The following is a 57,671-nucleotide window of genomic DNA, read 5'->3' as shown; positions in this document are numbered from 1 at the left end:
GTGTCCGACACCGCGCGGCTGCGGTTGAGGTTGCGCTCAGCGGCGAGGGCGGGATCGATCGCCGCCATCGGATCGCCCCCGGCATCGATCGACGCTTGGAGCGCGCCCAGCGGCACCCCCGTCTCCGAGGTGCCGCGCGACACCATCCGGTCGTAATTGCCGGTGATCGCCCAGCTCCAGCGGCGGACATCGCCGGTCAGCGTGCCCCCGCCATGCAGCGCCATGCTGGTCGTCCGCTGGTGCAGCACGCTGCCGGGCAGATAGCGATAGAGGAGCGTGTCGTTGGCAAAGGGAAAATTCCCCGCGCCGCCCGGCACGCGCAGCAGGGCGGGGGCCAGCCCGTTGAGCCCCTTGGTCTGGACCGCCTCCATCGACAGGATCAGCGAGCCCGACATGGTCTTGCCGAGCGGCGCGGCCAGGCTGGCCTCGCTATGGATGGTGTCGCTCAGCGGCTGGAGCGTGCGATAGGGGCCCAGGTCGGTGACCCCGGCCGGGCTGTTCGCATAGGCGGCCAGCGACCCCCGCGCGGCCGGATCGACCGGCACCCCCGCCACCGTCACCGCCCGCCCCGCCAGCGTATCGAGCCGGGGGTCCAGGCTGGCGCCATTGACGCCCGTGACATTGCCGGTCGTCGCATAGAGCGTCTCGGGATCGGGGACGATGGCGCGCTGGCTCTGGAGCACCGGGTCCTGGCGCAGATGCGACACGTTGAAGGTCAGGCGGCGCGGCCCGTCGATCCGGGCGGAGGTAACTTCGGTATATTGGGTGCCGCCCCCGCCCTCGGTGGTGATGCCGGGCAGCACATGGACGGTGACCGCGCGGAATTTCTTCTTGGTAATGAAGTTCATCACCCGGACATTGGGCGGATAGCCGAAGCGCGCCGCCTCCTGCTCGGGCAGCACCTCGACCTTCTCGATCGCCTCATAGGGCAGCGACTGGAATTCGGAAAAGCCCGACACGCGCCGCCCGTTGAGCAGCATGACCGGATCGCCCCCGCCCGACGAACTGGCCAGCGCCTTCACCTTCTTTAGCAGGTCGCTCAGGCTGCTGACCCCCAGCGCGTCGAGCGCCTGCGCATCGAGGACCGCGACCGGCTCGACCGCGCCGACGACCGAGCCGGGGATGCGCTTGCCGGTGACGGTGACTTCGGGCGGGGGGATGTCGGTGGCGGCGGGGGGCGGCGCGGTCTGCGCCTGGAGCGGTGTCGCCAGGCCCCAGGCCAGCGCGATCGTCGACCATCCCGCGCGACACCCGGGCCGCGCGCTCCCCTTGTAGAACATCGTCCAGCCACTCCCATCGCTGACGTGATGGGTTATTCATACTGTGGCGATGATGTCACAATTAAGGCGAATTTTTCGGGAGGGTTGACTTATCCGGCGGGGCCTCTCGCCCGATCCGGAATTCCCCCCTGATCGAAGCCACTTACAGGAGCGGCAGGACCGGTTCGCCGCAGAGCGGGGCGGGCGCGGCGCGACGCCGCAGGACGCTGTGCATCACGCGCAGATAATGGTCCGCGCCCTGTTCGATGGCGAAGCGCCGCGCCTGGTGCAGCGTGCGGTGCGCGTCCTGCGCCCCCGGCCGGGCCTGTGCGATCGCCGCGGCAAAGCCCGCCGCGTCGCCGACCGGCACCAGCGTCCCGAGCGTCCCCTGCTGCAACAGCGCGGCCATCGACCGGCTGCAATCGGTGGCGATGATGCCGATATTGGCGGCCAGCCCCTCCAGGATCACCGCGGGCACGCCTTCATAGTCGGAGGACAGCAGCAGCATGTCATACGCCCCCAGCCGCCCCGCCGGATCGGTGACATAGCCGCGAAAATCGACCCGGTCCGCGACGCCGAGCGTGGCCGCCAGCGCCTCCAGCGCGGGCCGCTCGGGCCCCTCGCCGAACAGGGTCAGCGTGTCGGCGGGATCGCTGCCCGCCGCGAAGCCGCGCAGCATCAGCGCCAGGTTCTTCTGCGGCGCGAGCCGCGCGATGGTGACGAAGCGCCGCCCCGCCACAGGCGGCCGCGCGGCCACCGGCGTCCGAAGCGCCATGATCTGCGCCTCGGACAGCGCCGGGTCGGGGATGATCGCGACGCGGGCGGGCGACACGCCGACGCATTGCACGATCTCGGCGCGCATCGGCTTTTCCATGCCGACGAAATGGTCGATCGCCAGCCCCTGGATGCGCAGCCAGATGCGGTAGAAGAATCGGTAGAACCAGGACGCGTCGGTGCGGTCGAGATTGTTGCTGATCTTGGCGACGATCGGCGGGCAGTCGCGCCCCAGGATCAGCTTCAGCATCACCGCGACAAAGGCATAGGTATTGCCCGCGCAGAACAGCATGTCCGGCCGCATCGCCCGCACCGCGCGCGGCAGGGTGGCGACCATCCAGATCGTCTCCCAATGCGCGATGCCCGGCCAGCGGCGCCGGGGCGTGACGAAGTCCAGCCCCGCCCCGACATCCCGCGCCATCGCGCCGTCGGTCCGCCCCAGGAACAGCGGCGCATCGATGCCGCTATCGCGCCAGCGCCGGACGAGCCGCAACGCGATCCGCTCGACCCCGCCCGGCTCGAAACTGTGAAGGAAGGTCAGGACGCGCAAAACGCCGTCCACCCCGATCGCCGCAGAGGATCCACCGAAAGCCCGCCCATATTTCCGGCCGATAGCATGACTGGCGGGAAAAACGATACCCTGTCGTGACGTATTCGTTATGAGGGGGCGGCGGTCCGATGCGGGCCATGTTGACCGACCCCCAATGATACACCATCACATCGCCATCGATCCATGATGGGCACGGGCGATGGGAGGCGTGACAGCTTGAACCGGGAGCTTCTCCTGATCCTGCTGACCGGGACATTGGTCGTCGTGGCGGTGGTCGCGGCGATACCCTGGTTCCGCACGAGCCGCCCGTTGCACGGGTCGCCGATCGCCGCGACGGGCGACGCGCTGGCCGCCGGTATCTTCCTGGGCGCGGGCCTGATCCACATGCTGCCGGACGCGGCGCAGGGCTATGCCGCTTATGGCACCGGCTATCCCTGGCCCTTCGTCATCTGCGGCGCGACGATCCTGGGCCTTGCCCTGCTCGAGCATCTGGCCCTGGGCAGCGGCCGCTCCGCCGTCCCCGCGCTCGCGGCCGCCATCGCGCTGGCGGCGCACAGCTTCCTGGCCGGGGCGGCCCTGGGCGCCACGTCGCGCGAAGCCGCGGTCCTGGCGCTGTTCCTCGCGCTGATCGCGCACAAGGGGGCGGCGTCGTTTTCGCTGGCGCAGGTGCTCACCGAAAGCCCGCTCTCCCGCCGCAGGGCCCTGACGATGCAGAACATGTTCATCGCCGCCCTGCCGCTCGGCGTCGCGCTGGGGGCGGTGGCAATACGGCAGGAACAGGCCTGGCCCCTGGCCAAGCCGACCATCCTGGCGCTGGGCGCGGGCACCTTCCTGCACTTCGGCCTGCAACGCCATCGCGCCCGCGCCCCGACATCCGGCAGGGCGCGCTGGGTCATGCCCTGGTTCGGCTTCGCGCTGATGGCGCTGATCGCGGTCGTGGACTGACTTTGCGCGTCATCGTTGCGATGAGGGGGGCAGCGGCGCCCCGTTGCCTGTCGATCCGGCACCATTTCGGGAAAGAGCCACTGGGACCGGATTGCGAGACGCCAGCGGCGGAGGCAGGCGTGCTCAGGCCCATCGAGCAACGCCGTCCCGCGCGGCCATTCCCAAACGAGAATGGCTGGAAGCGGCCCGAGTCGGACACCGAAAGCCGGCATGGCCGTTCCAAGACGCTGCCGATCGTTTAATGCCGGAAGCGCTGGCGCGACTTTGCCGCTACGGACACGATGAGTGCAGTTGGAATGCCACCAATGACACATCCGGCCGCAACCGGGACCGCGAGCATCACGAGCGTAATCGCGAACATGCCGAGGTCTTGCCATGCCGCTATATTCCATGGCTCCATGAATATGACGCTAAGGCCATAGGACAGAAGAAAGGGTGCCCGAAAGCCCGGATCATCCTTCGATAAAACTGCCGCGCCAACGATCCAGCAGGCAGTAATTATCGCGGCGAGCGGAAGTGCGATGAAACCGGAAAAGTCCATCAGATGAGATTAGCGGCAGCTTTGACGATGATCCAGCCACAAAGCCGCCCGTCCGCAGCCCACCACGATCACACATTCCGCTAACACCCAGTTGCAGGCACTTCGGCATGAAACTAATCTAGATCCGTGTGGGATGAATTGCCTATTTCGACGTTGGTCGGCCTCGCCGCTGCCGCAGTGACAGTAGGGATTGGCCTCGGCTTTCTGACGAAGTCAAAAGCACGCACCACCCTCGTGGTAGTATGGACCGCGTTACCGTTCTTGCTTTCACTGGCTGCGAATGTTTTTACCGTCTTGGACACCCGCGTTTTCGATGCCGCAACGTTCTTCGGCTTTACCGCCGTTTTTGGCCTTTTGCTAACGCCACCTTGGGCATTACTAATCCTGTTGCCGTTTAATCTTGTCAGGCGTTGGCGCGAGATCGAAGCGGGAATTGATTACCGGATCGGCAGCTAACCACCCAACTCGGTCATTCCTGATATTCGATCCCTACAGGGATTAGATTCTGCCCGGCAGGTGCTTTCATCCATACTGCAAGGCGGCAGCTATCAGGATCGCCACGCCGACACCGGCAAGAGCCAATCGGCCCCTTTGATGGCCGACATTGATCGTCCAGCCAAGCGCCTTGACGCGCTTTGGAACAATTACGCGGGGATCGCCGGCATCATGATAAAGCCCGAGTAGATCATACCCCTTGCTCCCCGTTCAACCCCCGTCTCGATACCGGATGTTCCATATATCGCAGACGATCACCGTGCGTCGATAGTTCGCATTTCCCTATCCGCCGCGGGTTTTGAGGAGCCGCTCGCATTCTCCTTTTCCGATCGATTCTGGAAGCGCCCACAGCGTCTCGTTCGTCGTTTCCGATCGGCAAGGCTGGTGTATTGAGGCAACCGCTTCGTGCCTGATAAACGCGGTGGAATGAAACTATGGCGGCTTACGCGACCAGAATATGTCGCCCTCGATGGGGCGGGTGCGGCGAAATCGGGTGGGCGCTATTCATCGCCCGGCATCCCATTGGTCAACTTCGCAAGTGAGCCGGGATTAGCGGTCTTGGTAGCACTGCGCTATGTCCAGGCCACCCCGGCATTCTCCGACGACGATTTCGTTTTGGGTTGGACGACCATCGATTGTGATGTCGAGCGGGTTCCCCACGCATTGAGCCGCGAGGCAAAGGTCGCTTTCGTCGACGCCTGGGCAAAGCAGCGGCGGTCGCTCGCAATTGCCGTCCAGTCCGCCGTCCTGCCCGAAGCCGACATAATTTTGATGAACCCGCTGCACGCCGACGCGGCCGACATAGCCCCTCTATCCACCCGACCTTTCCGCTTCTCCGAGTGTCTGCATCGACCGCCGATGTTGGAACGATACACCGCAGGCTGACGCCTACCGCCTCTCGGACCGCAAACCCCCTATATCCACCGCCAGGCCCGCGCCCAGAAACGCAGCGGCGACAAGACAATCATGGCGGTTCAGAGGCCATCGGCTCAAGCCTGACAACCGACTCAACAGCCAGGCCAGTCCTGTTGCGACGATATTCCATGGTGTTCGCCACCGTGGCTTGCGCATCGCTGCGCGACTCAATCGCGAGAGGAGGGATGACATGGCGCGATGCTGATCGATGCCCTTTCCTTCGTCAAACGGGGGCGGGGCCGTTCGACATGACCCTCTTTATCCTTGCCTTTGCCCGCAAAGCGACCCACCCGCGCGTCTCATGAGCAAGGGACAGGGGCAAAGCGGGTGGCGGGGGCAGGCTTTGGTCCTGCTGCTGCTGACGCTGGTCGCGCTGGTGGTGCGGGCGCGGACGTTCGGGAATCCGGTGATCGGGTTCGACGAGCAATATTATCTGCTGGTCGGCGACCGGATGCTCCATGGCGCGATGCCCTATGTCGATATCTTCGATCGCAAGCCGATCGGGCTGTTCCTCCTCTATGCGGGGGCGCGGGGGCTCGGGGGGGACGGGTTCCTCGCCTATAAGCTGGTCGCGACCGGCTTCGTCATCGCCACCGCCTTCGGTATCCAGCGTATCGCGCGGGGCTTTGCGGGGCCGGGGGCGGCGGTCGTGGCGGCGATCCTCTATATCCTCTGGCTGAACCTGATGGAGGGGGAAGGGGGCCAGTCGCCCGTCTTCTACAATGCGCCGATGCTGGTCGCCGCGAGCGCGGTGCTGCGCGCGGTCGAGGGGCGGGGGCGGCTGTTTCCCTGCGGCGCGGTCGCGATGGCGGCGGTGGGGCTGGCGCTCCAGGTCAAATATTCGGTGCTGCCCGAGGGGTTTGCGTTCGGCTGCATCCTGCTCTGGCAGGGCTGGCGTGAGCGGGTGCCGCTGGGGCGGCTGGCGGGGATGGCCTTGGTCTGGGTTGCGCTGGCGCTGTTGCCGACGCTGGTCGCCCTGGGCAGCTATGCCGCGATGGGGCAGGGGCAGGCCTGGCTCTTCGCCAATATCGTCTCGCTCGGCGGACAGGCGGCGCGGCCGCTGGCCGACGAGCTGGAGGGGCTGGCCGCCTGTGTCGGCATCCTGTCGCCGCTGGCGCTGGCGATCGGTTTCGGGCGGCCCTGGCGCCATGTCCCGGCGGAGCGGCGCGAGGGCTTTCGCCTGCTGCTCGTCTGGCTGGCGGTCGCGGGCGCGGCGGTCCTGCTCTATGGCCGGTTCGGCAGCCCGCATTATGCGCTGCCCATCGTGCTGCCCGCCACGCTGGTCGCCGCGCCCGAGCTGGCCCGCTGGCGCCGCGCCGGGATCGCGGCCTTCCTGCTCGCGATCGGCGCGGCGGGGCAGATCGTGCTGCACCTCAGCGAGCGGACCAAGGGCGGCGCGGCCGAGGCGCGGGCCGTCGCCAATGCGGCGACCCCGGCGCGCGGCTGTCTCTATGTCTATGACGGCTATCCCGCGCTCTACATGCTGACGCACAGCTGCCTGCCGTCGAAATGGGTGTTTCCGGGCCATCTCGCCACCCGGGACGAGGCGAGCGCGGCCGCGATCGGCGTCGATCCCGTCGCCGAGGTCCGCCGCATCCTGGCCGCGCGGCCCGGCGCGATCGTCGACGATTATCCGCGCTTCGCCTTCGGCAACCCGGCGACCCGCGCGGTGCTGCGCGAGGTGCTGGCGCGCGACTATCACCTGGCCGCCTGCGTGCCCACCGGACCGAGCCGGGTGCGGCTGGTCTATCGGCCGGGCGCGGGCGCGGGGGCGGCGGGGTGTCCGAGTGCGGCGATGCTGAATCGATAGCCGTTTTTCCCCTGCAAAAGAGGGGTGTCCCGCTCTCGAAAGGAGTGACACCCCTCCGTCAGTCCTGCGGACTGCCACCTCCCCTTGCAGGGGAGGAAAAGGAAGAAGGTATACTATATCGACAGACGCGACGGGCTCGGCCACTATGCCCGCCATGATCCCGCTGATCCTCCTCGCCGCCCAGCTCGCCCCCGAAACCATTCACAGCCGGGGCAATCCGATCCTGGCCGATGGGCGTTACTATTCCACCGACCCCGCGCCGCTGGTCGATGGCGACACGCTGTGGATCCTGGCGGGGCGCGACGAGGCGCCCAAAGGCGTCAACGACTTCATCATGAACGAGTGGCAGCTTCTCTCCACGAAAGACCCCGCCAGCGGCGTGTGGCGGCACTATCCCGCCATCGCCCGGCCCGAGCGCGTCTTCGCCTGGGCCGGGCCGGGCCGCGCCTATGCCGGGCAGATCGTGAAGGGGCGGGACGGGCGCTTCTATCTTTACGCGCCGGTGCTCCAGCGGGACGGCGGGGCGAAGGATCGGTTCGCGATCGGCGTGGCGGTGGCCGACCGCCCGACCGGGCCGTGGCGCGACGCGCACCCCTCGGGCCCGATCATCTCGCAAACGGTGCCGGTGGCCAACGATATCCAGAATATCGACCCGACCGTGCTGATCGACGATGACGGCCGTATCTATATCTATTGGGGCACGTTCGGGCGGCTGCGCGCGATGGAGCTGGCCCCCGACATGGTCACCCCCAAGGGCCCCGAGCAGGTCGTGACCGGCGCAACGGGTTTCTTCGAGGCGCCCTGGATCATGAAGCGGCGCGGCACCTATTATCTGCTCTACGCCGCCAACACGACCGGGCCGGGCAGCGCCTGTACGCCGACGCTCTATCATGCGTGCCAGGCCTATGCCTCGGCGCCGAGCCCGATGGGGCCCTGGACCTATCGCGGGGTGGTGCTGCCCCCGGTGACGTCGACCACCTCGCATGCGGGGGCCGTCCCGTTCAAGGGACGCTGGTATCTGGCCTATCACACCGCGGATGCGAAGGGCGGGGGGCATTTCCGCCGCTCGGTCGCGCTCGATCCGATGGCGTGGGACGACAGCGTCTCGCCGCCCGCGATCCGCCCCGTAAAGCCGAGCAGGGCGCCCGCCCCGCCGCCCCCGCCGACGCGCAACCGGGCACTGAGCGCATGGGCCACCGCCTCCAACGCGCCCGGCCCGGTGCAATACTGGATCGCCGCGCTGAACGACGGCGTGGTGCGGGCAAGTCCGCTGCCGCCCGATATGTGGGGCAACTGGACGAAGCAGAACCCGGCGAGCGCCTGGATCGAATATCGCTGGCCCCGGCCGGTGACGCTGAACGGCGCGCGCATCCGCTTCTTCGCCGATCATCCCGCAGGTTCGGACGAAGGCGTCGCCCCGCCCGCCGCCTGGCATCTGGAATATTGGGGGCAGGGGGGCTGGCGGCGGATCGCGGGGACCTATCCGACCGGGGTGGAGCGATTCCAGCAAGTGCGTTTCGCCCCCGTCACCACCCGCTGCCTGCGCGCGGTGATGGAGGCGTCGGGGGCGGGGGACCGCCATGCGGGGCTGGCGGTGGAGGAATGGGAAGCGCTGTCGCCCAGCCCCGCGCCGGTCACGCCGCGACCGGCCGACGCGCCTGCTGCTTGTTCGGGTGCGTGAAGCGGCCGCGCCGCCATCATCGCCAGGAGATGGGGGTGAACAGTCCCGCCCCGGCGCGATGCGCGGGGTCGCTCCACGCGATGAAATCGGCCTGGGTCCTGGCGGGGCGCAGCCGCATCGGCCTGCCATGGAAATAGCCCTGCTGCCACAGGCTTCCCGCGTCCTGGGCGATATCGGCCTGTTCGCGGGTCTCGACCCCTTCGACGATGGTCAAGGCGCCGATCGACCGGGCGATGCCGACCAAATGCCGGAACAGCGCCGCGCCGGTGGCGCTCGCCCCGGCCTGCTGCACGAACGCGCCGTCGATCTTGATGATCGCGGGCTGCAACGCCAGCGCGGTGGCGACGGACGAATGCCCCGCCCCGAAATCGTCCAGCGCGACGCGCACGCCGCAGGCCTGGAGCTGCGTGCAGAATGAGGCAGCCCTGTCGATGTCGGCAAAGGGCGCGGTTTCGGTGATCTCGACGATCAGGCGGTGCGCGATCGTGCGATCGCTCCGCAGCATCGCCACCACATCGCTCCAGCCATCGGGATCGGTACTGGCGGCGGACAGGTTGACGCCGAGGACCGCGACGGGATCGGACCGCAGCGCTTCGATCACGCGGCGGACGATGAGCCGGTCGAAGGACAGGCTTCCGCCGCAACGCTCGATCATCGCCAGAGTCGCGTGCGGCGCGGCGTCCCAGCCATCGGTCTCGGGGAAGCGCACCAGCCCTTCGTGATACAGGATCGCGCCGCCCGGCCGCACGTCGCGGACGGGTTGCCACACCAGCGCCATCGATGCCGACGGGCATGCCAGCATAGCCCCTTCATCGCCGCGCTCGGCCAGCGCCACGCGCTCGGCCCCGGTATCCTCGCGGTCCTCCCATGGCCCGTCGTCGGAATGTCGCGCCACCTTCCCCCCCTGTCGTCGCGATCCGCCGCAGATCGCCGCCCGGTGACGCAATAGCCAAAACTGTAACAACCGGGTCGTCAGCCATTGAACAGAATTCAAACCATAATCCCGCTATCTTCGGGACCTTCAAACCGGGGAGAGGCTTCGAACATGCCTTGGTCGATGTACGACGCGAAGGGTCAACGGAAGTATCTGACGCGGGACGAGCTGCAAGCGTTCATCAAGCTGACGCGATGCTATCCTCCCGAGATAGAAATATTCTGCCTGATCGTTGCTTATACCGGATGCCGGATATCCGAAGCGCTGGCGCTGGAGGAAAGCAATATCGACTTCCATCAACAGTGCATCGTCATCAAATGCCTGAAGAAGAGGGATAAAGTCATGTTCCGATCGGTCCCGGTCAAACGATCGATCATCAGCAAGTTGCGCCATGGGCTGGAAAAGGGCCAGCTGCCGCCCGAACGATTATTCCCCTGGTGCCGGATGACCGGCTATCGCCGCATATGCGAGGTCATGCAAGCCGCTGGAATCCGGGGAAGCTATGCGACCCCCAAAGGCTTGCGCCATGCCTTTGGCGTCAACGCCGTGCAGTCCGGCGTGCCCCTGAACATGGTCCAGCGCTGGCTCGGCCATGCCGACATCAAGACGACCGCGATCTACACCCACGCCACGGGGCACGAAGAACGAAACCTCGCCAAACGCATGTGGCACGGAGTCTGAGGCAAGCGGGACGTATCGACGCCCATGACTGCGCCAGGCAAGTCCTTGGAGGGTCAAGGACTTACACAATCATATTGCGGCATGTTACAGTTTTGGCTATTTTGAAACACATCTTCCCATTGGAAAACAATGGCTTCGCCTGCGTTAGCCATGCTTCTTTACAAAATCTTACGAAAAAGAAAACCCAAACCGCGCCAGGCGGTCGGCGATCGACCACGACGTTCGGATGGGTCCCATTCCTGGCCGTATATTCGGGCCCTCATTTCCTGCTCGATATGGGTCGTCCATGGACGGCCTCTGCGTCATAGGGTGACCGGCGGGCAACTGGTGCGGGAGCCTGACGCAGCCGCTTGCAGAGAGGCTCAAGACCGGATTCGCGCTGCGATCAGGCTATTACGGTTGTTTGACTGTCGTTTGATGTGCACCATGTTGTGCACAATATACGTAACACCCTGACCGCGCCAGAATATTTAACATAAGAAATATTATCAATTTTAGAATAGCGGTGCCAGATTCGAATGACACCATCTTGCCAAATGGAAAGAGCACCATTGATGTTTGGTTGATGATGAGATCCTTTCGTTGGAATGGAAGGAGGCCGTACGTCACGGGAGCGCTACTACGACGCACGCCGTCCGAGTTGCAAACAGCAATCGCAGGCTTTGCTCGCGGCCCTGAGTCATCCCGTAATTTGTAGCTGCTTCCTCTGACCGGCTGAGCGGCACACCTTCTGGTTGTCAGACCCGAAGGAAGGAAGCAGCTATGAAGCACTATGCCGGAATAGACCTATCGATGGAAACGTCGCACGTCTGCATTGTCGATGCCGAAGGGCGCAAGGTCGCGGCGGAAGGCGTGGACAGCACGCCGGAAGCGAACGCCACGCTCCTGGAACGCCATGGCCCGTGGAACGCGTGGTGATCGAGACCGGCCGGATGACGCCGTGGGTCGCGCGGGGCTTGCACGCGCTGGGCGTCGCGATCGTGTGCGTCGATGCACGGCAGGCGCATCAAAGCCTAAAGGCGATGAAGGCGAACAAGACCGATCCACATGATGCGGCAGGCCTCGCACAGTTGGCCCGGACCGGCTTCTACAAGGAAGTGCACGTCAAATCGCCGACGTCGCATGGGGTGCGCTCGGTGATTACCGCCCGCGCGCATCTGGTCGAAGCACGTGTCCGCCTCGACAACGCCATCCGCGGCCTCTGCGCCACCTTCGGGATCAGGCCGGGGGCAGGCCAGGGGGCACGGTTCCTCGTACGGGTGCAGGCCGCCATCGCTGTCCCGGGTCTCGGCGAGGCGGTGGCCGCGCTGCTCCGGCCGCGGGTCGGCCTGGTTGATGAGATCCGCCAAATGGACCGCGAACTCAAGGCCATCAGCATCACGTCTCCGCCTTGCCAGGCGCTCATGAGCATTCCGGGCGTCGGCGTGCAGACCTTGGCCTCGGCCTCGGCCGCGGTCGCCGCCGCCATCGGTCCGGCGAACTCGACTGGACTGGCCAGATCACCAAGCAGGGCGACGGCACTGTCTGCAAGCTCCTATACGAAGCAGCGAACTCGATCCTGCCTCGCACGCGGCAGACCTTTGCACTGAAGACCTGGGCGCTGAAGATCGCAAAGCGGCGCGGCCTCAAGAAAGCCCGGGTTGCGCTCGCCCGCAGCCTTGCCGTCATCATGCATGCCATGCTGCGCGACGGCACCTTGTTCGAGGCCTGAAATACGGTAAGCCCCCCCCTCGCCAGCGGTGACGCTCTCCAGCTGACCCGATGGCGGTGTCCCGCGAGGGAACGCAGGGACGGACGATCTGCGAAGGTTATCAGATGGGCTGCCAAGCCCGCTTCGAGTCAATGCAACGTCCGGCCTTGTGAGACCCGATACAGCACCACCGACCAACAGGTCGGCGAGTGCGGACAGATCCTAGAGACCCTCAAGCGACGACCGACGAGTGGACGCAAATTATAGATCCTGAGCCTAAGGCGGGACGGGAAAATCCCTTGGGCCGCTGCCGCAACCCAGCCTCCCAGTAGTCCGCCAAGCGATCCTTAATCCACTTGGCACGCTCTCCGCCCCACGAAATGCCCTTACTGCAGACGCACCCCGGACAAAGCGTCAATCACTCTTCTACCAAAGTGGTAGGGACCATGATGGGCTATAAGCGCTATAGCGGATTGGAATGGCCCAGCTATAGGACACCGTGTACGATCCCTATATGTGGGCGTCCTTCGCCTTCGGCCCCCTCCGGTGCCTTCTGATTATCCAGTTTTAGGATCTGCATCACACATGTTGAAGCGAATAACGTCAATGGTCGCCGATGCCGCTCGGGTGTGGATTTCGTCTCAGCCGGCGCTCCGACGCGAATATAATATCGTTCGCGAGGCGGCAGTGATTTTCTCGGATCATCCTCCCGAAAAGCGGATCGTTGTCGATATTCCGTCCAACTATCATCCGCATAATCTATCTGTAGCTCAGACAGATTTAGGAATCCTAGCGCTTGTTCGCACAGTAAATTACACCTTATCGAGGTTTCTTCAAAGAATTACTGTTGTAGGTGGGCCATCTTCTGTCGATTCGGAAAACTGGGTCGTCCATTTCGATCGAGATATGAATATAAAATCGACCGAAAAGCTTGATGAGGGAAATTTCCGCAAGGCAATTCCAGAGGCGAAGAACGGACTTGAGGATCCCCGAATATTTATCTTCGATAAGCAAATCTACGCAATCTGGTCTGCGAGCAATGTTCGTTCCAAAGACTGGACGGACGTTCGCAACACAATGGTCGTAGGTCGAATAGAAGGTCACAAAATCACTGGGCTCTGCCTGGTTTCATCGCCCCATGGGCAAAGACGTGAAAAGAATTGGATGCCTTTCGTACGCGATGGGAACATCGAGATCGTCTATGACGCCGCTCGCATGGAAACCTATGCGCTGCCCCTGCCCCATGACATGACGCAACCTTCCCGCATCGAGCCTCGAGCTACCGGGATATTACATGAGGGAGCGGAGGAGCTAGCCGGTTTTTGTGGATCCAGCCAGCTTATAGAGTGGGAAAATGGCTATGTCTTCGTAGTCCATTTCGCTTGCCGGAAATTGCGCAGTGCCTCCGTAAAGTTCATGCCATTTTACTATCTCAGCCAGCTCGTTCACGTCGATCGCGACATGCGCCCGCTATCGATGTCGCGTCCGTTTTTCTTCGAGAAGAAGGGGACGGAATTCTGCGCTGGTCTGATCGTGGATGCGAACCACGCGACGTTCTCGTATAGCATTGATGATCGGGTCAGCGTCATTGCCCGCATGACGATCGACCGGTTCTGCAAATTGGTGACCCAGGTTCGGTTTTAGAGGTTGCTATGAACTTACGGCGAGTGCGGTAGCTTGTTTCATCATGATACAGGCGAAAGCGACGACGTGAAGTGTTTGGTCCCACGGTTTGATGGTGCGATCCCTTCGTTGGAAAGGAAGGATGCCGTATGGGTCAGGTACGTCACGGAAGCGCCACGACCACGCACGCCGTCCGAGCAGCAATACAGCACGCCAAGCTTCGCTCGTGACGCTGAGCCGTGAGTTGGGGATCTGATCTGGCCCCCGTTTCACCGGACGGATTCAGGCGGTTGCAGAAACCAGTGCGCGATGTTCGCGCGGTGAACGCATTTTGAGCCCTGAATGGGGGTGGTTGTCGTTGTAGTCCTCGATCCATCCGGCAAGCGATGTCAACGCGGTGGGAGCATCAGGCAGCGGCGAGACGCGGACGTAATCGCGCTTGAGGGTATGAACGAAGGCCTCCGAGATGCCGTTGGACTGCGGGCTGCGAACGGGCGTGAAGCAGGGTTTGAGGCCCAGCTGCCGGGCAAAGGTGCGTGTTTCGCGGGCAGTATAGGCCGAGCCGTTATCGGACAGCATCTCGACCGGCACGGGCGCGCGCATACCGCCGAAGCGGGTTTCCACGGCTTCCAGCATGATGTCGCGCACGTCCGAGCCGCTGATGCCCGCATTGGCGATCGCGCGCCAGGCGATGATCTCGCGGTCATGGGCGTCGATGATGAAGGCGCCGCGCACGACCTCGCCGTTCCAGCAGGTGAACTCGAAGCCGTCCGAGCACCAGCGCAGGTTCGAGCGGATCGCCACCACGACGCCGTCATGGCCATAGTCGGCCCGCTCGGTGTAGCGCCGCGCCAGCAGCAGGCGGTCCGCGGCCATGATGCGATAGACGCGCTTGTGATTGACCGGCGCCAGTCCTTCGGCGCGTTGCTGTCGATTGAGGACTGCCGCGATGCGGCGGTAGCCGTAGGTGGGCCGCTGCGCGGCGATCTGGCGTATGCGGGGCAGCAGGTCCGCGTCGTCGGCCTTGGCGTACGGCCCGCGCGTCCGGGTGCGGCCGGTCAGGCGGTCGTACACCGTCGAGCGCCCGACCCCGAGCGTCTTGGCGACCAGGCTCACCGGATAGTCTCCGGCAACGGCGAGTGCATGAGCAAGCTCGCTTTTTTTGGGCGTGAGCGCTCCAGCGCCTCCTTCAGGATCTCGACCTCCAGCGTCTTGCGGCCGAGCTGGCGCTCCAGTTCGCGGATGCGGGTCTCCATCTCGCGGACCTGGCGATTGCTGGTCACGTCGTCGTCGCCGGCGACCGCGACGCTCCCGCCCTCCAGCATCAGCCGCCGCCAGCGGTACAGCAGGTTCGGCGCCACGCCGTTGCGGCGTGCCACCACCGATATGCTCTCGCGACCATCGAGCGTCTCCTCGACGATCCTCAGCTTCTCAGGCGTGCTCCAGTGACGGCGACGACCGCCGTCGGTGATGATTTCGGACACGGACATAAGCCTATGCTTAGGGGATAGCCCCAAGCCTCCTTCTTAGGCTTGAATCCGTCCGGTCGAAATGGGGGCCAGCTCAGGATCACCCCGAGACGGTCGCGAAGTGGCGTAAGAGGGCGACGGTCGAGGACCTGAAGGCCCCTCATTCGATAACCCTGTCCGAGGCCGAGGAGGCAATGGTTGTGGCGTTCCGGCGACACGCTGCTGCAGCTGGCCTGCCCCCGCGTAGGCGGGGGACTGCCTCTACGCCCTGCAACCGTCGCTCCCGCATCTGACGCGCTCCGCGCTGCACCGATGCCTGGAGCGGCACGGGATCTCCCGCCTGCCGGACATCGAAGGCGACAAACCGAAGCGGCAACGCTTCAAACGCTACCCGATCGGCTTCTTCCACATCGATATTGCCGAAGTGCAGACTACCCAAGGCAAGCTCTACCTGTTCGTCGGCATAGACCGCACGAGCAAGTTCGCGGTCACTCAACTAGAGCGTTTTCCGGCCGACCTGAGTCGACGGGGGATTCCCATGGCCGAGCTGATCTGATTCACGGTGCTGGCTGGATGGAGGCCGGCATTGATGGGCAAGCCGTTGTCGATGGATCTACGATCGCGAGCGCTGGCCGCGGTTGACGAGGGGATGAGTTGCCGGGCTGCGGCGGTGCGGTTCGGTGTGGCGGCCGCGACGGTGATCCGGTGGCACGACCAGCGCCGCAGCACGGGCACCTATGCCGCCAAGCCGCAGGGCGGGGACACGCGGTCGCGGCGGATCGAAGCGCATGCGCCCACGATCCTGGCGCTGCACGAAGCGCGTCGCGACATCACGCTGGACGAGCTGCGTCGCGAGCTGGGTCAGGCGGGCGTGACGGTGGCGATCTCGACGCTGCACCGCTTCTTTGCCCGTCACGGGATCACGCGCAAAAAAAGACCGGGCATGCGATCGAGCAGGATCGCGCCGACGTCCTGAGTGCGCGTGAGGACTGGTTTGATGGCCAGCTCGACCTCGACCCTGCGCGGCTCGTCTTCATCGACGAGACCTGGACGGCGACCAATATGACCCGCAGCCACGGCCGCTGCCGGCGGGGCGAGCGGCTGCGGATGGGTTACCCACATGGTCATCGCAAGACGACCACGCTGGTCGCTGGCCTGCGCATGACCGGCATGATCGCGCCGATGGTGCTCGACGGCCCGATCAACGGCGACTGGTTCGAGGCCTACGTCCGACAGGTTCTCGTGCCCGACCTCGGACGCGGCGACGTGGTCATCATGGACAACCTGTCCAGCCACAAGCGTGCCGGCGTCCGTGAAGCCATCGAAGCCGCAGGCGCCCGCCTCATGTTTCTCCCGCCCTACAGTCCCGACTTCAACCCGATCGAGAAGGCCTTCGCCCGCCTCAAGGCTATGCTGCGCAGGGCCGGCGAACGCACCGTGTCGGGCTTGTGGTCCCTCATCGGCAGGTTGGTCGATCTGTTCCAACCACAGGAATGCGCCAACTACTTCACCTCCTGTGGTTATGATCCAGACTGATCAGAATCCGCTCTAGTCGGCAAGGCTGACAGGCGTACAGCTGAGCAGCCCCGCAACCGGAAAACCGCCTGGTCCCGCCAAATGCGCTTCGACATCATCTGCGAGGCAAACGACATCGAGCACCGGCTCACCAAACCGAACCATCCTTGGACCAACGGACAGGTCGAGCGGATGAACCGCACCATCAAGGAGGCGACCGTCAAACGCTTCCACTACGAGAGCCACGACCAGCTCCGGACGCACCTCGCCGACTTAATGGCCGCCTATAACTTTGCCCGCCGGCTCAAGACGCTCAGCAGGCTCACACCCTACGAATACATCGCTAAGATCTGGACGTCAGAGCCAGACCGGTTCATCGTCGACCCGATCCACCAGATGCCGGGACTGAACACCTAAGCCGTTCGCCTCGCATTGTGCGAGGGAAGTTGAGTTTCCCGCCGCCAGATGCTGTGCACCCAAGGTATGATGGCAAACAGGATAACAGCGAGAAATCCGGCAAACATTATCGTGCTCGACACTCTCGACAGCATAAAATTGTTGGTGGCAATCAACATAGCGAAGACGATGTTCTGCCAAATGAACGGCTCACGTTTGTTGGCCCGCACGGCATAGGAGAAAACGTTGATGGCCTGAAAGGCAACGCAGCTCGCCATCAGAAATGCCAGCGCGGAAAGATTGCCGATGCGCTGCCCATAAAAGGGAAGCATAATCTTCACCAAGGCGACGGCGACAAGGGCGGCCGCCCCAATCGTAAAAGTGAAGGCAGTGGATTTCAGGACGATGCGGCTGGCGATGCGACGAAGACCTTCGACATCATCGCGTGCCCAGAGTTGCGCGAGTTTCGGCATCGAGGTTTGCAGCCAGGCCTGCCCCGCCATGTTGGCGAAGGAATAGGCCTGGATGAGAATGCCGACCCGTCCGCCTTCAATTGCACCCTGATAGTGAAAGATGAACGGCACGAACGACTGGTTGATGATCAAGTTCGCGATCCAACTCACACCGATCTTCCACTGCACGGGCCACACATCCCGCCACCAGCTGATGACGTTATGGCCGGCCGTCTTCGTTCCGTGGAGGCGTAGGATCGGCAGAAGTGGCGGAACATACAGCGCCAGTAGCACCACCGACACGCAGGCCTGGGACAGTGCGAGCGAGTAAAGGCCCAGCCCGCATGTCATTGCGGTCCAAAGGACGATGCACGACAGCGCGGTCGCAATGAAGGCCGCTCGCTGCGACAGATGCATCAGGTCCATGCCTTCCAAGATTGCGCGCAACGTATAGACGATCAGGTTCGTCGAAATCGCCAGGACCAGAAGCGCCCAGGGCATTTGCCACGTCAGCGTATTGGCATTTGGGGACGTACGGAAAAACACCCACCCGCCCACGCCGATCACCAATATCGATGCGGCGATCATGAACGATGTCCAGATCGAGGCAACGCGCAAAAGAGAGGCGAGGCGTGCCTTGGTGCGATCGGGAGCATGTACGCATCCATCGATGACCTGTACGTTGACCCATTCATGGCTCATAAATTGGGTAAGCAGGAAATTGAATCCGAACTCTGCCAGCGTCATATAGGCGATGAAGTTCAAAAATGCGTAATAGAAACCCTGTTCAACAGGACGAAATACAGTCGTTATCAGGACGAGGTTCACAGAAAAAGATACGACCTGCCATACTCTCGAATATAGAAAGTAGGAAACAGATGATGAAGGATTGAACTTCGAAAATTTTCGAAAAAACACTGATTCCTCCAGCCGGAACCTCAATTTTTGAGATGAGCGTCGGTTTTGTGACAGGTGGGGATGCGAAAAGATGAGATGGACCGATCATGCCCATGATCCGCGAATACGGCGCCTGCATGTAGGCATTTTCGGCAAAAAAGAAAGCGTGATCGAGAAGGGACCGGCGGTGATCGCTAAGCCGGCGTTTTTCCTGGCTTCCTGAATAGGCCATGGGCGCGCTAAGGACGTCAGTGCTATGATGTGGCGGTTCGCTTTAAGGGAAGAATGATGTCTTGCACGGGTGATTCCGCTTTTCCCATAAGGGCCTTACCCCAGGGCCTCGCCATGTCGCAGCTTGTCATGCGCCACCTGAGCGGCAACCGGAATTTCATTGTTTTCCCGGACGATGCAGAATGACGATGTCCACCCCGATACACCCCCATCGATCCGCCAGGAATGTTGTCCGTCACGTACGGGCATGGCCGCTTTGGCCACGCAACCTGGCGATCGTTCTGTCCGGAGCGTTGCTGATCGCTGCCATCATCGTCGTCCCCATATTGTTTCCCCTCCAGGCCGGCGACGCCGAGACAGTGGCGACGATGGCGGGAAGCGCGGACTCGCCCGAGGCGTTCGACGGCTATGGCTTCATGTCGCTCATCTACGCCCACACCAATGCTGGCCTGCGCAATCTAATCCTTTTCGGTTTCGGTGGTGTCCTGATCGCCATGTTCCTGTGGTGGCTGCGAATGCCGCGCATGCTGGCAATCGCCGGCTTTATGCTTCTGGCGCCATTGAGCTTGTATCTGCCGTTCTTCGTGAAAGACACGTTTACGATCCCACTCGCGATCGCGGCAACATTTCTCCTGACCCGCGGGCGTGTTTCTGTGTGGGTAAAAGTGGCGGGCGTAACCCTGTTTTACGCCGCCTATGCCGTGATATTCCGGCAATATTATCTGCTGATTATTCCGGTATGGCTTTTCCTTCTTCTGTTCATAGAAGCACCAATTTCGTGGCGAATGGTGCTTTTGGTCGCGATTCCGATCGTCATGGCGCTCGTTCCCAAGGAGGTATACGACACCCTTCAAATGCAAAGAGATATGGTGAATATGGCACGTGCCGGATTCGCCGGTGAAGGAAATCGAAGCGCATTCCTAAATCTTGTTGAACCCAACGGCGTATTTTCGTTCATCGCAAATTTCTTTTACGCCGCCTTTCGGCTCAACCTTCCTTTTGATAGATTGGCACCAAACAACATTTTCCTTTTCCTGAATGTTTGCATATACTTTTGGCTTTCCTTTTCCGGAATGCGCAGCGCCAACCGAATCGTATCCTGGCCGTCTTCGCTGTTTTTTGCACATATCGTTGTCATTACGATCTTCGAACCCGATCTTGGCAGCTATCTGAGACACGCCAGTACCGCGATTCTGTTGCTTGCCTCCAGCTTGGCCATGTGGGACAGCGTGTTTCGCCAGAAAATCGACAGGAACGCCTAGAAAACTAGGGGCTTCTCAGTTCGAGCTGCGCCTCATCTCGTCGGTGGCGCTCGCCCGAACGCGCGAGGCGCTGCACAACGGCTGGGATAAGAACGACACCAAGGACGCGCAAGTCATCCTGCACATGCTGCGGATCGGCGCGACGCAGCGCTACGTCGACCCGCTCGCTGCGGGCATCAATGACCTGCAGGAGATCTCGAAGACCCACGAGACGATCTCTCGGATGAAGACGCAGACCTGGCACCGGATTCTGACCCACTACCTGCCACTGTACTTCCCCGAGATCGCCCGCTTCGCAGGCAATAGTCGGTCCGACTGGTTTCTCGCGCTCATCGAGCGGTTTCCGACACCGGCCACCATCACGGCCCTGGACCGCGAGGCGTTCTCGGCCGCGGCCTGGCCGCTTATCGGCCGCAAGGTCTCCAAGGCACGGCTCATCAACGACATCTACGAGACGGCGTCCGCCTCGGCAGCACTGCCGGTGCCGGAAGACTCAGCAGCCATCACCATGTTCCGCATGGTCATCGCGCAGGGGCGCAACCTCATCCAGCAGCGCGACGCGATCGAGCGGCTGGCCCATAGCCGGCTCGCCGATGACGTCGATTACCAACTGCTGCGCAACATTCCGGGCATCGGTCCCATCAACGCGCTGACCATCCTGGCGGAGGCCGGTAATCTGCGGCGCTTCAACCATCATCGCCAGTTCCGGAAGTTTTGCGGCCTCGATCTCGCGACCTGTCAGTCGGGCACGTTCCGAGGCCGCACCAGGCTGTCCAAGTACGGCAACGCGCGCATGCGCCGCACCTTCTAGATGGCTGCCCAGGTCGCCGCGCGTCAGCGCGACAACAGCTTCCGCGACAAGCTCGGACAGTACACTGCCGGGCACGCGGACAATGCCGACCGTCGCCGCAAGGCGATGACGGCGCTCACCGCCAAGATGGCGCGCGTGGCTCACGCCGTCGTCAAGACGGGGACGGAGTACCGGCCGTTCCTCGAACGGTCGGATGCCAGGTGGAAGGCCCCCTCTCTAGCCAAGTGCCGTGAGGGCGCTCGTCGGGCGACCCTGTAGATAATGTTCGGGCCTTCCACCTGGGTGCGTATCTCGTTTTAAGGACAGTGAGGACCACGGCCGCCCCGGTGCCGCTGGATCCTATGTTTGCTATGGCAGGGAGCGATCCCGTTGACGGCGGGAGCCATCTGGCTCAGAATGCATGCCGCGCCGATGGTTATCGGCGCTTGGATATCTGCTGGCCAAAACCCGCCGCTGCTTCCCGACATAGGACGTTGTCGGTCAGCACGATGTGGATACGGTAGGCACGGCCGCGACCAGATTGCGCAGGAACTGCGCCGCGATCATTTTGCCGCCTTCCTGATGCAGTTCGACGAAGGCGAACTTACTCGTCCGGTCGATTGCAACGAACAGCCGCAGTTTGCCCTCGGCCGTCTGGACCTCGGCGATGTCGATGTGAAAATAGCCGATCGGGTAGGTCTTGAACTTGCGCTTTGGGGTCTTGTCGCCGGTGACCTCGGGCAGACGGCTGATCCCGTGACGCTGTAGACAGCGATGCAACGACGAGCGTGTGAGGTGTGGGATCGTCGCCTGTAGCGCGTACAGGCAGTCATCCAGCGGCAGTAACGTATGCCGGCGGAAGGCAACGATGACAGCCTCCTCCTAAATGGTCAGCACCGTCGAATGCGGGTCTTTCGGCCCGGTCGGCAAATCCTTGACTGCTGTGCGCTTCTTCCACTTCGCCACGGTCTTTTGGTTGATGCCATAGCGCTTCGCCAGAGTTCTCAGGCCTTCTTGACTATGTTGTATCGCTCGACGGACTGCCTCTGTCGTGCGGGCGCTCCCGTGTAGAACCTGTCCCATAGTGCATCCTTTCAGGCTTGCGCCGATGATGCACCATCAAATGCCGGGATCAATAGACGCAGTGCTCCTCGTGACCACGCCTACACCCATCAGCGCGTCGAGCAGCTTAAGCCAGAAGCCCCGGCGCGCCCAGCAATTGAACCGGTTGTAGATCGTCGTGGATCGCCCGTAATCGGCAGGGCAGTCGCACCCAGCGGCAGCCCACCTTCAGTACATGCACGATGCCCGAGATCACCCGCCGATCTCTACCTGCCGCGCGCCGGGGCTGGTTCTTCGGCAGATGCGGCTCGATCGCCGTCCACGCCTCATCCGACAACCAAAACAGCGCCATACTCCAATCCCCCGAATCTAAACGCAAGTTAATCAGGAAAACCGCGATTTCTCAATATGTTGATTGAGTTTCAACTTTAGGGCGGCCATTGAGCCATACAATGACTGGCAAAAAAATCATTTTCTCAATATGTTGATTGAGTTTCAACTTTAGGGCGGCCATTGAGCCATACAATGACTGGCAAAAAAATCATTGGACTTCAGTGGCTAAGAGCGATTGCCGCTCTATTGGTTCTGATCGCGCATAACCACGACGTGATGTACCAATATAACATGCAAATCTATGATGGATGGATCGGCGGCATTGGTGTAGATATCTTCTTTATCATAAGTGGCTATGTAATGTTCAGCCTTATGGCTGGCAAGCCCAGAGGGCTGACAACTGCCTATGATTTTGCTGCAAGACGCATCGGCCGCATTATTCCGATCTATTGGTTAATGATCGCGGCGGTGATTTTCGCTTGGTCGATGACCGGAGCCGACATGTTCAGTGACCTAAACGACAGGTCGGGTATTCGGCGGATCGTGCTGAACCTTTTCTTCATCGACAAAAAACCGATCGTTACGGTCGGCTGGACGCTATCATACGAAATGCTGTTTTATGCACTCTCGACAATAGCCCTGGCGTTCTTTCGGCACGGATATACCAGGCTGGTTTTCATCGCGGCTGTACTTTTTCTTTGCTTTATATTTCGTACCGTGTTCAATCATCCGGGTTTCATTCCCGGGAAACCCGTGGCGCTGGAATTCGTGGCAGGTGGCCTAATCTGGGCCCTATTATCACGTAAGGCCGTCAAGATCTCACCCCTGGTCGGTGTTGTTACGGCGATGGCCGGGTGCGTTGGGATCGCCATGCTCTATGGCAACCATGCGCTCAATCACGGCGATATGGGGTGGTTCGCCTCCGCCACCCTGATCGTGCTGGGCGTTCTGATCGCTGAACCGTATTTCGCGTCGCTGCGATGGCAGCGCCCGGCCGATTTAGGCGATGCCTCTTATTTCCTGTACCTGATCCACATCTATGTGGTCATTCTGGTGAATTACCTGGTCTTCGGCGTGGTGGGCGCTCATAGCTCGATCGCCGCAATGGCCGTGACCTTCACCTGCATCGTGGTCGCAAGCGAAATTGCCCTGTATGGATACTGGTATCTCGAACGCCCTCTGACCCGGGCGGTGACCCGCATTTTGGTAGCCTTGCCTTACGGTCGCAGCAGTGCAAACGGCGAGGTCAACAAGGAATTTCGTTTTACCCGCCGCCCAGCAGAATAGCGGCGGGTGCTCTACGGGTTGCGTAGCCCCTTAAGCCACGACGATCGGGGTGAGTAGATTTTGCGCGCTATACAATTCGCGAACTGCTCCCTCGAACGGGTCCGACTGAAGCGTAAGTTGGTAAAGTGCGCTCTCGCTGGTCGCCAGGCCAGTACGCACCGCGCGTTCCAGAGCATCAAGATCCCCAGCAGCGACAGCAATGCCGCCCAGCGCGGGCAATTGGTTGGCCAATCCCCCGACGGCAAATCCGATGGGCATCGCGCCTCGCGCAGCCGCAACGGGTGGTGCGCCGGACTGGGTAGCGTTGTGATACGGCAAGAGCAAAACCTTTGCCCGGTCCATGAAACCGATCATCTCCTCGTCCGAGATATAGCGGTGCTCGATCACGAAGATGTCGGGATTTTCGCGCATCCGCTCGAGCAGTGCGGCTGGGATATTGCCCGCGCCCGCAAGCACGAAGCGCGCCTCGCCGCGCATTCGCAGGCCCAACTCGACGAAATTGTCGATCCCCTTGTACGGCTCCATCCGGCCGAAGAACAAGACCTCCTGCTCTTTTTGAAACACCGAAGGCTTGGGAAACGACTTTGAGATATCGGGCAGAGGAAAGACGTGAATCGGCTTGCCTTGCCCCTCGTCGACGATAGGCAGATGCGCCTTATCGTGAATGTTCAACTCGTCCGCCAACTGGCGCGACAGGACTCCTAGGCGATGGGTCGCGACATCCAACCGTGCGCACGGATGCGGCAAGGGGTCGTGAACCGTGACCAGGCTCCGTATCCCAAGTATCCGGGCGAGCAGCAAGGCCCACAACACCATCGGACGATTTTCGCCATTGATGATGTGCAACAATTCGAAGTGGCCCCGAATCATCGTGAAGGCGATACGCAGGAAGGTGAACGGACTGACCTGGGCCCAGGCCACCGCCCATTTGCTGCCGCCCCGAATCTTCACGATGGGATATGCCGTGTCGATATCGACATGGTCGGGCGCAATGACCGTCACGCGCGCGCCCGCGATCGCGGCCTCGTCCAGGAGGCGCTGAAGATAAAGGCGCATGCCGATCCGCACCATCGGTGCGAGAATAACTATATTCATTCGATCACTCCCCGTTCGATGGCAGCCGGCAGTCGCCTACTGATCGAAACCGATATTGTTCTTCAGCGCCACGCGCAGGCCTTCGCCGAATTGCACCACCCTCGCACCCGCCTCGGTGCTGATGTTGTTCTGGACGATCGCGTTATCGCGCCCGGCGAATGACAGGTTCATGCCAGCCACCCGGTCGAGGACGTTGTCGGACAGAATCGCCGTTTTATTCCCCGCGCTTTCAATGCCATGGGCGCATTGTTCGACCACGTTACGCGCGACCCGCATCAGGCCGGGATTGTTCTGGCAAGAAATGCCGAAATCCGCCGTCCCGGAAACGGTGCAGTCCGCAACATCGGCACGATCGGTCGCGATCACCGCGATACCATAGTGCCATGGTCCTTTCACACGATTGTTCTTGATCTGGACGTCCGAGACATCGGTGGAGAAGATGCCCACCGAACCCCGATTGCCAGGCTGATCGGCGATGCAACTGTTGTTGCTGATGACGATGCCCGTGATGTCGCTCTGTGCGGCGCGGACGGCGATGCCATAGTTGTTCGCCCGTCCGAGTTCGACGATATTGTCCGATATCCGCACGTCGCGCTGCGCCACGCCAAGACTGGCATAAACCAGGATGCCCGCGCGGTCGGGGCTCCATTCCGCGCCATCGGTAGGCGCCGGCGCCGGAGAGTCATGACGCAGGACGTTGCCGATCGCCACCGCGCGGCTGCTGGCACCGACCAGCCAGATTCCGTCCCATGTCCAGCCCCGGCCGTAATTGCCGACGATGCGCACGCCACGAATACCCTCGGCGGAATAGCACCGCCGGAAACGGCCGCTTCCGTCAGGCGAGGGGATGACGATGTTGCCGGTGATCTCCGATGCGGCGTCGTGATCCGGATTACCGGGCTCCCTGGCATCGGCCCCGATTGCCTCGACATGAATCCCGATCCGGCAATCATTCACCTTGCCGCCGATCCCAGGGGCCGCCTCGACCACATTGCCGATGATGCGTGAACGCCCCCCCCAGTCGGTGATCCCGTCGCCGCGATCCTCTCCCCCAGTTCCGATCACGACGCAGCGATTGAAGGCGAACAGATTGTCGAAGAATTCGCCGGTCGAATCGGTCGTCAGGCACATCTGGAAATCGACGATCGTACAGCCCCTCACCTGATTGCGATGGCCGCGCAGCAGAACAGCTCCGGTTCGTGGCCCGGTCTTGGCCTGGACCCGTCCGGGATTCACCGCCTGAATATTCTCGACGATACAGTCGCTGGCATCGATCCGGAGCAGCGTCCGACCCAGGAGCGAGGAACCCGCCACCAGCGTGCCATGCCCGTCGATATGCGTACCATCGACCGTGACGATTAGCGTGTCGGATACCAGATAACGATGCCCCGCAGGCAGAAAGAGCGCCCCACCCTGCGCCGCCCAGCGTTTCAACGCGGCGGTGGAATCGCGCTGACCGGACGGATCGCCACCAAAATCACTCGGCGTATGGCGAGCGCCAGAACCTGCATCGCCTTGCGAAAAGCCGGCCTTTATGGAACCGAGACCGGCCATCGTCGTACCCGCCAAGATTCCACGTCGTGACAGATCGCTCATCCAGGTTCCTTCAATGTCGAACACCAACCCCCAGGCCGGATTGCCCCTCAATGTCAGCGAGCAGGCTAATCACATAACGACCTGTACAAAGCCTCGGTTTCGCTAACCATACGCGGACCGTTCAGCTGCCCGCTGCGATACAGGGCTTGGGCCGCCATTTCTGCACGGCGGCCCGGATTTGTAATGAGTTCTAGTACGATTGCGGTCAGTTCCTCGACCGCGCCCGGTCCGTTCGACGTGATGACCCCGCATTGGGTGTCTGCGATCACATCGCGCGCACCAGCGACATCGGTGGTGACGATCGGCACCCCGGCCGCGAGGCTTTCCAACATTACATAGGGCAGCCCCTCGTAACGGCTGGTCATCATCAGCATATCGAAGCCGGGCAGATAATCGCTCGCCCGCAGCCCCCTCAGCCTGATCAAGCGTTCCCGAAGCGCAGGCGCCTTCAGCAGATCGTCCAGCGCCCCGGCATTCTCGCCGTCGTCCATCATCACCGCATAGGCTGACGTTGCCATCGGCAACAGGCGGATCATCGCTTCCAAAAAGCGTTCCGGGCTCTTCTGCGCGGTCAGCCGCCCGATAAAGCCGATCACCACGGCGTCCGACGGCACACCTAGCGCCTCTCGCGCCTCTCGCCGATCGGCGCTTACCGGATCGACGACTCCGTTCAGAATGACGTGACAGCGACCGGGTGCAATATGGCGGCGACGGGCGAAATCCAGTTCTTCGTGCGACACCGTGATGACGGCATCGGTACGAAGATAGCCCAGCATCACCTCCGCGCCGTCGAACACGCATCGCGTCACCAACTTTGCTGAGGGATCCAGCCCCCGAAATGCGTGCGGTGTATAGACCCGTCGCGCCCCGGCGACGGGGATCAGCCGAATCAACGCTCCGGCCTTCGAGCTATGGCCATGCACGATGTCAAAGGGTCCGGCCGACAGAATGGCGCGCGCGAGATCGCGTGCGGACCGCAAATCATGCATCCCAATGCTGCGGTGCATGTCAACCGTCTGAAGCGTGACCGACAGAGCCTCGAGTTCGGCCACGTAGCGCGGATCGGCGCGCAGGGGCGAATAGATCACATGGACGTCATGGCCTCGCCTTGCCAGTCCGGCACACAGATCGATCATATGACGACAGGACCCGCCTGCTGCGGATTCGATCACCTCACAGATGCGCATCTTACCCGATCTATCCGTCATGGGACACGCGGCCCGCGATGGCTGCCGCGCACCCGAAGCACCAGAGGGTAGCGCAGCAGCGCAAGCGGTCGGCGATGCAGGGCATCGAGAATAGGCCGCTCGAGCAGTACATAGGTCAGCCCCCCCATCACGATGGACAGGACCGTTCCAGCGACAATGAACGAACCCGTGGCCCAGCCCAGCTTGCGCCACACGATGACCAGCAGGTTGATGGTGAAGGGATGGGAGAGATACAAGGCGTAGGAGCTGTCGCCTAAGAATCTGAACAAGCGCGACAATGGCCGGTCCCCCGCCTGCGGTCCCAGCGCTGCGCCAGCCACGATCAGCAAAGCGGGGCTACCCGCGACCAGCCAGCGCCACGGCGTATTGAGCAACAGCATCCTACTCGTCACACTCAGTAGCAAAATCGCGACGACGATCAGAAGTAGTCCGGTTGGGAAGTTGATCACGCAGCCGCGCAGGACCGCCTGGGCCAAAAGAATACCTAGGACGAATTCGATCATGATCGGATCGGTCCAGAATACCAGGGGGGCCCATCCGTTCCGGGGCACCACCAACCCGATCAGCGTCAATGCCAAAATGACCGCCACGACCGTCCCTAGCGAGTAGCTTTTGGGTACAAGCAGGGTCAGAGCGAAGATAGCGTAGAACAGCATCTCGTAATTGAGCGTCCAGCCCAGCGCCAGCACCGGTTGGATGCCGCCCATCGAGTCCCGCACTGGTATAAACAGGAGCGACGACACAAGCTGCCAGAGCCCGCCTTCATGGTGCGCCAGGGAGCTCGGCGTGAGCGTAAACGCAAGCACCATCAGAAGGGTAAATATCCAATAGAGCGGAACGATCCGCGTCAGGCGCCGCTTGACAAACTCGACCATCCCGGCCGGCCCGTGCAACTTCTGCGACGACAGGACCATGATGAGTCCGGAAATCACAAAGAAGACATCGACGCCGACCGCGCCGTCGAACCAGCGGGGCCGGTCGGCGCGGTCGACGATATGCTCCAGTCCTTGATGGGCCTCGTGCTGAACATGGCTCACTACAACGACCAGCGCCGCCCAAAAACGGGCGATCTGAACATTGTTGAGGATGATGGGCTTCTTCATTGGATAGCTGCGCAGACACGGGCCGCACAGCTCACCCGATAGCGGACCATCGCCATCACTTCAATGACCCGCGCTATACGGTCTTCGGTAAACCTAGACATACAATGCTGATCACTTCGGGGTGAGTTTGACGTCAGAAAGACGGAAAGTCGTCACGGCGCCATCCAGAGGGCCCACGCCCTCGATCACCACCCAGGCGGCGATGCATCCATCAGGCACCGTCATGTCGAAAGCTGTCCGGCTGGACATCATCTTGTCCTCATGCATCAAAACGGTCCCGTTGATGCAGTTGACGGTCATCGACAATTGCCCATCGCTCCCGCCCGAACCGTCGACTGAGATCGTCCGCGAAAGGCGATAGCGTCCCGGCTCCATCATCACCAGTTGACGGGCGACCCACCCCCTGCTCCCGGACGGAAGGTCGATACGGAGCGCCCATTTTCCGCCATCGCCCTGTTCGCGAACGGCGGATATGCCCCCGGCATCGTTGAACGACCAGTCGAACGGCGGCAAAACGGGATCGGTCGAAAAATCCCCGTCGGCCAGCAATGTGGTCTTCCCTTTGCCGCCAACGCGGCGATAAGTGGCATAGGCCAGCCGTGGATCGCCGAGTTGGACGATACGCTGCATCCCCTGCACGAACAAAGCTCGGTCCGCGAGGTGATCCAGCTGGAGCCGGGACGCCGCCAGCAGCGTCGCGATACTGCGAGCATTCTGCCCGTTCAGCACCAGAGCGGTGAGAAAATCTCCCTTCCACATGGGCTGTTGCGCCAGGAAAGGCGCCAGTTCGTGGGCAATACCCTCGTCACCGACAGCCGCCACCAGGATCGGCAGCAAGGTCGTCCGCGCCTCTTCGCTGGTGCGAAGAGCGCGATCATAGTGGACGAGCGCCGAGCCGACGTCACCGCGCTCGACATTCGTTTGAATGAAGAGCAGCTGCGTCGCATAGTCGCGGCGCGACATGCGCTCGCTTAGATTCATGAACCGTTCGGCCACCGCCGGATTCCGGTCACGAAGAACAGCAATCAGCGCCATCGCCCGGGCTGCAGCCGGGATAAGGGCCTGTCGGCGCAACGCCCTTTCGGCCATTGCCTGCGCGAGCGAGTAATCAGCCTGCCCGGGCTTGGTCATTAGCAGAGCGCTAGCGTTCCCGTTCGCCGTTGCCGACCATGGCCACCACGTGAGTGCCCCCAGCGGATTGGACGAGGCGAGAACGCCCGCTACGCTGACAGCCAGCGACAGCGGGACCAACAGGATTCCGCATACAATGACGACGATTATCCGTAACCTTCCAGCTCGGAAGGTCATTGCGCACGACCTTGCAGTTCGGCCCCGGCCCCGTCCTCGGCCTCGTCGCCATAGCCATAATGATAGTTATAGCCGTACCCGTAGGAACTGTTGCGTGCATCATACTTGGTCATCAGCGCGCCGAGAACGTGGGCCTGCGCGCCCTTCAGGCGTCCAACCGCGACCTGCGCCACCGGCCGCCGGGTAGCCTGCGAGTCGAGCACGAACACGATTCCCTCAACTACGCTGCCGATCAACGGTGCGTCGGCCAGCCCCATCACCGGCGGTGCGTCGATGATGATATGGTCGAAATCCGCCCGGAGATCATCGAGGAGCTTGCGGAACGCTCCCCCCGTCAACAACTCGGCGGCATTGGGCGGCTGCGGTCCGGCGGTCAGGACGGACAGGCCCGGAACCTGAGCGGGGAACCAGAATGTCCCAGTCTGCCCCGACAGATGGTTGCTCAGCCCCCGCTCGTTCTTCTCGCCCAGCATATGGTGCACCGACGGCGAGCGCATGTCGCCATCGATTAGCAGAACCCGGGCTCCCGTTCTGGCCAGCGTATAGGCCAGGGCCAGGCTCGTCGTCGACTTGCCTTCTGCGGGCTGGCTGCTGGTGATGGCGATGGTGCGGGGTATGCCCTGCGAGGTCGAGAACGACAAGGCCGTCCGAAGAGACAGATACGCCTCAGACAGCGCCGATTTGACGTCGAGCAGCGTATCCTGAATCTTTTCGCCCGAGACCTTCGGCGTCGTGCTCAGGAGCGGGATATGCAACCCGCGAGGGATGTCGATCGGATCGCGCAGGCGATCGTCCATCTGTTCGATCACGACGGCAGCACCGATACCGAGCAGCAGACCGGCCAGCAAGGCGATCGACATGTTGATCAGCGGGCGTGGGCGAGACGGCTTCAGCGGCAAATCCGCATTGTCCACGATCGCAATATTGTTGACACCCACGCCACCGGCAATGCCGATCTGCTTGTAGCGCTGCAACAGGCCGTCATAAAGTTGCTGATTGGTATCAACATCGCGGTGATAGATGTTGTACTGAATGCTACGCCGGCGGAAATCGAGCATCCGCGTTTCATATTGCTTGACCTGGGCGCGAAGGGCGTTTTCGCGCGCGACACTGGCATTATAAGTATCGCGCAGCGCCCCGTTGAAGCGCGATTCTTCCTTCGAGATCGCCGCGTCAATCTGTTGGATTTGACGGCGAAGAGCCACGGCGGGCGGATATTCCTGGTCGAATTGAACCAAGATCTTTTGATATTCGCCCATAAGATCGGCGCGCCGCACTCGGAGCTGCGCAATGCCGGAGCTTTGCAGCGCCTCGCTGGTCTGTGAGCCCTGGCTGTTCGCCAGCCGGGTCTGCGCCCGGATCCGGTCAGCCGTCGCTTGCGCCAGTTCCTGGTTGATCGCAGCCAGATCGTCGGCGACCAGCGGACGCTCGACGCTCGTACCATCCTTGCTGCCCGATCCCGTCGGCAAGTTCACAATGGCTTCGCGCGACGCATAATCCACCAGCGCCCGTTCCGACTGGTCGATGCGCTTGCGTAGATTCTCCAGTCGGCCCTCCAGGAAATTGCGGGCATACGCCGTGGTATCGAACCGGCGCGCCAGCGTCTGCTGGATGAACTGTGCGGCCCAGGCATTCGCTACCTTCTGCGAGAACGCCGCATCGGGGGACGTGAAACTGATCGTCACCAGTCGCGACAGGCGTGCCGGGACGATGTCGACGTGATCGAGCAGAATATTGCCAGCTTCGTGCAGACGCTCATCGCGCGTGGAGGCACCTGGCTTCAGGCGACCGCCTTCGAACCATGACTCCGCCTTGCTGAACGAAAAGCGTTCGTAGAAACGGGGATCATCGACTAGCGACAATTGCGTCGCGACGCGTTCAGCTAGCGACTGTGACTTCAACAGGCCATATTGCGTCTGGTAAAACTCGTTATCCATCCACTGGCCGCTATCGCTCTGCTTGTCATCGACCGAGGCGAAATTACGACCTTCACGCTGGATATCGATCGTGCTGGACGCGGTGTATTGCGGCGTCGTGAGAATGGTGACCAACAAACCGACCAGCAGCGTGAACAGAATGAAACCGCCCACTACCCACTTGCGACGACGCAGCAGGCTCAGCAGCTGATTGACTAGCGACACGCCGCTGTCCGTGGCATTGTGAACATGCGCAATCGCGCCCGGCAACCAGCGGTCGCCTTCCTGATGGCCGCCACCGGCGACTGCAACTTCCTGTAACGAGCTCATGCGGGATGCCCCAGTCACCGTGTTATCAACGCGACAATCGGCGCCGTTAGAAGGGCCGATGCGCCAATGAGATCCTTAAAGATTCGGCGACCACGCGACTCACCGACCTCGATCACATCGTTGGCATAGATATCGGGGTCAGGATAAGCGCCTTGGCGGATCGCCCGCAGGTCGTACAGTGCCGCCATGTCGCGGTTGTTGACGCGCCGATAGATGACGACTTCGTCCTGCTTGCTGAACTCAGTCAGTCCCTCGGCCTGCGCGAGTGCCCGCATCAACGTCATGCGACCCATGACCGGGTAATTGCCCGGCTTCATGACCGATCCGCCGACCGTGACGATCTGCGAAACGGTGTCGGTCAAATTCACCGTCACCTTCGGATCGCGGACATAGCTGCGCCGCAGACTTGTAGCGTAGCTTTCGCCGAGTTCGATCGGCGTTTTGCCAGATGCCTGAATCGGGCCGACGAGAGGCAACGAGACATAACCGCTAGAATCAACCTGGATCGAACGCGAAAGCTCGGGCAGGCCGAACACGTCGATCTGCAGCTTGTCCATCGGACCAATCAGATAAGACCGGGGCGGAATGATGAGGTCCGTCGTCTTCGGGGGCGGCAACTGCCCTGGAACGACCATCGACAGATCGGTCCTAACAGGCGCGGGTTTCGATGCACACCCCCCCATGAGAGTGGCCGTCATCAAAACGATACCGCCCAGCGAAAAATCTCGTATTTTTGACATAAAGCCCACGGTCAAGACAGCGGCGCCCTCCCTACGGCCTAGTCTCGGCTTTGTAAACCAAAGTCTCCGACAACTCTTTGCTTGCCGTAGCTCATCCACGCTGCCGCCATCGCAAAAACAAATGCAAGAAGTGGAGTTCTCAATGGATAATCCACGACACTTTCCAAAAGGAATATCAGAATGATTGCCCAGCCGGTTCGAGCCTGCCAGATCGAGAAACCTTTTTCCGATTTCGAAAAGAAAGTCCGATATCCCGTCACACCCCAGTAAATCACTCCAACCACTACAAGAAAAATAGCGACGATACCACCATTCATGAGGATTTCGATATATTCGTTATGGGCATGGTTGAAATATGTCGGTTTGAGGTAACGGTCTGGCTCCGCTTGCCGAAAGATAGTGTCGAACGATCCAAACCCACTTCCGAACGGTAGATACTGATTCGCCAGCTTCAGTATGAAGCTACTATAGGTTATTCGAAGGTCATCCGCCGCGTTATTCTCGATCAAGCGCGAAAATGCGAAGCTTCGGCCAGCGACTGTTACTATAACTACCGTAAGAAGGAATATGCCGATCCCGGCGATCGGTAGATACTTGCCCCACTGCCCGCCTATCTTGCGAAAATCGGACAGCGGCGCGATTACGAAAGCGCATGCCATGCCGACGACCGCAAGTACGAGTCCCGCCCGCGATCCAGTAAGCAGAATCGCTGGAATAAAGATGATCCATCCGCCCAGCATCGCCAGCAGCCGTCCACGCTGGATGGCAAAGGAACGCGCCGGCAGCAGCGACCATAGTCGCAGGATAGGGAAGCCGCAGGCCAGCAGCGCAGCTTCGTGATTGCGGTTTGCCAGGAAGCCGACCCCGAAACCAGGGTAAGTTCGATTATATAGGTATAATCCGCTGTCTGTGCCCTGACTGACCTGCAAGCCGCCCAAGACCGCCGAACAAACCATGAAGCCTATAACGATGTGCAGCATGGTCTGCGGTTTTCCCCGCTCAGCGATCGCAACCCCGAGCAAGGCGCAGGCCGGCGCGGTGAACCAGAACGCGGACTGAAGCGTCAGATCCGGGGTCAGCGACAATGGTCGCCACGGCGCTGCGCCACCGAGCGCTCGGTCGACCGCAATATCAAGACTGCGGCCGGGGAGTTTCTCCCAGAGCGATGGCGGTAATGGGACGAGTTGGACGACGACCAGTGCGAACGCCGCCAGCAGAAGAGCCAATGGCCATTTCTTGTCGGCCATCTCCGCGCGATCGACTGACAACGCCATCGCGACTAGCAACAACGCCAGAAGCGGGCGGACATAGATCAGCGATGCCACTTCGACCCGGTTTGATCCGCCGCCCAATATGACCACGATGAACGCCATGAAAAACAACAGGTGGTGACGCCAGCCTGCGAGAGCGCCGCTTTCCGCCCAGGAACGGGTAGTCCGATGTTTCAGATGCTGTTTCATTAGGCGGCTTTCACAGATGCGCGGTGAGCCTGGTGGTCGACAAGCGCTACCCCTCTGAAAAGGGATAGCACTCTGTGTCAAGGTGACCTTACGCTGCGACGGCTTGGCGCCGCAAGGCTACGGGTCGGATACGCTCACCGCCCGCAGGCCCCGCCCCCCGAACCAGCCAAACTAAATGCTCGTCTCAAAAGGCATTTCTGTGGATCAGAACGCCGAAAGTCTTGATGATCAACGAAATATCCCGGCCCAGCGACCATTCCTCGAGATAATCCAGATCGGCCTGAAGTCGATTCATCAGATCGAGGCTGGTCTCCGTATTTCCGCGGAAACCCTTTACCTGTGCGAGACCCGTCAGGCCAGGCTTGACCGCATGCCTGCTCCAGTAATGCGTGGCGACCTCCCAATAGAGTGCGTCGCCAGCCAGCGCCCCCGTCGCATGGGGTCGAGGTCCTACAATGCTCATGTCGCCACGAATCACATTTAGCAATTGCGGCAGCTCATCAATACTGGTTGCCCGAATGAACTTGCCAATTCGAGTTACGCGGGAATCGTTGCGCGTTGTAAGCTTGCTAGCATCATGATCAAGGCGGTCAGTATACATGCTACGAAACTTATACATGGCGAACATTCGATTACCCATGCCGATACGACTTTGCTTAAACAAAAATGGCCCGGGGGAATCCAACTTTATCGCCAATGCTACCGCACCCATGAAGGGTGAGAGGATGATCATCGCGGGAATGGCTAAAGCCAAATCTAGGCACCGTTTCAGGAACCTATCTACCGGAGTCAGTGGCCCTGACGCGATCAGCGCCGTCGCGGTGCCATGGTAGCGGTTGTGGGTTATGGCACCTATCTCATCAAGTTCTGGCGCTAGCACTTCAACGTTGATCCCCGCCCCCTTTAAGGCCAGGGCCCAGGCGCCACGCTGGCCCGGCTCGCAAGATACGATGACCCGATCGACGCCGTTGATGATCTTTCCGAGCCGATCAAGCATTGCTGGCTCGTTGATATCCGGCCTTAGGCCCAGTCGGGCAACGTCGATCTTCGGCGCATTGCAAACGGCTGGCGGCTCCAGCCCGTCGACCAGAACGATCTCGCTCTGCGGCTGGCCGTCGAGCTTTCGATAGGCATAGGTCGCGAACAGAGCGCGCCCGATGACCAGGAACGCGACGCTCACCAAACCGCCAGCCAGGGCCAATCCACGAGACAGTTCATCGGATGCCTTGAGGAAAAACAAAGCAAGAATGACAGTGGCGGTCGCGAAAATGAACGACAGCCCAGCACGGCTCATGCTCCATCCAGCATTGATAACGGTATTCAGCCGATAGGAATGCTGCCGTGCCGCGAATGCATAATAGACAGGCAATAGAAGCGGGAGGAATATCACTAGGCGCTTATGGTCGATCTGTCCCAAATAAACCAAAGCGACCGCGACCATGCCGAGCGATATCGCAAAAAAATCGAACACTGCTAGCCCCAGCACCAATCGGGTGCGGATAGCCTGCTTCGACGGGGCGTCCGTCAAATTTGAGCCAATCGCGGACTGGTAAGCAATCACCAAGAAAATGCTCCCGAGGGTTTTAGAGGAGTCGGAGGATAGCGACGGCGTGTATCGCAAAAGCTCCGCCCCGTCACCTGATGTCGTTGGTTCTATTATCAGAAACTGAACTGCTGCCAGTTTCACCGTCAAACACCGACTGCAGCATGGAAATCGATGTCCATTCAGTCCGTTGAGATACGCACTTCCCCGGCCCACCCGTGTAGGGATCAGGCTACGTCGGGTACCACGCCTGGCCCGAAGATGGCCGGCTATGGTCCATCGAGGTAACCGGAAGACCTGCAGCCCATGTGTTCCACCCGACAGGAGACCCCGGCGAGCAAGCCGGTCACTTGATTTGGCGCAAACGCCGGAACAGAATGAGATCGGATTGGAAAACGCCCCGCCCCCCTCGCTGACAAAAGGCGCAACATGATCGCCATAGATGAAGATCACATCGGGTTTGAATTTCGCCAATCATAACCATCTGCCGGTTTCATCTGGTGATCGTTTGACCAACATATCATAGCCCAAACGGTGCTCATAGGCGGGTAGACATTTACCGAAGCCCGCCGAAAGCTTTCCCGTTCTCGGATATTTCTGCATCTCCAAACCACAGAGTTCGCGAGCCTCGCCCTGAAACGTATTGCCGTGAAAGTGATGCGCCCCCTGATCGACGGCGCCCCCCTCCCCCGATGTCTCACGCAGAAGCAGAGCAATCAGCGTTCCACGCCGCCCCTTTCACCACGCCAAACCATATGATTCAAAAGAAAAAGGAAACCGACAGTATCTGACTCGGTGTGACATCATGCATGAGATTGGAATACACGGTGCCTTCGCGAATGGGTGCAAAAAAAGCCGGCTTTTTTTATCATCGCGCATAGGTGGAACCAGACTCTGATTGGCGGCCGTGGGTATGTTATAATTCCCGTGAACAGCGCGATATCGATCAGTCCCCGGTCTAGGTGTTTGATCCCGAGATTTGATAGTGCATCATCGGCGCAAGTATCGGAAGGATGCACTATGGGACAGGTGCTCGTAGCGAATTTTGCGGGTCTCCCTATCTTTACACGGCGGCAAGGAAATCCCGACCCGCTCAGGCAAAAAGATCGCGAATGGCGCTTCCCCGGAACCGGTTCCGCAACCGGCGCCTGTGATGCTCCCCCGCATCATGGCGCATGTGACAGGCTTGGCACAGCGCCGCGAGATTTCGCGGCCGGTTGTCGCCGGGGTCGTGGTTGAGATGCGCGCTGGCCAGGATCACGCGGGTTCGGCGGAACGGAAGGGGCGGGGCGATGCCTGCCAGGCCCGGTTGCGCGTGGATCATGGCGGTGGGGCTGGGCAGCGCCCTGACCCCCCTGCCCCGGCCGTCGCGCCAGCGGGCGCGGGTGTCGTCCCACCAGGTTCCGTCGCCGAGATGCACGATGTCGCGTCCGTGCGGCCTCCCGCAATGCTCGCACCGCCCCTTGGCGCGGTCGAAGCGGATCAGCGCGGACAGCTCGCGCCAGTCGATCGGGTAGAGCCAGCGATGTTCGCGTGCGATCGGCATGGCCCTTTGTGAATCGATGGGCCGCAAACCCAAAGCGAAAAGGCGACTGATTCAGAAAACTCATCAAGCTCTTCAAAAAAGCTCAAAAAAACATATCCGGAAGGGTTAGAGCGTTAGAAGGGATTTAAAGGGTTAAGCCGTGTTTTCCACAGGCTAAAATACCGATTTCACGCGCTTTTTCGGGTCCCTCGCGTTCCCGACATATCGAATATCCGTTCCCGGAATATCGTGATGGGCGTTCCCGATGTATCGCCCGACCGTTCCGGGAGTATCGTTGCCCGTTCCCGATATATCGAAAAGGCGGGACGGACGCCGTCGGAGCGGGTCGGATTGAATCAGTTTTCGACCGATCCCGCGCGGTGAGGTTCAAAGTGGCGACCCGCCGGGCCACGCGATCGTAGCGACGATCGAACACGCGATATTTCGGGAACGCGTTCAGGCTGCGCATCCCTCCTGCGTCGCAATTCCAGCGGCTGAAATGGCGGGAGGGGAGCGCCTTTGCCGCGCCCCCCTCCCCTGTCGTTAGCGCAGCAAGTGCCGGTTCTTGGCGTCGAAACGGCGCACATAGCCGATAAAGGCGTTCTGATAGCTGACCGGCGTGCGGGCCGGATCGCCCTCGACCCAGGCTTTGAACTCGGCGTGCAGCGTCTGATAGTCCCAGCCCGGACATTCGGATCGCAGCAGGGCCAGGGTCGCGTCGGTGATCTCTCCGAAGGTCGAGCGGGTCGACAGGCTCTTGACGCTGCGACGGATCAGCCCGCTGGCATCCATGTCGTGATCGACGGGGGGCGGCGCAGTGTCCTCCGGCGTCGATGGCTTGGGCGCTGGCGCGGTAGCGGCCCTGGTCTTTTTCGGGCGCGCAGGGACGGCGGGGCCAGCCCCCTCCCCTTCCGTCCGCCGACGCATCCTGAGGCTCGGCTCGCGCTTGCCCTCGGCCTGTTCGAGCGTCAGGGCATAGCCGGGCAGCTCGTTGCGCTCGGCGATCTTGGCGATCTCGAACTTGAAGCGGCGATATTGCCCCTCGGCCCCCGATTTCTCGAACAGGGTCGGCATGGAGATGGCGAAGCCTCCCTCCCCTGCCCCGCCGGCATGTTTGCGCGCGACCTTGTACAGCCAGCGTTCGCGGCCGCCCGAAATGTCGAAATAGGCGCGGTCGATCGACAGCACGCCGCCCGTCATCATCACGCCTTCATAGAACCAGCTCGACAGCTCGATCGTCATGCCGCGCGAGCGTTCGGTCTTTTCGTCGACCAATTGCGTCCAGCCGTCGAGCCAGCTGAACGTCGCCTCGCGCCTGTTCTCGGCGCGGATATTGGTCTTGACCGTGGTCGACACCAGCCGGTCGAGCGCCTGGCCGAGCAGCTCGTAAGCACGCCCCGTCGGCTGGCGCCCGATCGCGCGCAGCAGGTCATAGGGCATCAGGTGCAGCTTGCGCGGCACGTCGTTGATCCCGCGCCTGGCCATGTCGGCCAGCATCGAGGCGCAATAGATCAGGATGTCGGCATCCCAGATCGTCGCCATGCCGTAATCGGGATTGCCCGACACATGGACCCACAGCTTGCCGTCGGGCGAGCGATAGTCGATCGGCTTGACCCGTTTCGACTTGGCCAGGCTGAAGAAAGGCCGCTCCATCATCTCGCGCTGGTCGCGCAGCGGCAGGTCGGCGAGATAGGGCAGGAACAGCTCGAACTGTTCGGCCGATCCGTCCTTGGGCTTCGTGCTCATGCGTCATGACCCCGGCGCATGTTTCCCCGGGGAAACATGCAAGATGGGCGGGCAAGCGTGTTTCCCCGGGGAAACATCAGGGTTGAAGCCCCCTGCCCGCCTGCTCGAGATGCGCCAGAGCGCCGCGCAGCGCCGTCACGATTTCCTCGACATCCGCGCCCGAACCGGCATGAAGCCGCACCGTCACGCCCTGGCGATTGGCCGACTGGACCGACAATACGGGGCGGCCATAGCGGTTGTGATAGCTGTAGCGTTCCGGCTCGCCATCCTCGCCCAGCATCATCTTGCGCGCGGTCAGCAGGCGGTGGAGCACTTCGCTGGCCGGGATGGGCGACTGCCCCGCCTCGCGCCGCTCGGCCTGTTGGCGCGTGATATACTGAGCCACGCTCATGATGGCCGACGCCTCGCCCTTGTCCTGCATCGCCTGCGCCAGCGCATAGCCGGGCTTCAGCTGCACCTCATGCGGCGAGGCGAAGGCGGCGACCACTTCGTCGGGCAGCGCGGCGACCTTCAGCATCTTGGACAGCCAGCCCTTGGACAGCTTCAGCCGCTCGGCCATGCGGGTCTGGTGGTTGCCATAATGGGTGGTCAGCGCGGCCAGGTAATTGCGCGCCCGCTCATAGTCCGAGACATCGGCGCGCGCGCGGTTCTCCAGATCGGCGAGGCGGAACGCGGCCTCGTCGTCCAGCTGCGCGACCTGTGCCACGAAGACCATGTCGGGATAGCTGTTGGCGCGCAGCCAGCTGATCGACCAGTGGCGCCGCGTGCCTGCGATCACCTCATAGTCATGATCGGGATCGCCCTCGATCCGGCGGACCACGGCGGGGACCTTCTGCCCCCCCTCGGCGATGATCGAGTCGATCAGCTCGCGGCAATGCGCCTCGGTCAGCAGGTCGTAATTGCGGGCATTGCCGGGCCAAATCTTCACCCGCGCCGGGTCGAGCAACAGCTGCGTGACCTGTCGCACCTCGCCGCTGGCGACGCGGGCGAGCGCGGACTCGCGGCCGAGCAGCGTCGTGCCCCGGCTGCGTTCCGCCACGGTCTCGCGGGCCGGGCTGGGGGAGGGGGCGTCGCCCTCTTCCTCCGCCAGCAGGGCCGCCAGATAATCGGATTGTTTACGCGCCATCTTATGCCTCCCGCCCGGAACATAGGCAGAACATTGTCGTGTAGGAAAGGGGAAGCCGATCAAGCCGCGGCATGGATCACCGCCTCTTCGCTCAGCGGTTCGACCCGGCCCCAGCTCTGGCGGACCAGCTGCTCGACCTGGCGCATCGCCTCGTCCAGATTGGCGCGGCAGCGTTTGTGCGTCTTGGGCGTGCCGATCGGCTTTTCCAGCTCGTAGACGGTCATCATCCGCATCGCGGCATGGCTGATCTCGGCCGATTCCAGGATCGGCACGGGGAGGAGCGCGGGGCCGAAGCTCTGCTCCATGATCGCGCGGACCATGGCATGGCTGGGGTCGTTGCCGTCGAACTTGGAACAGATCAGCCGGACGAACTGGTAATCGACCTCGATGCCCGCCCCGGTCAGCTGGTTGAGCACCTGATCCATCATCGACAGGAACTGGACGGTCGAACAGAAATCGGGCGTGGTCGCGGCCATCGGCACCAGCAGCGCATTGGCCGCCTGCATCACCGCCAGGCTGATCGTGCCGAGGGCAGGGGGCGGATCGAGCAGCACCACGTCGTAATTCCGCGCCAGGTCGGCCAGCCCGCGCTTCAGCTTGCGGAAGCGGGCCGCCAGCACCGATCCGCCATCGCTGCCCGCTGCGGCCAGCTCATATTCCACATCGAACAGTTCGAGATTGGACGGGATCAGGTCGACATTGGGCCAGGGGGTGGGCTTGACCGCATAGGCCAGGTCGGTCTGGGTCGGGTCGATCGACAGATAGGGGTAGAGCGTTTCCTCGCGCGTGACGTTGAAATGCGGGTTGAAGCCGAACAAAGTCGTCGTCGTCGCCTGGCTGTCGCAATCGACGACCAGCACGCGGTAGCCTTGCACGGCGAAATAATGGGCGAGATGGGTGGTGACGGTCGACTTGCCGACGCCGCCCTTGAAGTTCTGCACTGCGATGATCGCCGGAATGTCGAGCGGCGCGCGCGCGGGGGAGGCGCCCAGCACCTCGCGCATGTGCAGCAGCTCCTCGACCGTATAGCCCTGGCGTCGGCCATTGTCGGTGGTCGGGGCAGGGGGGAGGCGGCCATCCTCCTCGGCCATGCGGATGCGGTTGGTCGAACAGCCGAGCAGCTGCGCGGCCTCGGCAATCCCGAAGCGGACGTGCAGACCTTTCCGGCTTTCGGGCAGGAACGCCTTGCGCCGCAACCGCTCGATCATCCGCTCGCCCGCGCTGGCCAGATCCCCGATCTGGGACAGCATTGCATGATCTTCCGCCACTCGCGCACCCCTTGAAGCTTTTGGGGGTGGTTAATGGCAAAGTTCATTCAATCGGGCAAGGTGGGGGAAGGGGGAAGGCATGTTTCCCCGGGGAAACTTTCCCAAATCCTCCCCTGGAAGGGGAGGTGGCGCGCGTAGCGCGTCGGAGGGGTGTCCCCCTCTCGATAGCGCGACACCCCTCCGTCAGGCTGCGCCTGCCACCTCCCCTTGCAGGGGAGGAATAGGCTCAGGCATGGAGCACCATCCACACCGCCATCCCGATCATCATCAGATTCTCGGTCAGCGACAGGAAGCCCAGCGGCACGTTGCTCGATCCGCCGACACAGGCGCATTTGAGTTCGCGCCGGTCGATATAGACCGCCTTCACCACCGACACCGCGCCGATGCCCCCGATGAACAGCGCGATCGGGACGGACAGCCACGTCAGCACCCCGGCGATCATCAGCACCCCGGCCAGCCCCTCGGCAAAGGGGTAGATATAGGAATAGGGGACCCAGCGTTTGGCGAGCAGGTCGTAATTCAGGAACATGGTCGCGAAGCTCTCGACATTCTGGAGCTTCAGAAGCGCGAGCACCGCCATGCTGAACGCGATGAACCATTCGGCCGCGCGGGTCGTGAAGGGGGTGGCATAGACCGCCTGCGATGCGGCCAGCGCCATCAGCGCGGTCATCGCGAAGAGCGCGGCGACCGGGCGATAGCTGGTCGCCTTGGGATCGGCGACCCGCTTGCCGAAGAAGCGGCGCAGATCGTCATAGCCGCCCACCCGCTCGCCCCCGACGAAGATTTGCGGGGTGGTCTTCACGCCATGCTCGGCCTTGAAGGCGTCGGTCTCCTCGCGGGTGCGCAAGTGATGGTCCTCGACCGCGTAACCCTGTCGGCGGAGCAGGTCCTTCGCCTTCAGGCCGTAAGGGCAGCTATGGGTCGGCATCACCATGCGGTAGAGAATGGCTTTGCGGGGGGCGGTCATGGTCCTTCTCCGACTGGGGTCCATGCGCCATATGGCATCCGTACCATGGTACGGAGTCAAGACGTGTCGGAATGGACCATCGCCAGATTGGCGCGCGAAGGCGGGGTGGGGGTGGAGACGATCCGCTATTATCAGCGGCGCGGGCTGCTCGACACGCCCCAACGCCCCGCCGGGGCGAGTGCGGGGGGGCGGGTCCGGCGCTATGGCGCGGAGGATCTGGGGCGGCTGCGCTTCATCCGGTCGGGCCAGGCGGCGGGCTTCACGCTGGAGCAGATCGGCGAGCTGCTGGCGCTCGACGCGACCGACGACCGGGCGCGGGTGCGCCAGCTCGCGCGCGAGCGGATCGTCGCGCTGGATGCGCAGATCGCGGCGCTCGAACAGGCGCGCGCCTCGCTCCACGCGCTGGCCGAGCGGTGCGCGGGCGAGGGGGCGGGGCCGTGCCCCATCCTCCGGTCGTTCGAGGGGGCATGACGCGGGAATGAAATTCTGCGTCACATTTAATCTATATTGATGGTTAATGGCGCAGGGCCGCCCCGCTCCCCCCCGCCATGAGTTGATCCGTGACCGATACGCCCTTTCCGAGCCGACGCCGTTTCCTGGCCGGCACCGCCTGTACGATCGCGTTGCCGCTGATCCCCGGTTGTGCCGACGACAAGGCGCCGTCGGACCTGATCATCCCGACCCCCACCCCGACCCCGCAACCCAGCCCGACGCCCACGCCGACTCCCACGCCGACACCGACACCCGCGCGGCCGACCACGCTGGCGGCCGACCGGCTGACCATCGCCTTCGCCGGGTCGAGCAGCAGCGCGCAATATCTGTCCAATTATGACGGCCCGGCGACCAGTTCGGCGGTCGTGTCGACCGGCGACGGGATCAGCTTCGCGCCGCTCGGCCGGGGGGCGTTCGGCAAGACGGCGGGGCTGGCGATCAACGCGGCGACCGGGCGGACGGTGCGCTATGTCCGTGGCGGAGTGGGCAGCACGACGCTGATCCAATGGGCCGCGTCCAATTCGACGATGCGCGCCGACCTGGTCCGCGCGATCGTCGCGGCGGGCGGGGTCGATGCGGTGCTGTTGCAGGTCGGGCGCAACGATGTCGCGGACCGGCTGACCGGCGATCTCGCCACCCAGCTGGGGCTGATCCGCACGCTGATCGCCGCGCTGCGCACTGAGACGCGGCTGCCCGACCTGACCGTCTTCCTCGGCGGGTCGCAGAATATCGGGGGCAGCGACGCCGGGCTGCACCGGATGCAGGCGATCCAGCGCCAGGCGGAGATGACCGTCGCGCTGGGCGACCCCCATGTCCGCTATGGCTTCACCACCTATGACCTGCCGGTGGTCGACGGCATCCACCAGAGCGAACAGGGGCAGATCCGGTCGGGCCAGCGTTTCGCCGCGCAGGTGCTGGCCTGGTTGCAGGGGCAACCGGGCCCGCGCGGACCGCGCCTGGCCTCGGCGCGCGCGGTCGGGGTGAGCCAGACCGAGGTGACGCTGGCGCTGGCGGACGGCGTCGACTTCACCCCGGCCAGCGCGATCCTGGGCTTTCAGGTCACCGACAACGGACAGGCCGTGCCGATCACCGCCGCGGTGCGGACCAGCCGGACGACGATCCTGCTGTCGCACGGCGCGGTCGGGACCGGCGCGCGCGGCGTCTCCTATGGCCTGGCCACCGATCCCGACGATCTGAACGGCGTGCATGACGGCAGCGCCGACCGGCTGCCGATGGAGCCGTCATTGGGGATCGTCGCCGTCACCGGCTGACGATCGGGGCGCGGTCGGCCATCCCGACCCGGCACAGCGCCCCGAAGCCGTCCCCTTGTCCCCGGCGCCCCCGCCATCCTAAGCCGGATCGCCGTTCCGATGCGCGGCCGCCCTCGCCTGTCCCGCGCGGGTGGCCTTTGGGGGGAGGCATCCGGGGGGAAGCGGGGGACGGCGATGGGGACAGGGTCGTCACGGGGGGATCACGCCATGCCATATCCTGTGCGCGCGCCGTCCGGCCTATGGCACGGCTTCGCCACCTCGCGCCGGGTGATCCCCGCGATCCTGCTGGCCGCCATCGCGCTGCGCCTGGGGCTGATCCTCGCCTTTCCGATCGCGCCGCGCGGCGACTCGCTCTGGTATCTGATCCGGGGGCGCGAGATCGCGCAGGGGCTGGGCTATCAGGAAGGGGGCTTTCCCACCGCCTTCTGGCCGGTCGGCTATCCCGCGCTGCTGGGGCTGGCGACCGCGCTGTTCGGGCCGTCGCTGGTCGGCCCGATCCTGGTCAACCTGATCGCGCAGGCCGCCACGCTGGCGCTGATCCTGTGGTTCGCGCGGCATCTGGGGGCAGGGGAGGGGGCGGCGCGGCTCGCGGCGCTGCTCTATGCCGTCTATCCCGCGCATATCGCCTATAGCGGCGACACCGCGGCCGAACCCAGCTCGACCGCGATCGTCATGGCGGGGACCGCGCTGATGCTGAAGGCGCGGGGGCGGATCGGCCCTGCGCTGCTCGCCGGGCTGGTGCTGGGGGCGGGGGCGCTGATGCGGCCGCAGATGATGCTGTTCCCGGTGCTGCTGGCGCTGGTCCTGCCGGTGGCGTGGCGCGGCCATGGCGTGCGGCGGGCGGGGCTGATGCTGGCGCTGGTGCTGGCGGGCATGGCGGCGGTCCTGCTGCCCTGGAGCTGGCGCAACCAGGCGATGCTGGGCGCGCCGGTCCTGGTGTCGAGCAATGGCGGCGTCGCGCTCCACGCCGGGGCCAACGACCTGGCCGATGGCGGCTATTTCCAGGTCGAGCGATCGCCGCTGTGGGACCAGGTCGGCATCCCCTTTGCCCAGCGGGTCGAGCGGCAGATGGAGATGGAGCGCCGGTTGAAGACGCTGGCGATCGACTGGATCGCCGCGCATCCGCTGCGCTGGGGGCTGCTCGGCCTGCGCAAGATGGGGCTGCTCTGGTGGAAGGACAGCGACGGCTTCTGGCCGCTCGACGCCAGCCATCCGGCGCGCCTCGGGCTGTGGCGCGCGATGCAGGGGGTGAACCAGCTCTTCTATCTGGCGGTGCTGGCGCTGGGCCTGGTCGGCACCGGCCGGGCGGCGCGCGCGGCCTGGCGGGGGGCGCCCGGCGCGGCGATGCTGATCCCCGCCGCCATGCCGGTCTTCTGCACCGTCCTGGCCTTCGGCTTCACCGGCCAGACCCGCTATCACTATCCCGCCATGCCCTTCGTCATGATCCTGGCGGGCTGGGTCGCGGCAAGCCTGATCGCCGGGGCGACGGAACCAAGCCGCCCGCCCGCCGCTATCCCGGATCATGGCCGATGACGACAGCAATCCCCCATCCCAGCCCGGGCAGCCGCCCCGGCACCGCGCCGTTCCCAGCGGCCGCTTCGCGCGCGCGGGCGCGTTCGGGCGGCTGGCGGGCGGGGTCGCGGGCGGGATGCTGGCCGAGGGCGCGCGGCGACTGGCCAGCGGCGAGCGGCCCAGGCTCGGCGACCTGATCCTCACCCCCGGCAATGCCGCGCGGGTCGCCGACCGGCTGTCGCATTTGCGCGGCGCGGCGATGAAGCTGGGCCAGATGATCTCGATGGATGCGGGCGACCTGTTGCCGCCCGAGCTCCAGGCCATCCTCGCGCGGCTTCGCGACCAGGCGTACCGGATGCCGCCCGCGCAGCTCGACAAGCTGCTCCGGGCCGAATGGGGCCCCGACTGGCGACGCCGCTTCCGCCATTTCGAGGCGGCCCCCATGGCCGCCGCCTCGATCGGGCAGGTCCACCGCGCGACCCTGCCCGATGGCCGGGTGCTGGCGATCAAGGTGCAATATCCCGGCGTGCAGGCTAGCATCGGGTCGGATGTCGACAATGTCGCGACATTGCTGCGCGTGTCGAACCTGATCCCGCCCTCGGTCGACCTGAAGCCGCTGCTGGAAGAGGCCAAGCGGCAACTGGCCGAGGAGGCGGATTACCGGCGCGAGGCCGACCGGATGCGTAGCTTTGGCGAGCGGCTGGCGGGCGATCCGCGCTATGTCGTGCCCGCGCCCGAGCCGTCGCTGACCACGTCGCTGGTGCTGGCGATGGACTATATCCCCGGCCAGCCGATCGAGGCGCTGGTCGAGGCCGACCAGGCGACCCGCGACGGCGCGATGACCGCGCTGATCCAGCTGGTCCTGCGCGAGCTGTTTGAGTTCGGGATGATGCAGACCGATCCGAACTTCGCCAATTACCGCTGGCAGGCGGAGACCGGGCGTCTGGTCCTCCTCGACTTCGGCGCGGCGCGCGACGTGCCGGCCGAGACCGCCGCCTCCTATCGCCGGTTGATCGAGGCGGGGCTGGCGCACGACCGCGACCGCATCCGCGAGATCGCGGTGGAGACGGGTTTCCTGGGCGAGAGGGCGGTCGCGGCGCACCGCCCGGCGGTCGACCGGATCATCGCCGCGATCGACGACACGATGGCGAAGGCAGGCCCCTTCGACTTCGGCGACCGCGCCTTCGTGCCGGTGGTGCGCGAGGAAACCCGCGCCATGATCGCCGACCGCGACACCTGGCACGTGCCCCATGTCGAGACGCTGTTCGTCCAACGCAAGATCAGCGGTACGGCATTGCTCTGCGCGCGGTTGAAGGCGAAGGTCGATATACGCGGGCTGGCGGCGGAGGCGATCGGGGCCGAAATCCGGCTTTAACCCCAAATTCCATCCGGTTCCGGAGCGATTGTCTCAATCGTGAGACGCCGGCCATTCCGTAATGGGCAGCCGCCCCGGACTGATCTAGATTGCGAAGATCGGGCCGGGGCCGCTTCCCATGGCGTCACCCCGTCCCACCCTGTCCAAGCTGGTAAGAAACCATCGTGATCCTGCGCTTCCCCAAGATGTCGCTGGCCCGTCCGTTCGTCCGGACGCGCCAGTGGAGAACGGTCTTCGTCCTGTGCCGGGTCGTGACGCTGGAGAACGACCATCGCCGCCACCTGCTGTTCTGCCAGCCGGTCCGACGCCGCTATTCGCAGAACCGCCGCAAATGGGTGTGGGCCAGGGCGTCATGACCGCCTTGCCCGGCCCGTTGCCGCGTGCGACGCATCCCGTGTCCGACCGGGCGACGCTGGACCGCAGCGCGGACGAACTGTGCGCGGAATTCGCGGTCGCCTGGACGCATCGGGTCTCCTGGGGCGCATGGTTGCGGCTGCGCGATCTCGTGCCGGGCCATCCCGCCTTCGTCCTGCGCCAGGGCGCGCAGGGGCTGGGCCTCGATACCCAGCGCTGGGACATCAGCGGGGGCGAGGCGTGCTGGCCGACCACGCAGATTTTCAGCCTGACCCTGCCCTGGTGGCGGCGACTGGCCGAGGTCCCCGCGCAACGCTGCCTGATCCCGGTGACCGCCGCGCGCGGCGCGCTGTCTTCGCCCGATGGGCAGGAGGACCGCCCGGTCTGGTTCACGCTCGACGGCCAGCCGGTCTTCACCGTGGCGGGGCTGTGGCGCCGCCATGCGGGCGCGCATGGCTTCGCGATGCTGGGCTGTGCGGGGGGCGAGGGGCCCTGGTCGACGCTGCCGATGATCGTCGCGCCCGAGGACCGGGCCCGCTGGCTGGGTGGCGACTGGGCGGACGTGACCGCGCTGCAGGACCCGTCGCCCGTGCTGCCGATCCGGATCGGGCTTTGCGAGGGGCCCGCCGCATCCTATGAGCGTTGCGATCGCGACAGCGCATGGCCCCCATCCCGGAGGACCGCGCGGGGCTGACGCCAGGGGCATTGCGTGACGCGATCGACACCGCACAGGGGATATGGCGTCGCGGTGCTGATGGCGCTGGTCCATATGCTGGCGGTCGGCGACCGTTTCCTGCTGTCCGTGCTGGTCGAGCCGATCAAGGCCGAGCTGCATCTGGGCGACGACGCGATCGGCTTCGTCCAGGGGCCCGCCTTCGCGCTGGTCCATGGGCTGGCGATCGTCCCGATGGTGCTGGCGGCGCGGCGATGGCCGCTGGCGCGGTTGCTGGCGCTGGCGCTTCTGGGGTCGAGCGTCGCGACGATCCTGTGCGGATGCGCGGCGTCGGTCGCCCTGCTGGTCCCCGCCCGGATGCTGATGGGGCTGGCCCAGGCCGCGATCGGCCCCGCCGCGGTCGGGCTGATCGCGATTGCCATGGAGCCCGGCCATCGCGGGCGCGGCATCGCCTTGTTCACCGCCGGGGCCTCGCTGGGCCGGGGGCTGGCGATGATCGGGGGCGGTGCGCTGCTCGCGCTGTTCGCCGGATTGGCACCGGCAACCGGGCTGGCGCCGTGGCGGCTCGTGCTGTTCGCGATGGGGGGGGTCGGCCTGCCGCTCGCCTGGCATGTGGGGCGAAGGCCCGATCCCGTCGCCCGGCCGGGCAGCGCCGCGATCCGGATGCGCCAGGCGCTGCGCGCGATGATCGCCGACCGCGCGAGCCTCGTTCCGCATATCCTGTCCGCGCTGTGCGCCGCGCTGGCGCTCCAGTCGCTGACCAGCTGGTCGGCCAGCCTGATGATCCGGCAGCATGGCCTGACCCCGCCGCTGGCGGGCGCGCAGGTCGGGCTGGTGATGATGGTGGCGGGGGTGCTGGGCCATGGGCTGGGCGGCTGGCTGTCCGACCGTCTGGGGCGGGGGAGGGGGACCACGCCCGGCCTGATGCTGCTGGGCCTGGGGCTGTGCGGCCTGGCGCTGTGGCCGCTGACGTGGGGCGGGGACTGGGGCGGGACGCTGGCGGCGCTGGCCGTTGCGGTCATCGGCCTGTCGGTGACGCTGGCCAACGGGCTGATCGGGCTTCAGGCGCGCATCGCGTCCGCCCTCCGGGTCGAGGCGACGGCGATCTTCCTGACGGTCATCACCCTGTCGGGCACCGCGCTGGGCCCCTGGCTGGTCGGGATCGCCAGCCATGCGCTGACCGGACTGGCCGATGCGGTGGCGCTGGTACTGGGCGCGACCTGCGCGCTGGGGTGCGGCGCGGCGCTGCTCGCCTATCGGCGCGCCCGCTAGTCCAGTTCGGTCATCCAGCCGTTCCAGCGCCGCGCCCCCATTGTGGCGCTGTCCGCCTGGCTCTGGCGCATCCGGGCCCGATAGGCGTCGGGGTCGACATCATGTTCGGCGCGAAAGGCGCGGGTCAGCCCGGCCGCATCGCCCAGCCCATAAGCCCGCGCCAGCTCGTCCAGCGATACGGGAACCGTCCCCTCCAGCGCCCGGCGGACCGCGTCGACCCGACGATGCCGGACATAGCGCGCGATCCCGCCATTGCGCTCGTACAGGCGATAGAGCGTCGCGCGCGACAGGCCGACCCGCTCGGCGATGGCCGTGCCGGTCAGCTGCGGGTCGGCGATTTCGCGGTCGATCAGCCGGTCGACCGCCTCGCGCCGCAGATGGTCCTGGCGCCGCGCCTCCACCGCCACGTCGCGCGGGCCGCCCAGCGCGGTCGGCAGCAGCTCGATCAGCGCGCGGGCAAAGGCGCGGTCGTGCCCGTCGTCGAGCATCGGCGCATGGCGGACCAGCGATTGCAGGAAATCCCCCAGCATCGCGGTGTCGGGCGCGTGCGCGACCTGGCCATGCAGCGCCCCCAGACTGCCCAGCGCCGCATGGACCAGATCGCGCGCGATGCTGGCGGTGATCATGTGCAGGTCGCGCGCCTCGGTCCTGTGGCCGCGCCGCGTGTCGAGAAACACGATGTCGCCCGGCCCCGCGTGCTCGAACCCGCTGCGCGGATGGCCGACCAGCGTGCCCGACAGGACATGGTGGAGGACGATATGGTCGAAACCGTCGGCCTGCACCCGCTCCTCGCGCGCATGCGCCATGCCCGACAGATGCCGTTCGAACAGCAGCAGGTGGCGAAAGCGCCAGCCGGTGACGCGCGCCCGGAACGGGCCGTCCAGCCGCACCACATCGGCCCCTTGCGCATAGAGTTCGCGGTAGCGGGCAAAGGCGACATCCTCGGCCAGGCCCTCGCTGGAAAAGCCGATCGCTTCCTTCAAATCCCGCTCCCGATCCTCACCCTCTTCGATCCCGATGCCGGATGGGTGATGTGGATCAATTCCCGATGGCCGCAATGGCTCCGCCTTTCCAGGCGCGTCTTGCGAATAGGGCAGGAAACAGGCATATAACGGGCAAGGAGTGTGCCGATGCTCGCCGCCTTTCTCGACGATATCCGCGATCACGACATGATCGCCCCGCGCCGCATGGCCGAGCGGTTGCGGCTGCCGCTGACCCGGCTGGCCAAGCTGGCGCAGGTCAACCGCAACACCATGGCCGCCAAGCCGGGAAGCCCGGCGGTCCAGGCGCGGCTCGGCGAGATCGCCCGCATCATCGCGCGCGCGGCCGAACTGTCGGGCGACGAGGGGCGCGCGATCATCTGGTTCCGCCACCAGCCGCTGCCCGGTTTCGGCAAGACCCCCGAACAGCTGGTCGAGGAAGGCCATGCCGCGCTGGTCCTGGGCGACCTGGATCGCATGGCCGAGGGGGTCTATTCCTGACGGCCAAGGGGGACGGGGTGGCCTATCCCCTGCGCGCGCTGCGCTGCCCGCTCTGGCGGATGCTGGCGATCCGCTATCAACGCGATCCCTGGTCGGGGGAGGGGGCGCGGCGGCATGGCGGCCGCTGGAACGCGCCGGGGCAGGCGGCGCTCTATCTGGGCACCGACCACGCCACCGCCATCGCCGAATATTATCAGGGCCTCGCCAAGCCCGGCACGCTCGCCCCCTATCGCCTGGACGCGACCGCGATCGCCGACCTGACCGACGGACAGGGCCGCGCGGCCGACGAGCGGATCGCCCAGGCCCTGGCCGCACCCTGGAAGGCCATCGCCGGGATCGAAGGCGGCCGCCCGCCGAGCTGGGCGCTGGCGCAGGCGCTGATCGCGAGCGGCGCGGAAGGCGCGCTGGTCCCCTCCGCGCAAAATCCGGGCGGCACCGCGCTGGTCCTGTGGCGCTGGCACCGTGCGGACGGACCGGGGGCCGACGAATCGAGAGAGGGCGCGGCGCTGGAACTGCTCGATCCGGACCATGTACTGACGCCGCATCCCTGAGCGGTGCCGATTTGCTTCGGTGCCGTCGACCGGCAACTGGCCGCGCAAGTGATCGGATCGCCCGATCCTTTCCGACCCCCGAGCCGTCAATGATGGAAATTCGGTAACCCCGGTCGTGCCAAGAAAAGAGAAATGACTTTATTTCGTTATGACGATCGCGTCATGAATTCACGTGACATGACGCCGACTTCATCATAGGAATCGTCCGACAATTAGGGGTTTCGAAAAATGGTGAAGGCAATGTCGCGCGCTCGGCAGGTGAAGGCGCGCGCTCTGGAATCGAGTGCCATTCTGCTTGCGGTGATGGTGGCGGGCCCGGCCTTCGCCCAATGCACCCCCGATCCGACCCAGGCCAACACGACGACGACGTGCAGCGGCACCGACAGCAACGGCCTGACCGTCACGACCTCGGGCACCACGGTCGATGTGGCGACCGGGGCGACGGTGACGAACAGCGGCGCACCCGCCATCGCCTTCGCGATCCCGACCTCGGCCACCAGCTATCCCTATGGGGTGCTGACCGTGGGCGGCCGGGTCGATGGCGCAGGCCAGACCGGCGTGCAGTTCGTCCGCCAGACCACCGCCAACAGCTATTCCAGCGGCCAGCTGTCGGTGACGGTGCGCGCGGGCGGCAGCATCAGCGGCACGAACGGCATCGTCATCGGCCAGACCGGCAACGGCTATGGCAGCACGACCGCGTCGATCGACAATAGCGGCACGATCAGCGGCACGGGGACCGGCTCGGACGGCTATGCGCTGCTGTCGAGCAACCCGACCTATGCGGGCTTCCAGACGATCACCAACCGCGCAGGCGGCACGATCGGCGCGATCAGCGGCCCCGTCGGCACGCTGACCAATGCCGGCACCATCGATGGCGGCAGCCGCAGCGCGATCGATGTGGGCGCGACCTATAGCGCGGCGTTCTCTGGCTATGGCTGGACGAACAGCGGCACGATCGGCAACAGCGGCAGCGCCGCGACGCTGGCCAATGCACGCTCGATTACGCTGACCAACAGCGGCACGATCAGCAATGGCGGAACTGGCGCGGCCATCACCGGCACATCGCTCACAATAATCAACGCAGCGGGTGGCCAGATCACGACCGCTGGTACGACCGCGATCCAGGCGGGTGTGGGCTTTAGTTTGACCAATTCCGGGACGATCACGGGCGATGTCATTGCGACACCAAATCCGGTCTCGTTCGGCAACACCGTCATCGATAACAGCACGGGCACGATTGTCGGTAATGTGAGCTTCGGCTCGAGCAATGTATCCTATTCATCGGGCAACGACACGCTGATCGTCGGCTATGCGAACGGCGCGATCCGCACCGGGATCAGCGGTACGATCGACGGCGGGGCGGGCACCGACACGCTGCGCATCCGCTTCACCAGCGATACGACCCTGTCCTCGGCGCTGACTCTGCCGACCAATTTCGAACAGCTGACCCTCGCTCCCGATACCAAGACGACAACCACCTTGGCCAAGGACTTTGCGGTGGCGGGGCCGTTGCGGGTCGCGGGCGGCGGAGCGGTCGTCAACAACGCCGCGCTGAGCGACACCGGCACCGTGCTGTCCGATGAATATGGTTCGTCCGGTTCGCCCAGCGTCACCAATGCGGGCAGCATCATCGGCACGGGAGCGCAGATCGGCCTCTATGCCGTCTCGATGAACTATGCGAACCGTTTCGAGAATAGCGGCACCGTGACCGCGACCGGGGGCGGCGTCTCGTTCAACTCGCAGGGTGCGTTCGTCAATTCGGGCACGATCACCGCCAGCGGCACCGCGGTGTCGCTGTTCGGGCCGAGCTTCGCCAATTCGGGCACGATCCGCTCGACCGGCGGGGTGGGTGCGATCCTGTCGGGCTCGTCGGGCTCGAACTGGACCAACACCGGCCGGATCGAGGGCACGACCGCCGGGCTCAAGCTGTCGAGCAGCCTGAGCAACAGCGGCACGATCACCGCGACCGGGACCGGCGTGTTCATCGACTATTATGGCGTGCTCAACAACCAGGCGGGCGGCGTCGTCACCGGGGGCACGCGCGGTATCGGGCCGAACGGCGATTTCGCGGTGTTCAATGCCCGCATCGCCAATGCGGGCACGATCAACGGCGACGTCACCTTCGGCCCGTCCTCGTCGACCAGCTATTACGGCAACAACAACACCTATTTCGCGCTGCCGGGCGGTGTGCTGAACGGCAATCTGACGCTGACGAGCGGCGATCTGCTCGTCACCGAACTCGCCGGCAGCAGCGGCGACCGCTTCGCCGGGATCACCGGCACGGTGTCGGGGGCGAGCGCGGGGCTGCGCCTGCGCGTGCGGGCCGACACGGCCGCGACCCTGCCGACCACCAGCCCGTTCGTCACCCTCGGCTATGAACTGTTCGACAAGGCCAAGCTGACCCTGACCGGCGCCGCCTCGACGCGACCGCTCTATCTGGCGGGGCAGGGGACGGTCGACCTGACCGCCGATATCGCCAGCACCGCCGGTTCGGTGATCCAGCTGACCTCGCGCAGCCAGGCACCGGGCGAAACCTATACCGCCAATGCGCTGACCATCACCAGCCGCGGCGCGCTGTCGCTCGCGGTGTCGAACACGAACGTCTATGCGGGCAATGCCGTTTCGCTGGGCAGCGAGGACAGCTTCACCAATGCGGGCACGATCAGCGTCGCCGACACGCGGCCGACCACCTATGGCCAGCTGACCGCCATTTCGGGCGGCAAGAGCGTGACCAATGACGGCACGATCACGCTGAACGGCGCGGCGGGCATCCAATATGCCAAGAGCATCACCAATAGCGGCCGCATCGTCCAGGCCTCGGGCGGCCGCGCCGCGACCGGCGTCTCGGGCTTCACCACGCTGGTCAACAGCGGGACGATCGAGGTGGCGGGCACCGCCGTCATCATGGACTATACGACCGGCACGATCGACAATAGCGGCCGCATCGCCAGCACGGGCGGCATCGCGATCGGCCAGAATTACAGTTACGGCACCACGCTGCGCAATCTGGCCGGTGGCACGATCGCGGGCGCGACCGGGCAACTGGCCATCCGGCTGGGCGGTGGCCAGATCGTCAATGCGGGCACGATCACCGGCGATGTCGACCTGGGCTATGCCAGCTATGGCGGCCGCTCCTATTCCAATGCCATCTATACCTCCAATGGAGGCACGCTGACCGGCAATCTGCGCTTCGGGGACGGCAGCGACCTGTTCGTCGAGACCGACGGCCAGTCGGGCGTCAGCGGCACGATCGACGGGGGCGGCGGGTTCGACATCTATCGCCATGCCTTCACAAAATCGACGACCGCGACGCTGGGCACCCTGACCGCTGTCAACTTCGAGCGTGAGGACCTTCAGGCGATCGGTGCCGATACCGTCGTGACCATCCAGTCCCAGACCGCGCTGGCCTCGCTGGGGATTCTGGGCGATGGCCAAATCGTCAACACCGCGAATGTCGATGGCGATCTGGTGCTGGGCGACAGCTATTATTCCTACTACCAGCTGCAGCCGCAGGCCATGCTGGCGGCGCTGACCAACCAGGCCGTCGTCAAGGGCGCCATCTCGGGCCAGGTTTCGCGCTTCACCAACAGCGGGACGGTCGGCGATGCGGCGCTGAAGCGCACCGCCGTTTCCATCTATGCGGTCGGCGACCTGAGCTTTACCAATTCGGGCAGCATCCTGAACGACGCCAGCCGTCGCGGTGTCAACCTGTCGGTCAATGGGGGGGCGATCACCGCCACCAACAGCGGTTCGATCGCCCAGGGGTTCAACGCCTTTGCCAGCGACTACAGCTATTACGGTACGACGCCCCCGGACGCGCCGCAGCCGCAGAAGATCGCGCTGACCAACAGCGGCACCATCGCCTCCACCGACGAGGGGCGATCGGGCGTCCTGCTTCAGCTGTACAATGACCTGGGCGGGTCGATCCAGTTCGACAACAGCGGCACGGTCACCCAGGGCGTCAACGCCTATGCGGGCCGCTACACCTATTACGGCACGCCGGCATCGGACGCCGCGCGCTCCTATGCGATCGCCGTCACCAACAGCGGATCGATCACCGCGACCGGGCAGGGCCGATCGGCCGCCCTGCTGACGATCGACGATTACCGGGGCACGGGCGGTTCGATCCGCCTCGACAATAGCGGCACGATCGACGCCAGCGGGACATCGGCCTATGGCGTCCGCGCCGGTTTCAACGGCTCCGGCACCGCCACCACCGGCGCGCAGAGCATCGCCATCACGAACAGCGGCACGATCCGCGCCAATGGCGGCGGGGTGACGATCACCGATCCCTATGCGGGCGCCAGCGTCCCGCAGGATCCCACCGCACCCACCACCTATATCGCCGCGGCCGTGTCGGTCTTCGGCAACGGCACCGCAACCGCCACGATCACCAACGCCGCGACCGGCACGATCGAGGCGACCGGGCCGCTGTCCGTCGCGGTCAGGACCAACGGCGCCGCGCTCGACCTGACCAATGCCGGGACGATTCGCGGCGGGGCGGGGACCACGCTGGCCGCGAATGACACCCTCGTGCGCCAGATCGGCAGTCCCTATCTGGCGGGTGCGATCCACAGCATCGGCGCGACCGACGACAGGATCGTCAACACCGGCAGCATTTTCGGGTCGATCGCGCTGGGCGACGGCAATGACCGGATCGAGAATTACGGCCGGATCGAGGGCAATGTGTTCCTCGGCGCGGGCGACGACACCTTCCTGCACCGCGCCAGCGCGACGCTGGTCGGGACGGTCGATGGCGGCACGGGTACGAACAGCCTGATCGTCGACGCGACCGGGGGCGGGACGGTCAATGGCGACCAGTTCGTCAATTTCCAGCGCTTCAACCAGGTCGGACAGGGCAATGTCACCTATGCCGGTACCTTCCGCTTCGACACGATCGGGGTCGCGGGCGGAACGGTGACCGTCGCGGCGGGCCAGACGCTGACCAGCACCGGCCCGGTCACCATCACCGGCACCGATGCGAACGAGACGGTCGTCAATTCCGGCACCATCGCCGGTTCGGTCGCGCTGGGCGGCGGGAATGACAGCTTCGTCGAGGGGCCCAATTCGCGCGTCCTGGGCACTCTCGATGGCGGCACGGGCACCAACCTGTACGGTGTGCTGCTGGCGGGCGACCGCAGCGGCATCGGCCAGCGCAGCAATTTCCAGCAGCTGGCGGTGACCGGCACCGGCACGCTGTCGCTGACGCTCGACCAGAGCTTCGACACGGTCGCGCTGGCGGGCACCGGGCTGAACGTCGCGCTGGCGGGCAACCGGATCGGATCGGTCACGGGCTCGGACGCGGCCGAGCAGCTGCGCGTCGATGGCGACATCGCCAGCGTTTCGCTGGGCGCGGGCGACGACCTGCTGGCGCTGGGCACGACCAATGCGGCGGGCCGTTACGATGGCGGCGCGGGCACCGACAGCTTACGCTTCACCGCCAATGCGCCGGTGGTGCTGAGCGGGCTGGCGACCGGATTCGAGACTGTGTCGCTGACCGGCAACGCGCTGACCGTCACCGGTTCGCTGGGGTCGCAGGGGGCGCCGCTCGGCTTCGGTGACGGCGATACGGCGCTGACCGTCGCCAGGGGCGGCACGCTGGCCGGGGTCATCGACCTGGGCGCGGGCAATGACAGCTTCCGCCTGGCGGCGGGTTCGGTCCTGATCGGCAGCGTCGCGGGCGGCGCGGGCAACGACACCGCCACGCTGGAGCTGGCGGGCAACCAGATGCTGGCGGCGGGCACGCTGACCGGGTTCGAGACGCTGGCGACCGAAGGGACCGGCGCGCTGACCCTGACGGGCGCGCAAAGCTATGCCCAGGTCAACGCCGCGACCGACCTGACCATCGCCTCGGGCAGCAGCCTGACCGCGGGCCAGGTCGCCTTCACCGGCGGGAACCAGCGCTTCACCATCGCGGGCACCTTTGCGGGCGCGGTCGATGGCGGGGCGGGCACCGACACGATCGCGCTGTCGGGCGGCACCGCTGCCGCGCCGGTCGCCTTCACCAACGTCGCCAATGTCGAGGCGCTGGCGATGACCGGCGGCTATGCCACGGTGTCGGGCAATGCCGCCTTCGGCGCGGTCGATATGACCAGCGGTCGCCTGGTCGGTTTCGCCGGGTCGACGATGAGCGCCGCGCAGTTCCTGGTCCGCCAGGGCGCGACCTT

43 protein-coding genes and 6 pseudogenes (1 of these 49 running past the window's edge) are annotated in these 57,671 nt (G+C 64.0%); 26 read left to right on the top strand and 23 right to left on the bottom strand.

Annotation, left to right across the window (positions count from 1 at the left end; genetic code table 11):
* Together QE385_RS19025 and QE385_RS19020 are read right to left on the bottom strand one after the other, a co-directional pair.
* On the bottom strand, positions 1-1,280 hold the beginning of the coding sequence (locus QE385_RS19025; RefSeq protein ID WP_307104943.1) for a TonB-dependent receptor domain-containing protein. 1,294 nt of this gene lie to the left of the window's left edge; the window shows 1,280 of its 2,574 coding nt (coding positions 1-1,280); the start codon lies at positions 1,278-1,280; the stop codon falls past the left edge of the window.
* Positions 1,281-1,422: 142 nt separating this feature from the next.
* Positions 1,423-2,583, bottom strand: a complete 1,161-nt coding sequence (locus QE385_RS19020; RefSeq protein WP_307104941.1) for a glycosyltransferase — start codon at positions 2,581-2,583, stop codon at positions 1,423-1,425.
* Between the two features lie 216 nt (positions 2,584-2,799).
* Here QE385_RS19020 and QE385_RS19015 point away from each other — a divergent pair, with 216 nt between their 5' ends.
* Complete coding sequence (locus QE385_RS19015; protein WP_307104938.1) at positions 2,800-3,528, top strand: ZIP family metal transporter; 729 nt, start codon at positions 2,800-2,802, stop codon at positions 3,526-3,528.
* 667 nt (positions 3,529-4,195) lie between these two features.
* The gene (locus QE385_RS19010; protein WP_307104936.1) at positions 4,196-4,525 is read left to right on the top strand and encodes a hypothetical protein; all 330 of its coding nucleotides are present in this window, start codon (positions 4,196-4,198) and stop codon (positions 4,523-4,525) included.
* Between the two features lie 66 nt (positions 4,526-4,591).
* On the opposite strand, the pseudogene QE385_RS19920 reads toward QE385_RS19010, so the two are convergent.
* Positions 4,592-4,717: pseudogene (locus tag QE385_RS19920) on the bottom strand (hypothetical protein); the annotation flags it as partial.
* 252 nt (positions 4,718-4,969) lie between these two features.
* Between QE385_RS19920 and QE385_RS19005 the strand changes: the two are divergent.
* The 3 genes from QE385_RS19005 to QE385_RS18995 all read left to right on the top strand — a co-directional run bounded on the left by QE385_RS19005 (position 4,970) and on the right by QE385_RS18995 (position 8,970).
* A complete protein-coding gene (locus QE385_RS19005; protein WP_307104933.1) occupies positions 4,970-5,449 on the top strand; it encodes an RES family NAD+ phosphorylase in 480 nt (159 codons plus the stop codon).
* Between the two features lie 331 nt (positions 5,450-5,780).
* The gene (locus tag QE385_RS19000; protein ID WP_307104931.1) at positions 5,781-7,289 is read left to right on the top strand and encodes a hypothetical protein; all 1,509 of its coding nucleotides are present in this window, start codon (positions 5,781-5,783) and stop codon (positions 7,287-7,289) included.
* A gap of 145 nt (positions 7,290-7,434) precedes the next feature.
* A complete protein-coding gene (locus QE385_RS18995; RefSeq protein WP_307104929.1) occupies positions 7,435-8,970 on the top strand; it encodes a family 43 glycosylhydrolase in 1,536 nt (511 codons plus the stop codon).
* Positions 8,971-8,986: 16 nt separating this feature from the next.
* Here QE385_RS18995 and QE385_RS18990 read toward each other — a convergent pair whose 3' ends face one another.
* Positions 8,987-9,865 (bottom strand): EAL domain-containing protein, encoded by an 879-nt coding sequence (locus QE385_RS18990; protein WP_307104927.1) that lies wholly within the window; start codon positions 9,863-9,865, stop codon positions 8,987-8,989.
* A 162-nt stretch (positions 9,866-10,027) separates the two neighbouring features.
* Between QE385_RS18990 and QE385_RS18985 the strand changes: the two genes are divergently transcribed.
* The 4 genes from QE385_RS18985 (at position 10,028) to QE385_RS18970 (ending at position 13,919) form a co-directional block, all read left to right on the top strand.
* On the top strand, positions 10,028-10,585 hold the full coding sequence (locus tag QE385_RS18985; RefSeq protein ID WP_307104925.1) for a site-specific integrase: 558 nt from the start codon (positions 10,028-10,030) through the stop codon (positions 10,583-10,585).
* Positions 10,586-11,347: 762 nt separating this feature from the next.
* A complete protein-coding gene (locus QE385_RS18980; RefSeq protein WP_307104923.1) occupies positions 11,348-11,503 on the top strand; it encodes a hypothetical protein in 156 nt (51 codons plus the stop codon).
* The gene (locus QE385_RS18975; RefSeq protein ID WP_307104921.1) at positions 11,500-12,174 is read left to right on the top strand and encodes a transposase; all 675 of its coding nucleotides are present in this window, start codon (positions 11,500-11,502) and stop codon (positions 12,172-12,174) included. The genes QE385_RS18980 and QE385_RS18975 overlap by 4 nt, the downstream gene beginning before the upstream one ends.
* A gap of 707 nt (positions 12,175-12,881) precedes the next feature.
* Entirely contained in the window at positions 12,882-13,919 is a 1,038-nt protein-coding gene (locus QE385_RS18970) for a hypothetical protein (protein WP_307104919.1), read from the top strand.
* A gap of 261 nt (positions 13,920-14,180) precedes the next feature.
* Here QE385_RS18970 and QE385_RS18965 read toward each other — a convergent pair.
* Positions 14,181-15,388 (bottom strand): IS3-like element ISGbe2 family transposase gene (locus QE385_RS18965; protein WP_307098189.1). Its coding sequence is split into 2 segments (ribosomal slippage): positions 14,181-15,064 and positions 15,064-15,388, totalling 1,209 coding nucleotides; the frame shifts between segments, so codons are not numbered across the junction.
* A 17-nt stretch (positions 15,389-15,405) separates the two neighbouring features.
* Between QE385_RS18965 and QE385_RS18960 the strand changes: the two are divergent.
* From QE385_RS18960 to QE385_RS18950, 3 genes and pseudogenes are all read left to right on the top strand, one after another.
* Positions 15,406-15,866, top strand: a pseudogene (locus QE385_RS18960) (IS481 family transposase); the annotation flags it as partial.
* 90 nt (positions 15,867-15,956) lie between these two features.
* A protein-coding gene (locus tag QE385_RS18955) for an IS630 family transposase (RefSeq protein ID WP_307098127.1) occupies positions 15,957-16,903 on the top strand; the annotation gives its coding sequence in 2 pieces (ribosomal slippage) (positions 15,957-16,293 and positions 16,293-16,903; 948 coding nt in all).
* 105 nt (positions 16,904-17,008) lie between these two features.
* Positions 17,009-17,299 (top strand): annotated as a pseudogene (locus QE385_RS18950) (integrase core domain-containing protein); the annotation flags it as partial.
* On the opposite strand, the gene QE385_RS18945 reads toward QE385_RS18950, so the two are convergent.
* Positions 17,296-18,558: a hypothetical protein gene (locus QE385_RS18945; protein WP_307104917.1), complete on the bottom strand. Its 1,263-nt coding sequence runs from the start codon at positions 18,556-18,558 to the stop codon at positions 17,296-17,298. The pseudogene QE385_RS18950 and the gene QE385_RS18945 overlap by 4 nt on opposite strands.
* A gap of 160 nt (positions 18,559-18,718) precedes the next feature.
* On the opposite strand from QE385_RS18945, the gene QE385_RS18940 reads away from it, so the two are divergent.
* From QE385_RS18940 to QE385_RS18930, 3 genes and pseudogenes are all read left to right on the top strand, one after another.
* The gene (locus QE385_RS18940) at positions 18,719-18,850 is read left to right on the top strand and encodes a hypothetical protein (protein ID WP_307104915.1); all 132 of its coding nucleotides are present in this window, start codon (positions 18,719-18,721) and stop codon (positions 18,848-18,850) included.
* 190 nt (positions 18,851-19,040) lie between these two features.
* Positions 19,041-20,120 carry a hypothetical protein gene (locus QE385_RS18935; protein ID WP_307104913.1) on the top strand — a complete coding sequence of 360 codons (1,080 nt, stop codon included), beginning with the start codon at positions 19,041-19,043 and terminating at the stop codon, positions 20,118-20,120.
* A gap of 19 nt (positions 20,121-20,139) precedes the next feature.
* Positions 20,140-21,151: pseudogene (locus QE385_RS18930) on the top strand (IS110 family transposase); the annotation flags it as partial.
* 252 nt (positions 21,152-21,403) lie between these two features.
* On the opposite strand, the pseudogene QE385_RS18925 reads toward QE385_RS18930, so the two are convergent.
* Positions 21,404-21,993 (bottom strand): annotated as a pseudogene (locus QE385_RS18925) (IS481 family transposase); the annotation flags it as partial.
* A 78-nt stretch (positions 21,994-22,071) separates the two neighbouring features.
* Positions 22,072-22,324: pseudogene (locus tag QE385_RS18920) on the bottom strand (transposase); the annotation flags it as partial.
* Between the two features lie 173 nt (positions 22,325-22,497).
* On the opposite strand from QE385_RS18920, the gene QE385_RS18915 reads away from it, so the two are divergent.
* Positions 22,498-23,592 carry an acyltransferase gene (locus tag QE385_RS18915; protein ID WP_307104911.1) on the top strand — a complete coding sequence of 365 codons (1,095 nt, stop codon included), beginning with the start codon at positions 22,498-22,500 and terminating at the stop codon, positions 23,590-23,592.
* 30 nt (positions 23,593-23,622) lie between these two features.
* Here QE385_RS18915 and QE385_RS18910 read toward each other — a convergent pair whose 3' ends face one another.
* From QE385_RS18910 to QE385_RS18845, 14 genes are all read right to left on the bottom strand, one after another.
* Complete coding sequence (locus QE385_RS18910) at positions 23,623-24,687, bottom strand: glycosyltransferase (RefSeq protein WP_307104909.1); 1,065 nt, start codon at positions 24,685-24,687, stop codon at positions 23,623-23,625.
* A gap of 36 nt (positions 24,688-24,723) precedes the next feature.
* Positions 24,724-26,121 (bottom strand): right-handed parallel beta-helix repeat-containing protein, encoded by a 1,398-nt coding sequence (locus QE385_RS18905; protein ID WP_307104906.1) that lies wholly within the window; start codon positions 26,119-26,121, stop codon positions 24,724-24,726.
* Positions 26,122-26,348: 227 nt separating this feature from the next.
* Positions 26,349-27,470: a glycosyltransferase family 4 protein gene (locus tag QE385_RS18900; protein ID WP_307104903.1), complete on the bottom strand. Its 1,122-nt coding sequence runs from the start codon at positions 27,468-27,470 to the stop codon at positions 26,349-26,351.
* Between the two features lie 17 nt (positions 27,471-27,487).
* A complete protein-coding gene (locus QE385_RS18895) occupies positions 27,488-28,594 on the bottom strand; it encodes an acyltransferase (protein ID WP_307104901.1) in 1,107 nt (368 codons plus the stop codon).
* Between the two features lie 111 nt (positions 28,595-28,705).
* On the bottom strand, positions 28,706-29,725 hold the full coding sequence (locus tag QE385_RS18890) for a hypothetical protein (RefSeq protein WP_307104898.1): 1,020 nt from the start codon (positions 29,723-29,725) through the stop codon (positions 28,706-28,708).
* Positions 29,726-29,898: 173 nt separating this feature from the next.
* Positions 29,899-32,148: a polysaccharide biosynthesis tyrosine autokinase gene (locus tag QE385_RS18885; protein ID WP_307104895.1), complete on the bottom strand. Its 2,250-nt coding sequence runs from the start codon at positions 32,146-32,148 to the stop codon at positions 29,899-29,901.
* Positions 32,149-32,162: 14 nt separating this feature from the next.
* The gene (locus QE385_RS18880) at positions 32,163-32,897 is read right to left on the bottom strand and encodes a polysaccharide biosynthesis/export family protein (RefSeq protein ID WP_307104973.1); all 735 of its coding nucleotides are present in this window, start codon (positions 32,895-32,897) and stop codon (positions 32,163-32,165) included.
* Between the two features lie 29 nt (positions 32,898-32,926).
* Positions 32,927-34,348, bottom strand: a complete 1,422-nt coding sequence (locus QE385_RS18875; protein WP_307104893.1) for an O-antigen ligase — start codon at positions 34,346-34,348, stop codon at positions 32,927-32,929.
* A gap of 184 nt (positions 34,349-34,532) precedes the next feature.
* Positions 34,533-35,909: an exopolysaccharide biosynthesis polyprenyl glycosylphosphotransferase gene (locus QE385_RS18870; protein WP_307104970.1), complete on the bottom strand. Its 1,377-nt coding sequence runs from the start codon at positions 35,907-35,909 to the stop codon at positions 34,533-34,535.
* Positions 35,910-36,984: 1,075 nt separating this feature from the next.
* Positions 36,985-37,437 (bottom strand): hypothetical protein, encoded by a 453-nt coding sequence (locus tag QE385_RS18865; protein ID WP_307104891.1) that lies wholly within the window; start codon positions 37,435-37,437, stop codon positions 36,985-36,987.
* 522 nt (positions 37,438-37,959) lie between these two features.
* Positions 37,960-39,162, bottom strand: a complete 1,203-nt coding sequence (locus QE385_RS18860; protein WP_307104888.1) for a replication initiator protein A — start codon at positions 39,160-39,162, stop codon at positions 37,960-37,962.
* Between the two features lie 76 nt (positions 39,163-39,238).
* On the bottom strand, positions 39,239-40,288 hold the full coding sequence (locus QE385_RS18855; protein WP_307104887.1) for a ParB/RepB/Spo0J family partition protein: 1,050 nt from the start codon (positions 40,286-40,288) through the stop codon (positions 39,239-39,241).
* Between the two features lie 59 nt (positions 40,289-40,347).
* Positions 40,348-41,538, bottom strand: coding sequence for an AAA family ATPase (locus QE385_RS18850; RefSeq protein ID WP_056434743.1), 1,191 nt, complete (start codon positions 41,536-41,538; stop codon positions 40,348-40,350).
* 244 nt (positions 41,539-41,782) lie between these two features.
* A complete protein-coding gene (locus QE385_RS18845; RefSeq protein WP_307104883.1) occupies positions 41,783-42,523 on the bottom strand; it encodes a glutaredoxin family protein in 741 nt (246 codons plus the stop codon).
* 45 nt (positions 42,524-42,568) lie between these two features.
* On the opposite strand from QE385_RS18845, the gene QE385_RS18840 reads away from it, so the two are divergent.
* The 7 genes from QE385_RS18840 (at position 42,569) to QE385_RS18810 (ending at position 49,472) form a co-directional block, all read left to right on the top strand.
* Positions 42,569-42,994 (top strand): MerR family DNA-binding protein, encoded by a 426-nt coding sequence (locus tag QE385_RS18840; RefSeq protein ID WP_307104881.1) that lies wholly within the window; start codon positions 42,569-42,571, stop codon positions 42,992-42,994.
* Between the two features lie 89 nt (positions 42,995-43,083).
* The gene (locus tag QE385_RS18835; RefSeq protein ID WP_307104880.1) at positions 43,084-44,286 is read left to right on the top strand and encodes an SGNH/GDSL hydrolase family protein; all 1,203 of its coding nucleotides are present in this window, start codon (positions 43,084-43,086) and stop codon (positions 44,284-44,286) included.
* A 207-nt stretch (positions 44,287-44,493) separates the two neighbouring features.
* Positions 44,494-45,819, top strand: a complete 1,326-nt coding sequence (locus QE385_RS18830; protein WP_307104879.1) for a glycosyltransferase family 39 protein — start codon at positions 44,494-44,496, stop codon at positions 45,817-45,819.
* Positions 45,809-47,173: an AarF/ABC1/UbiB kinase family protein gene (locus QE385_RS18825; protein WP_307104877.1), complete on the top strand. Its 1,365-nt coding sequence runs from the start codon at positions 45,809-45,811 to the stop codon at positions 47,171-47,173. The genes QE385_RS18830 and QE385_RS18825 overlap by 11 nt, the downstream gene beginning before the upstream one ends.
* A 164-nt stretch (positions 47,174-47,337) precedes the next feature.
* On the top strand, positions 47,338-47,529 hold the full coding sequence (locus QE385_RS18820) for a hypothetical protein (RefSeq protein ID WP_307104875.1): 192 nt from the start codon (positions 47,338-47,340) through the stop codon (positions 47,527-47,529).
* On the top strand, positions 47,526-48,221 hold the full coding sequence (locus QE385_RS18815) for a hypothetical protein (protein WP_307104873.1): 696 nt from the start codon (positions 47,526-47,528) through the stop codon (positions 48,219-48,221). Before QE385_RS18820 ends, QE385_RS18815 begins: the two co-directional genes overlap by 4 nt.
* Before the next feature lie 15 nt (positions 48,222-48,236).
* The gene (locus tag QE385_RS18810; RefSeq protein ID WP_307104871.1) at positions 48,237-49,472 is read left to right on the top strand and encodes an MFS transporter; all 1,236 of its coding nucleotides are present in this window, start codon (positions 48,237-48,239) and stop codon (positions 49,470-49,472) included.
* Here QE385_RS18810 and QE385_RS18805 read toward each other — a convergent pair.
* The gene (locus QE385_RS18805) at positions 49,469-50,455 is read right to left on the bottom strand and encodes a helix-turn-helix domain-containing protein (RefSeq protein ID WP_307104869.1); all 987 of its coding nucleotides are present in this window, start codon (positions 50,453-50,455) and stop codon (positions 49,469-49,471) included. The two genes, QE385_RS18810 and QE385_RS18805, sit on opposite strands and share 4 nt — an antisense overlap.
* Positions 50,456-50,602: 147 nt before the next feature.
* Here QE385_RS18805 and QE385_RS18800 point away from each other — a divergent pair, with 147 nt between their 5' ends.
* The 3 genes from QE385_RS18800 to QE385_RS18790 all read left to right on the top strand — a co-directional run.
* Complete coding sequence (locus tag QE385_RS18800; RefSeq protein ID WP_307104866.1) at positions 50,603-50,953, top strand: antitoxin Xre/MbcA/ParS toxin-binding domain-containing protein; 351 nt, start codon at positions 50,603-50,605, stop codon at positions 50,951-50,953.
* A 17-nt stretch (positions 50,954-50,970) separates the two neighbouring features.
* Positions 50,971-51,504, top strand: coding sequence for an RES family NAD+ phosphorylase (locus QE385_RS18795; RefSeq protein WP_307104864.1), 534 nt, complete (start codon positions 50,971-50,973; stop codon positions 51,502-51,504).
* Between the two features lie 240 nt (positions 51,505-51,744).
* Positions 51,745-57,671, top strand: a 5,927-nt coding sequence (locus QE385_RS18790; protein WP_307104862.1) for an autotransporter outer membrane beta-barrel domain-containing protein, incomplete at its 3' end; no start/stop codon positions are given.

Origin of the sequence: Sphingomonas sp. SORGH_AS_0950, from assembly GCF_030818415.1 — a bacterium.
Classification (GTDB): domain Bacteria; phylum Pseudomonadota; class Alphaproteobacteria; order Sphingomonadales; family Sphingomonadaceae; genus Sphingomonas.
Note: the sequence above shows the minus strand (reverse complement) of the source record. Positions and strands in the feature narration are given on the sequence as shown.

Coding starts and splice junctions, on each gene's coding strand:
- QE385_RS18840 (WP_307104881.1), top strand. CDS start 42,569: ATGGTACGGAGTCAAGACGTGTCGGAATGGACCATCGCCAGATTGGCG.
- QE385_RS18800 (WP_307104866.1), top strand. CDS start 50,603: ATGCTCGCCGCCTTTCTCGACGATATCCGCGATCACGACATGATCGCC.
- QE385_RS18985 (WP_307104925.1), top strand. CDS start 10,028: ATGTACGACGCGAAGGGTCAACGGAAGTATCTGACGCGGGACGAGCTG.
- QE385_RS18970 (WP_307104919.1), top strand. CDS start 12,882: ATGGTCGCCGATGCCGCTCGGGTGTGGATTTCGTCTCAGCCGGCGCTC.
- QE385_RS18830 (WP_307104879.1), top strand. CDS start 44,494: ATGCCATATCCTGTGCGCGCGCCGTCCGGCCTATGGCACGGCTTCGCC.
- QE385_RS18940 (WP_307104915.1), top strand. CDS start 18,719: ATGAGATGGACCGATCATGCCCATGATCCGCGAATACGGCGCCTGCAT.
- QE385_RS18850 (WP_056434743.1), bottom strand. CDS start 41,538: ATGCTGTCCCAGATCGGGGATCTGGCCAGCGCGGGCGAGCGGATGATC.
- QE385_RS18825 (WP_307104877.1), top strand. CDS start 45,809: ATGGCCGATGACGACAGCAATCCCCCATCCCAGCCCGGGCAGCCGCCC.
- QE385_RS18845 (WP_307104883.1), bottom strand. CDS start 42,523: ATGACCGCCCCCCGCAAAGCCATTCTCTACCGCATGGTGATGCCGACC.
- QE385_RS18885 (WP_307104895.1), bottom strand. CDS start 32,148: ATGAGCTCGTTACAGGAAGTTGCAGTCGCCGGTGGCGGCCATCAGGAA.
- QE385_RS18855 (WP_307104887.1), bottom strand. CDS start 40,288: ATGGCGCGTAAACAATCCGATTATCTGGCGGCCCTGCTGGCGGAGGAA.
- QE385_RS18815 (WP_307104873.1), top strand. CDS start 47,526: ATGACCGCCTTGCCCGGCCCGTTGCCGCGTGCGACGCATCCCGTGTCC.
- QE385_RS18895 (WP_307104901.1), bottom strand. CDS start 28,594: ATGAAGAAGCCCATCATCCTCAACAATGTTCAGATCGCCCGTTTTTGG.
- QE385_RS19000 (WP_307104931.1), top strand. CDS start 5,781: ATGAGCAAGGGACAGGGGCAAAGCGGGTGGCGGGGGCAGGCTTTGGTC.
- QE385_RS18915 (WP_307104911.1), top strand. CDS start 22,498: ATGACTGGCAAAAAAATCATTGGACTTCAGTGGCTAAGAGCGATTGCC.
- QE385_RS18900 (WP_307104903.1), bottom strand. CDS start 27,470: ATGCGCATCTGTGAGGTGATCGAATCCGCAGCAGGCGGGTCCTGTCGT.
- QE385_RS18995 (WP_307104929.1), top strand. CDS start 7,435: ATGCCCGCCATGATCCCGCTGATCCTCCTCGCCGCCCAGCTCGCCCCC.
- QE385_RS18980 (WP_307104923.1), top strand. CDS start 11,348: ATGAAGCACTATGCCGGAATAGACCTATCGATGGAAACGTCGCACGTC.
- QE385_RS18890 (WP_307104898.1), bottom strand. CDS start 29,725: ATGACCAAGCCCGGGCAGGCTGATTACTCGCTCGCGCAGGCAATGGCC.
- QE385_RS18875 (WP_307104893.1), bottom strand. CDS start 34,348: ATGAAACAGCATCTGAAACATCGGACTACCCGTTCCTGGGCGGAAAGC.
- QE385_RS18910 (WP_307104909.1), bottom strand. CDS start 24,687: ATGAATATAGTTATTCTCGCACCGATGGTGCGGATCGGCATGCGCCTT.
- QE385_RS18935 (WP_307104913.1), top strand. CDS start 19,041: ATGACGATGTCCACCCCGATACACCCCCATCGATCCGCCAGGAATGTT.
- QE385_RS18865 (WP_307104891.1), bottom strand. CDS start 37,437: ATGCCGATCGCACGCGAACATCGCTGGCTCTACCCGATCGACTGGCGC.
- QE385_RS18860 (WP_307104888.1), bottom strand. CDS start 39,162: ATGAGCACGAAGCCCAAGGACGGATCGGCCGAACAGTTCGAGCTGTTC.